Source organism: Streptococcus oralis Uo5 (genome assembly GCF_000253155.1).
GTDB lineage: Bacteria > Bacillota > Bacilli > Lactobacillales > Streptococcaceae > Streptococcus > Streptococcus oralis_L.
In genome coordinates this window covers 322,170-379,840 of sequence record NC_015291.1, presented here as the reverse complement: position 1 = coordinate 379,840, position 57,671 = coordinate 322,170, and the positions used below count along the sequence as shown (strand labels likewise).

52 protein-coding genes and 1 pseudogene (1 of these 53 only partly in view) are annotated in these 57,671 nt (G+C 42.1%); 11 read left to right on the top strand and 42 right to left on the bottom strand.

The window, feature by feature from the left end; translation table 11 throughout:
* Positions 1-11: 11 nt before the first annotated feature.
* The 12 genes from SOR_RS01900 to SOR_RS01845 all read right to left on the bottom strand — a co-directional run bounded on the left by SOR_RS01900 (position 12) and on the right by SOR_RS01845 (position 10,287).
* Positions 12-194 (bottom strand): hypothetical protein, encoded by a 183-nt coding sequence (locus tag SOR_RS01900; protein WP_000522942.1) that lies wholly within the window; start codon positions 192-194, stop codon positions 12-14.
* A gap of 1 nt (position 195) precedes the next feature.
* Positions 196-975, bottom strand: a complete 780-nt coding sequence (locus SOR_RS01895) for a hypothetical protein (protein WP_001118421.1) — start codon at positions 973-975, stop codon at positions 196-198.
* Between the two features lie 257 nt (positions 976-1,232).
* A complete protein-coding gene (gene rbfA / locus SOR_RS01890) occupies positions 1,233-1,583 on the bottom strand; it encodes a 30S ribosome-binding factor RbfA (protein ID WP_001273604.1) in 351 nt (116 codons plus the stop codon).
* Between the two features lie 254 nt (positions 1,584-1,837).
* Entirely contained in the window at positions 1,838-4,627 is a 2,790-nt protein-coding gene (gene infB / locus SOR_RS01885; RefSeq protein ID WP_000039178.1) for a translation initiation factor IF-2, read from the bottom strand.
* 16 nt (positions 4,628-4,643) lie between these two features.
* Positions 4,644-4,943: a YlxQ-related RNA-binding protein gene (locus SOR_RS01880; RefSeq protein ID WP_001041396.1), complete on the bottom strand. Its 300-nt coding sequence runs from the start codon at positions 4,941-4,943 to the stop codon at positions 4,644-4,646.
* Positions 4,936-5,229: an RNase P modulator RnpM gene (rnpM, locus tag SOR_RS01875; protein ID WP_000857560.1), complete on the bottom strand. Its 294-nt coding sequence runs from the start codon at positions 5,227-5,229 to the stop codon at positions 4,936-4,938. The genes SOR_RS01880 and rnpM overlap by 8 nt, the downstream gene beginning before the upstream one ends.
* A 21-nt stretch (positions 5,230-5,250) precedes the next feature.
* Complete coding sequence (nusA, locus tag SOR_RS01870) at positions 5,251-6,387, bottom strand: transcription termination factor NusA (RefSeq protein ID WP_000032280.1); 1,137 nt, start codon at positions 6,385-6,387, stop codon at positions 5,251-5,253.
* A 42-nt stretch (positions 6,388-6,429) separates the two neighbouring features.
* Entirely contained in the window at positions 6,430-6,909 is a 480-nt protein-coding gene (gene rimP, locus SOR_RS01865; protein ID WP_041170805.1) for a ribosome maturation factor RimP, read from the bottom strand.
* Positions 6,910-7,035: 126 nt separating this feature from the next.
* Positions 7,036-7,671 (bottom strand): tRNA (guanosine(46)-N7)-methyltransferase TrmB, encoded by a 636-nt coding sequence (gene trmB / locus SOR_RS01860; RefSeq protein WP_001266088.1) that lies wholly within the window; start codon positions 7,669-7,671, stop codon positions 7,036-7,038.
* Complete coding sequence (gene ccrZ / locus SOR_RS01855; RefSeq protein WP_000363021.1) at positions 7,668-8,462, bottom strand: cell cycle regulator CcrZ; 795 nt, start codon at positions 8,460-8,462, stop codon at positions 7,668-7,670. Before ccrZ ends, trmB begins: the two co-directional genes overlap by 4 nt.
* Before the next feature lie 47 nt (positions 8,463-8,509).
* A complete protein-coding gene (locus SOR_RS01850; protein ID WP_000653788.1) occupies positions 8,510-9,559 on the bottom strand; it encodes an ABC transporter permease in 1,050 nt (349 codons plus the stop codon).
* A complete protein-coding gene (locus SOR_RS01845) occupies positions 9,556-10,287 on the bottom strand; it encodes an ABC transporter ATP-binding protein (protein ID WP_000889946.1) in 732 nt (243 codons plus the stop codon). Before SOR_RS01845 ends, SOR_RS01850 begins: the two co-directional genes overlap by 4 nt.
* A gap of 67 nt (positions 10,288-10,354) precedes the next feature.
* On the opposite strand from SOR_RS01845, the gene SOR_RS01840 reads away from it, so the two are divergent.
* The 3 genes from SOR_RS01840 to SOR_RS01830 all read left to right on the top strand — a co-directional run bounded on the left by SOR_RS01840 (position 10,355) and on the right by SOR_RS01830 (position 11,776).
* The gene (locus tag SOR_RS01840; protein ID WP_001278310.1) at positions 10,355-10,765 is read left to right on the top strand and encodes an HIT family protein; all 411 of its coding nucleotides are present in this window, start codon (positions 10,355-10,357) and stop codon (positions 10,763-10,765) included.
* Positions 10,766-10,774: 9 nt separating this feature from the next.
* On the top strand, positions 10,775-11,053 hold the full coding sequence (locus SOR_RS01835) for a hypothetical protein (protein WP_000777740.1): 279 nt from the start codon (positions 10,775-10,777) through the stop codon (positions 11,051-11,053).
* Between the two features lie 69 nt (positions 11,054-11,122).
* Positions 11,123-11,776 (top strand): hypothetical protein, encoded by a 654-nt coding sequence (locus tag SOR_RS01830; RefSeq protein WP_000808554.1) that lies wholly within the window; start codon positions 11,123-11,125, stop codon positions 11,774-11,776.
* A 78-nt stretch (positions 11,777-11,854) separates the two neighbouring features.
* On the opposite strand, the gene dnaJ is transcribed toward SOR_RS01830, so the two are convergent.
* The 13 genes and pseudogenes from dnaJ to SOR_RS01775 all read right to left on the bottom strand — a co-directional run bounded on the left by dnaJ (position 11,855) and on the right by SOR_RS01775 (position 29,798).
* Positions 11,855-12,991: a molecular chaperone DnaJ gene (gene dnaJ / locus SOR_RS01825; RefSeq protein ID WP_001066315.1), complete on the bottom strand. Its 1,137-nt coding sequence runs from the start codon at positions 12,989-12,991 to the stop codon at positions 11,855-11,857.
* 530 nt (positions 12,992-13,521) lie between these two features.
* The gene (gene dnaK, locus SOR_RS01820) at positions 13,522-15,345 is read right to left on the bottom strand and encodes a molecular chaperone DnaK (RefSeq protein WP_000034683.1); all 1,824 of its coding nucleotides are present in this window, start codon (positions 15,343-15,345) and stop codon (positions 13,522-13,524) included.
* A 252-nt stretch (positions 15,346-15,597) separates the two neighbouring features.
* Positions 15,598-16,140, bottom strand: coding sequence for a hypothetical protein (locus tag SOR_RS01815; protein ID WP_000357929.1), 543 nt, complete (start codon positions 16,138-16,140; stop codon positions 15,598-15,600).
* A gap of 20 nt (positions 16,141-16,160) precedes the next feature.
* Positions 16,161-16,676: a nucleotide exchange factor GrpE gene (gene grpE / locus SOR_RS01810; RefSeq protein WP_000046061.1), complete on the bottom strand. Its 516-nt coding sequence runs from the start codon at positions 16,674-16,676 to the stop codon at positions 16,161-16,163.
* A gap of 26 nt (positions 16,677-16,702) precedes the next feature.
* Positions 16,703-17,737, bottom strand: coding sequence for a heat-inducible transcriptional repressor HrcA (hrcA, locus tag SOR_RS01805; RefSeq protein WP_000255741.1), 1,035 nt, complete (start codon positions 17,735-17,737; stop codon positions 16,703-16,705).
* A gap of 160 nt (positions 17,738-17,897) precedes the next feature.
* Positions 17,898-17,983, bottom strand: a pseudogene (locus SOR_RS10450) (DUF2812 domain-containing protein); the annotation flags it as partial.
* A gap of 74 nt (positions 17,984-18,057) precedes the next feature.
* Positions 18,058-21,240 carry an LPXTG-anchored SHIRT domain periscope protein gene (locus tag SOR_RS01800; protein ID WP_000871441.1) on the bottom strand — a complete coding sequence of 1,061 codons (3,183 nt, stop codon included), beginning with the start codon at positions 21,238-21,240 and terminating at the stop codon, positions 18,058-18,060.
* A 359-nt stretch (positions 21,241-21,599) separates the two neighbouring features.
* A complete protein-coding gene (locus SOR_RS09905) occupies positions 21,600-21,824 on the bottom strand; it encodes an LPXTG cell wall anchor domain-containing protein (RefSeq protein ID WP_232501616.1) in 225 nt (74 codons plus the stop codon).
* A 222-nt stretch (positions 21,825-22,046) separates the two neighbouring features.
* Positions 22,047-23,393: a type I glutamate--ammonia ligase gene (gene glnA, locus SOR_RS01795; RefSeq protein WP_001122885.1), complete on the bottom strand. Its 1,347-nt coding sequence runs from the start codon at positions 23,391-23,393 to the stop codon at positions 22,047-22,049.
* A gap of 36 nt (positions 23,394-23,429) precedes the next feature.
* A complete protein-coding gene (glnR, locus tag SOR_RS01790; protein ID WP_000664333.1) occupies positions 23,430-23,786 on the bottom strand; it encodes a transcriptional repressor GlnR in 357 nt (118 codons plus the stop codon).
* Between the two features lie 76 nt (positions 23,787-23,862).
* Complete coding sequence (locus SOR_RS01785; protein WP_000119887.1) at positions 23,863-24,390, bottom strand: FUSC family protein; 528 nt, start codon at positions 24,388-24,390, stop codon at positions 23,863-23,865.
* 133 nt (positions 24,391-24,523) lie between these two features.
* Entirely contained in the window at positions 24,524-28,429 is a 3,906-nt protein-coding gene (locus SOR_RS01780; protein ID WP_000791192.1) for an antigen I/II family LPXTG-anchored adhesin, read from the bottom strand.
* A gap of 169 nt (positions 28,430-28,598) precedes the next feature.
* Complete coding sequence (locus SOR_RS01775; protein WP_001096778.1) at positions 28,599-29,798, bottom strand: phosphoglycerate kinase; 1,200 nt, start codon at positions 29,796-29,798, stop codon at positions 28,599-28,601.
* A 353-nt stretch (positions 29,799-30,151) separates the two neighbouring features.
* On the opposite strand from SOR_RS01775, the gene SOR_RS01770 reads away from it, so the two are divergent.
* Both SOR_RS01770 and SOR_RS01765 read left to right on the top strand, forming a co-directional pair.
* Positions 30,152-31,078: a helix-turn-helix transcriptional regulator gene (locus SOR_RS01770; RefSeq protein ID WP_000764447.1), complete on the top strand. Its 927-nt coding sequence runs from the start codon at positions 30,152-30,154 to the stop codon at positions 31,076-31,078.
* Positions 31,079-31,162: 84 nt separating this feature from the next.
* Entirely contained in the window at positions 31,163-31,531 is a 369-nt protein-coding gene (locus SOR_RS01765; protein WP_000380113.1) for a nuclear transport factor 2 family protein, read from the top strand.
* Between the two features lie 119 nt (positions 31,532-31,650).
* Here SOR_RS01765 and SOR_RS01760 read toward each other — a convergent pair whose 3' ends face one another.
* Positions 31,651-36,342, bottom strand: coding sequence for an endo-beta-N-acetylglucosaminidase (locus SOR_RS01760; protein WP_000792771.1), 4,692 nt, complete (start codon positions 36,340-36,342; stop codon positions 31,651-31,653).
* Between the two features lie 333 nt (positions 36,343-36,675).
* Between SOR_RS01760 and SOR_RS01755 the strand changes: the two genes are divergently transcribed.
* Positions 36,676-38,307: a Na/Pi cotransporter family protein gene (locus SOR_RS01755; RefSeq protein WP_000026656.1), complete on the top strand. Its 1,632-nt coding sequence runs from the start codon at positions 36,676-36,678 to the stop codon at positions 38,305-38,307.
* A 96-nt stretch (positions 38,308-38,403) separates the two neighbouring features.
* Here the strand turns inward: SOR_RS01755 and SOR_RS01750 are convergent, their stop codons facing one another.
* From SOR_RS01750 to SOR_RS01695, 12 genes are all read right to left on the bottom strand, one after another.
* Entirely contained in the window at positions 38,404-38,700 is a 297-nt protein-coding gene (locus SOR_RS01750; RefSeq protein ID WP_000230155.1) for a bacteriocin immunity family protein, read from the bottom strand.
* Positions 38,701-38,720: 20 nt separating this feature from the next.
* On the bottom strand, positions 38,721-39,785 hold the full coding sequence (pepA, locus tag SOR_RS01745) for a glutamyl aminopeptidase (RefSeq protein WP_000209182.1): 1,065 nt from the start codon (positions 39,783-39,785) through the stop codon (positions 38,721-38,723).
* 82 nt (positions 39,786-39,867) lie between these two features.
* Positions 39,868-40,140, bottom strand: coding sequence for a membrane protein insertion efficiency factor YidD (yidD, locus tag SOR_RS01740; RefSeq protein ID WP_013670167.1), 273 nt, complete (start codon positions 40,138-40,140; stop codon positions 39,868-39,870).
* Positions 40,140-40,862, bottom strand: coding sequence for a pseudouridine synthase (locus tag SOR_RS01735; RefSeq protein ID WP_001222219.1), 723 nt, complete (start codon positions 40,860-40,862; stop codon positions 40,140-40,142). Before SOR_RS01735 ends, yidD begins: the two co-directional genes overlap by 1 nt.
* Positions 40,849-41,418 (bottom strand): SMC-Scp complex subunit ScpB, encoded by a 570-nt coding sequence (scpB, locus tag SOR_RS01730; RefSeq protein ID WP_000105284.1) that lies wholly within the window; start codon positions 41,416-41,418, stop codon positions 40,849-40,851. Before scpB ends, SOR_RS01735 begins: the two co-directional genes overlap by 14 nt.
* An 18-nt stretch (positions 41,419-41,436) precedes the next feature.
* Complete coding sequence (locus SOR_RS01725) at positions 41,437-42,165, bottom strand: segregation/condensation protein A (protein WP_000351887.1); 729 nt, start codon at positions 42,163-42,165, stop codon at positions 41,437-41,439.
* Positions 42,165-42,899 (bottom strand): site-specific tyrosine recombinase XerD, encoded by a 735-nt coding sequence (gene xerD, locus SOR_RS01720; protein ID WP_332370226.1) that lies wholly within the window; start codon positions 42,897-42,899, stop codon positions 42,165-42,167. Before xerD ends, SOR_RS01725 begins: the two co-directional genes overlap by 1 nt.
* Entirely contained in the window at positions 42,896-43,357 is a 462-nt protein-coding gene (gene cbpB / locus SOR_RS01715; protein ID WP_000560698.1) for a cyclic-di-AMP-binding protein CbpB, read from the bottom strand. Before cbpB ends, xerD begins: the two co-directional genes overlap by 4 nt.
* On the bottom strand, positions 43,354-43,875 hold the full coding sequence (locus SOR_RS01710) for a metallophosphoesterase (protein WP_001118939.1): 522 nt from the start codon (positions 43,873-43,875) through the stop codon (positions 43,354-43,356). The genes cbpB and SOR_RS01710 overlap by 4 nt, the downstream gene beginning before the upstream one ends.
* A complete protein-coding gene (locus SOR_RS01705; protein WP_000182434.1) occupies positions 43,851-44,822 on the bottom strand; it encodes a nucleoside-triphosphate diphosphatase in 972 nt (323 codons plus the stop codon). Before SOR_RS01705 ends, SOR_RS01710 begins: the two co-directional genes overlap by 25 nt.
* Complete coding sequence (racE, locus tag SOR_RS01700; protein WP_000370379.1) at positions 44,819-45,613, bottom strand: glutamate racemase; 795 nt, start codon at positions 45,611-45,613, stop codon at positions 44,819-44,821. Before racE ends, SOR_RS01705 begins: the two co-directional genes overlap by 4 nt.
* A gap of 205 nt (positions 45,614-45,818) precedes the next feature.
* Entirely contained in the window at positions 45,819-46,067 is a 249-nt protein-coding gene (locus SOR_RS01695) for a YneF family protein (RefSeq protein ID WP_000364985.1), read from the bottom strand.
* A gap of 332 nt (positions 46,068-46,399) precedes the next feature.
* On the opposite strand from SOR_RS01695, the gene SOR_RS09900 reads away from it, so the two are divergent.
* Positions 46,400-51,523, top strand: coding sequence for an SIALI-17 repeat-containing surface protein (locus tag SOR_RS09900; RefSeq protein ID WP_000716118.1), 5,124 nt, complete (start codon positions 46,400-46,402; stop codon positions 51,521-51,523).
* A gap of 69 nt (positions 51,524-51,592) precedes the next feature.
* Here the strand turns inward: SOR_RS09900 and mraY are convergent, their stop codons facing one another.
* Genes mraY through rsmH form a run of 4 tightly spaced genes read right to left on the bottom strand, consistent with a single transcriptional unit; the run spans position 51,593 to position 56,111 of the window.
* Complete coding sequence (gene mraY / locus SOR_RS01685; RefSeq protein ID WP_000470791.1) at positions 51,593-52,573, bottom strand: phospho-N-acetylmuramoyl-pentapeptide-transferase; 981 nt, start codon at positions 52,571-52,573, stop codon at positions 51,593-51,595.
* Between the two features lies 1 nt (position 52,574).
* Positions 52,575-54,830 carry a penicillin-binding protein PBP2X gene (pbp2x, locus tag SOR_RS01680; protein WP_000860455.1) on the bottom strand — a complete coding sequence of 752 codons (2,256 nt, stop codon included), beginning with the start codon at positions 54,828-54,830 and terminating at the stop codon, positions 52,575-52,577.
* A gap of 3 nt (positions 54,831-54,833) precedes the next feature.
* Positions 54,834-55,151 carry a cell division protein FtsL gene (gene ftsL / locus SOR_RS01675; protein ID WP_000227931.1) on the bottom strand — a complete coding sequence of 106 codons (318 nt, stop codon included), beginning with the start codon at positions 55,149-55,151 and terminating at the stop codon, positions 54,834-54,836.
* A 9-nt stretch (positions 55,152-55,160) separates the two neighbouring features.
* Complete coding sequence (gene rsmH, locus SOR_RS01670) at positions 55,161-56,111, bottom strand: 16S rRNA (cytosine(1402)-N(4))-methyltransferase RsmH (RefSeq protein WP_000159379.1); 951 nt, start codon at positions 56,109-56,111, stop codon at positions 55,161-55,163.
* Positions 56,112-56,277: 166 nt separating this feature from the next.
* Between rsmH and SOR_RS01665 the strand changes: the two genes are divergently transcribed.
* The 4 genes in view from SOR_RS01665 to SOR_RS01650 are tightly spaced (at most 15 nt apart) and all read left to right on the top strand, a layout consistent with a single transcriptional unit that may run on beyond the window.
* Entirely contained in the window at positions 56,278-56,472 is a 195-nt protein-coding gene (locus SOR_RS01665) for a helix-turn-helix transcriptional regulator (RefSeq protein ID WP_001082471.1), read from the top strand.
* Between the two features lie 15 nt (positions 56,473-56,487).
* Positions 56,488-57,030 (top strand): DUF3278 domain-containing protein, encoded by a 543-nt coding sequence (locus SOR_RS01660; protein WP_000712330.1) that lies wholly within the window; start codon positions 56,488-56,490, stop codon positions 57,028-57,030.
* Between the two features lie 10 nt (positions 57,031-57,040).
* Complete coding sequence (locus tag SOR_RS10285; RefSeq protein WP_000838129.1) at positions 57,041-57,382, top strand: hypothetical protein; 342 nt, start codon at positions 57,041-57,043, stop codon at positions 57,380-57,382.
* Between the two features lie 12 nt (positions 57,383-57,394).
* Positions 57,395-57,671, top strand: partial view of a DUF3278 domain-containing protein gene (locus tag SOR_RS01650; protein ID WP_000711213.1) — the 5' portion only. Its footprint extends 263 nt past the window's final position; only the first 277 of its 540 coding nucleotides appear in the window; it begins with the start codon at positions 57,395-57,397; its stop codon lies off the right edge, out of view.

The window sequence follows — 57,671 nt, the reverse complement described above, 5'->3', positions numbered from 1 at the left end:
TTCATTTCAAGTTATTCCTTATCATCTGGCTTTGCTAACCAGTGAGCCGTATCCATTAACTTATCTACAAGAAATAACTTTCCTAGACCAACAACAAGATTGTCATCTTTTTTCATTGTTTTCATCACTTTTAAACCCTGCATCGTAAAAAAGTAATTCCCGTAAGTTTTAGCTAGAGTTTTTATAAGTCCCATATTACTCTCCTTCGATGATTTCGACCTCTTTTCGGATAATATCAACGTCTCTTTGATATTGCACTTCATTGTAGTTGACTAGCTTGGACAATTCCTGTTGCAATCTTTCTCCCATCGGTTTCATGGTCGCAAAAGTTAAGCCACCAGAAATGACTCCACCTAGGATAGGGATCACTTTCCCCATCCCTTTAGCTAAGCCTCCTTTTGTCAGATTGACTCCAAAAATTTTCAAAACTTTTTCTAAAATTGGATACCAAAGAGTTTTTGTCAAGGCTTTCTTGTTCACTACTTTTATGACTTGCTTGGCTACTGTCACACCGCCTGATCGAAGCAGGGCACCTGCGCCATTTACTCCCAGCATCACACCGAGATACAGTAGGAGTGTGTTTTTAGCTTCCTCGCTCAACTCATTGCGCGATGCCCAGAGATCTTCAAATCCGTAAATATACCCTAGTTCCTGAGCTAGTTTTAATGAGAAAGCGTAAAACTGAGCTACATCTGTTGGAATGGTAATTGCCATAGCTAGGCCTCCAGGTAGCCCTGCCAATACCGAAGTGCCGCTGGCCAGCAATACATTGTCCTTAATACAGGCCTTTGCCACTCGGTCCAAACTTTCCTGAGGTAACAAAGAAGTCGGCCCTTGTTCTAATAAGGTTGCAATATCCTTGCGGTCTAGTTCCTTTGAAAACTTTTCTACTAAAAATTTCTCTCGATCAACTTTGACTACGGGTAATTTCACCACTTGTTGCAGTACTTGCATAGCTATATCTTGTTTAGCCATATGTCTCTCCGTTTTTCATTCATATCAGACTTTATCATATCATACTATTTGAAATTTACAAATTTTTTAAACTGCCTTTTACAAGGGCAACATATTGATGATTAGCAAACAGACTACTCTGACAAGAAAAAAGAGGGGTATCCCCTCTTTCTTATACTCAATGAAAATCATAGAGCAAACTAGGAAGCTAGCCGCAGGCTGTACTTGAGTACGGCAAGGCGACGCTGAAATGGTTTGAATTTGATTTTCGAAGAGTATTAGTTCTTATCCAGATTGCGTAGCATTGCGTCAATCTTGTTTCCATATTCAATGGACTCGTCTTTGACAAAGGTTAAATCTGGGATTTTGTACAATTTCAAATTGCGACCAAGTTCACGTTTGATAGTACCAGTTGCTTTTTCAAGCCCGATTTGAGCTTTTTGGCTATCCGAAGCAAGGTTACTCAAAATGGTGTAGTAAACCTTAGCAACAGACAAGTCACCTAGCATCTGAACATCTGTGATGGTCACACCTTGGACACGGGGATCACGGACTTTCTTTTGCAAAATCTCATTGACTTCGCGCTTAATTTCCATGCCCACACGATCCGTACGGAAATGATTTGCCATGTTTCTTCCTTTCACTTTTATAATGAACCAAAAGCTAGGCCAGCAGACCTAGCTATTTTTAAACTTATTGATTTTCATTTCAAATTGAAACAAAGTTCAATTTGAAACCACCCGCTTCTTTCGCTGTGGTGAAAGTGATGGAACTGATTTATCAGTCCCATCACAGGGGATTTTTGAGACACTAGGCTCAAAAATAAGCAATGAAACCATTGGTTTGCTTGCGTCCCTCACCACCTAAGAAAGGAGCAAAAATCTTAACGTTTGATTTCTTCCATGATGTAGGCCTCAATCACATCATCCATCTTGATATCATTGTAGCCATCAATCATCAATCCACCTTCACGACCGTTTGTAACTTCTTTCACGTCGTCTTTGTAGTGTTTCAAGCTCGCGAGTTCACCGTCATAGATAACAACACCGTCACGGATAACACGGACTTTAGAGTCACGGGTAACCTTACCGTTGATAACCATAAATCCACCGATAGTTCCCACTTTAGACACCTTGAAGGTTTCACGGATAAGAGCTTCACCGATGATTTTTTCTTCAAATTCAGGATCCAACATCCCTTTCATAGCTTCTTCCATCTCTTCGATAACCTTGTAGATAATGCTGTGGAGACGGATTTCGACATCGTCAGCATCTGCTTGTTGACGAGCTTGTGGCGTAGGGCGGACGTTGAAACCGATGATAAAGGCATTTGAAGCTTCCGCAAGAGTCACGTCAGATTCGTTGATAGCACCGACCGCTGAGTGAACGATGGTAACTTTTACACCTTCTACATCGATCTTTTGAAGTGAGGCAGAAAGGGCTTCAACCGAACCTTGTACGTCGGCCTTGATGATAACGTTAACTGATTTGAGTTCACCAGCTTTAAGCGTATCAAAGAGGTTTTCAAGGCTGACACGTTGGGTAGCTTGACGTTGTTTCATGAGGGCACGTTTTGCACGCTCTTCACCGGCTGCACGCGCAGATTTTTCATCTTCGTAAACGGCAAAGTGGTCACCCGCCATTGGTGCTTCGTTCAAACCTGTGATAGAAACGGGCGTTGATGGTCCAGCAACCTTGACACGACGACCAAGGTCATTGGTCATAGCACGGACACGACCGAAGGTATTTCCGACAACGATAGGGTCTTGCACATTCAGAGTACCTTGTTGCACAAGAAGGGTTGCGACCGCACCTTTCCCTTTATCCAAGCGCGCTTCGATAACCGTACCGATAGCACGCACTGTTGGGTCTGCCTTGAGTTCTTGGATTTCAGCCACAAGAAGGACTGTTTCCAAGAGTTCATCGATATTTTGGTTGAATTTAGCTGAGATTTCAACAAATTCAGAATCTCCACCCCAAGCTGTTGACATGACACCATGCTCTGCCAATTCACCGATAACGCGTTCTGGGTTAGCACCTGGTTTATCAATCTTGTTGATAGCCACGATGATTGGAACGTTGGCCGCTTTTGAGTGGTTGATGGCTTCGATAGTCTGAGGCATAACCCCATCGTCGGCCGCTACAACCAAGATGGTAATATCGGTAACAGATGCACCACGCGCACGCATAGAGGTAAAGGCCGCGTGTCCTGGTGTATCAAGGAAGGTAATCTTCTTGCCATTTTCCACGATTTGGTAGGCACCAATATGCTGAGTGATACCACCTGCTTCTCCTGTTGCAACACGAGAGTTACGAAGGGTATCTAGAAGGGTTGTTTTACCATGGTCAACGTGCCCCATGATGGTCACAACTGGTGGACGCTCAACCAATTCATCTTCATTAAGATAGCCATCTTCGACGAAGAAACGCTCGATGTCGGCATTGTCCACTTCAACCTTTTGTTTGGCTTCGATACCATAATCTACCAATAGGAGTTCAATGGTTTCTCCATCCAACGATTGGTTTTGTGTAGCCATAACACCCATCATAAAGAGTTTCTTAACAATTTCAGCTGGTTCACGTTTGATACGTTTTGCGATTTCCGCAACGGTCATACCATCCGTATATTCAAATTCTGTTGGCAATTCATGGAACTTACGTTCTGTAACAGGTTTTGGAGTCTGGTTACGGTTGTTTTGCTTGTTACCTTTTTTTATTTCTTTTTTATTGTTGTTCCAGTTACTATTTCTTTGATTTCTCACTTGATTCTGACTACTTCGATTCTTTTGTTGTTTTCTAGGACCATCTTCTTCGTGATCATAATCGTCACGTTCTTTGTCTGGTCGAGCTTGTTTTTTACGACGTGTATCCACTGGCGCTTCTTTCGCTACTGGAGCTACTGCTACGGCTGGCTGCGTTTGTTCAGCTAGCTTAGCAGCTTCCTCAAAGATTTCCTCAGGTTCCTTGCGTTTATTAGCTTGAGCCAAAGCCTCTTTAGCAGCTTGCGATTGTTTGAAGCGCTCCTCGCTTGAGCGTGCGTATTCTGCATTTTGCTCTGCTTTTAGGGCTGCTGCACGGGCTTTAAAGTCAACACGTGGTCCAGCTTGTTTTGGCTGGAAGTCTTGTTGCTGACGGCGATCATTGCCACGATTTCCTTGACCTTGTGGTTTTTTCCCTTGGTCGTTAAATCGGCGATTGTCGCGGTTTCCTTGACCAGTTTTTCCACCATTACGACCATCGTTTTTCTGACGGTTGCCGTTTTGTTGTTGGTCACGGTTGTTACCCTTGTTTTGTTTGCGTCGCTCTGCCTGCTCTTTGGCACGCGCCTCACGCTCCGCCTTGAAGTTTCGACTTTGTGGTCTTGCGGCCACTACTTTTTCTTCCTTAGGAGCTGCAGGTGTAGCTGGTTTGCTTTCTTCCTTAGCGACAGCTGGTTTAGCTGATGCAGGCTTTTCTGCTTTCTTTTCTACACTTGCTTTTGGTGCTGCAGGTTTTGCTTCTGCCTTAGGAGCAGGTGCAGATTTAAAGCTAGCTGCGATTTGCTCAGCAGCAGCAGCTTCCACGCTCGATGAGTGGCTTTTTACATCCAAGCCCAACTCTTTTGCACGCGCTACAACTTCTTTACTTTCTTTCCCAAGTTCTTTTGCGATTTCGTACAATCTTTTCTTAGACAAATCATGTCCTCCTCTTCTATTCCATAAGAGACCTCATTTTCTTTGTAAATCCAGCATCTGTCACAGCCAAAACCTTTCTCGATTTCCCGACTGCTATGCTTAATTCCAGTGTTGAAAACACGGTTATAACTTCTACTTGATAATAGTCACTTTTATCTTGAATCTTCTTGGTTAGATTAGGGCCAGCATCATGGGCTAGAAAGACTAGCTTGGCTTTCTGGTCTTGGATAGCCTTGACTACCAATTCCTCACCCGATATGATCCTGCCTGCTCGCTGAGCAAGTCCCAAGAGATTGCTTATCTTTTGCTTATTCAAGTCCTAACTCTCTTCTTTTTACTTTGTGATCCACATAGGCGATCAACTCGTCATAAAAGCTTTCTTCAACTTCCATGTTAAAGCTGCGGTTAAAGACTTTCTTCTTTTTGGCCTCTAGGGCTTCTGCATTGTCTAGCTTGATATAAGCGCCACGGCCATTTGCCTTGCCTGTCGGATCAATAAAGACTTGCCCTTCTTTGTTCTTGACAATGCGGAGCAAATCACGCTTATCAATCACTTCGTTAGATACAACAGACTTGCGCAAAGGGATTTTTCTTGTTTTCATCTTTCCCTCCTCTAGCAGCTTTTATTCTTCGATCAATTCATCCGCAACTGCGTAATCAACTTGACCTGCTTCTTCCATAGCTTCAAACTCACTGGCAGACTTGATATCGATACGGTAACCCGTCAAGTGAGCTGCCAAGCGAACGTTTTGTCCACGACGACCGATAGCAAGAGAAAGTTTGTTATCAGGTACAACGACCAAGGCACGTTTGCTGTCATTTTCATCAAAGATAACTTGGTCAACCTCTGCAGGTGCGATGGCATTGTAGATGAACTCAGCTGGATCTGCTACCCACTCAATAACGTCGATGTTTTCTTCGACAGGAATCATGCGATCGCTCTTGGCATCGTAACGAGCTGGGTGGAATTTGCTAGTGATTTTCTTGATATTAGCACCACCACGACCAACGATGGTCCCGATAGCATCCACGTTTGGATTGTGGCTACGAACAGCAACCTTTGTACGGTCACCAGCTTCACGAGCTACGCTCATGATTTCAACAGTTCCATCGTAAACTTCTGGAATTTCTTGCTCCATCAAGCGTTTAATCATCTCTGGATGGCTACGGCTAACAAAGACGTTCACACCACGAGGATTGTCTTCAACCTTGTAGACATAAACTTCGATACGGTCGTGGGAAGCAAAGACTTCTCCAGGGATTTGGTCTTGTTTGGACAATTGAGCTTCGATGCTGCCAAGATTGACATAGATGAAACGGTTGTCAAAACGTTCTACCGTACCAGACATGATTTCTTGTTCATGTTCTTTGTAAGTATTGTAAGTGATGGCACGTGTTTGCTTGCGCATTTTTTCCATGATGGTTTGTTTAGCAGATTGGGCTGCTACACGACCAAACTCAGCTGGTGCTTCTTCAAACTTAATCTTATCACCAAGCTCATAGGCTGAATTAATGGCAAGGGCATCTTTCAAGCTGATTTCCAAACGGCTATCAAATACTTCATCTACAACTTCACGAACAGTATAGACAGTAAAGTCACCTGTTTTTTCATTGAAGTCAATGGCTACGCTGTCTGATTGACCATAGCGTCTACGATAAGCGGAACGAAGTGACTCTACTACTGCGTCAATGATGTCTTCTTTTTTGATTCCCTTGTCTTCTTCCAAAATGCGGAAGGCCTCTAGCATTTCTTTACTCATGTTCTTTTTACTTTTGAATCCTCAAAAGCTATCCTTTCTTTTCTATAGTTTTACTGCTAAACGTGCTTTTGATACTAAACTGTATGGAATTTGGACGGTTTTCTTACGCGTCTTGTTCATATATTCCATGGTCAACTCATCCCCTTCAAAGGATACCAAGGTACCTTCAAAGACTTTTTGCTTATCGATAGCTTGGTAGAGCCCAACATGGATGTATTTCCCAACTGCTCCAGCGACGGCATCCTTGGTTTTCAAAGGACGTTCCAAGCCTGGACTAGTGATTTCTAGGAAATATTGTTCTGGGAAGGGATCGGGCTTGATGGTGTCTAGGACAGGACTGATAATTTCTGTCAGGTCTGCCGTGTCGTTCAAGGTAATTCCTTCGGGTTTATCTACAAAAATACTGAGAATCATGTCACTGCCAATCTTTCCATACTCGATATCCACGAGCTCGAAAGGCGCTTGGATGACAGGTTCTACAACTTCTCTGACTAATTCTACGATTGTTGCGATTGCGTCCACCTCCTCATAAGCAAGAGGCGAAGATATTTCCCCGCCTCTCTTTCTCATATTCTTACTATCAGTATAGCACGTTTGTCAATTTATGTAAAGCATTAGCACTCAAACAGCTGGTTTTCAAGCTATTTCTTAAAATTCTGCTTCAACTCGGTAGATCACTTGACCTTTGCTGGAGAATTTTTGCTCATATTCTGTCATGACATTGCCCTCAAAATCACTGGCATGCAAGTCCAGCCAAACCCCATTTAGTTTCATCCCATACTGAGAAAAGCTCACCAGGCTGTACTCAAATAAGCCACGGTTATCCGTCTTGAAATGGATTTCCCCATTCTCAGGTAAGATGCGCTTGAAGGTATCCAAGAAACTCTTGTAAGTCAAACGACGCTTTTCATGGCGTTTTTTAGGCCAGGGATCTGAAAAGTTTAGGTAGAGACGATCAATCTCACCGTCTTCAAAGTAGTCAGTCAGATCTGAACCATCTACCCACAGCAACTTGATGTTGGGCACTCCAACTTCTAATACCTTGTCCAAGGCATAACTCAATACCGACTTTTGAATGTCAATCCCGATGTAGTTGATGTCAGGATTTTGCTTGGCCATTCCTGATACGAAGGCCCCTTTTCCACTTCCAACTTCAACATGAATAGGATGATCATTTCCAAACAAGTCTCGCCATTTCCCTTTTGCTTCTAAGGGATTGAGGACTACATACTGAGGATTGGCCTCTAGTAATTCTGTCGCCCCTTTACGATTTCTAACTCTCATCTCTTCTTTCCATACTTGTCACGGAAGACACGCAAGGCGTAAATCTCCCGGTTTACATTGTCTAAATCTTGATTTTCACAGTATTTGGCAATCTGGTTCAAGTAAGAATACTGACCATACCAATACAATTTATCTAACACTGTCTGATTGTACTTATAGCCGTAGTCTCTCAACCATTGGCGCCACTGCTGATCTGGAATGTAGTGGCATAGCAAATGCGCCACATCAAACATACGATCCGTCAGACGAACCGAATCCCAATCCACTAGATAAACGAGTCCACTCTCTGTCTCAATCCAATTACTATGGCGAAGATCTCCATGCACAATCGTTGCATGGTCTTCCCTAAAACCTGGAACCGTCTTACCTAGCTCAGCAATCACACTGTTCAAATAGTGGTTCTGCTTCAAGATTTCTGGAACTCCTTGCTGCCAAGAACGTAGCAAATCAACTGGTGTTTCCATGGTATAACCCAAACGGCTCAACTGCTTCATCAAGGGACGCGAGCGGTGAAGGCGGTTCAAGATATTGATAATCTGCTTGCGACTCATATCGTAAGGGGTCAAGATTTTACCCGTCAGCCATTCCTGAGCACACATATCACGGCCATCTGGCAAACGACGAGTCCAAAGTAATTGAGGAGCGATTTGTTCTCTGGCTAGGCCAGGTAGGATTGGAGAGGTGTTCATTTTTACAAAGACGCGCTTCCCATCAGGGTAGCTTCCCATATAAGCTTTGCCGCTCTTCCCAGGGATAGGGGTCAGCGTTAGCTCATTATCACCCAAGTCCATTTCTTTCCTCCGTATAAAGTTTCCTTACTATTCTACTAGTTTTTGGTCTATTCGTCAACCAATCTTTTCACTTGGTAAGGTAAATAAAACAATTGTAGGACAAGACTTGCTCCTACAAGAGCCAACAAGGCTATTTTTTCTTGAAAAACTACTGCTCCGACTAGCAATTCCAACAAAAGAACGACACTTCCAACACCGAGCACTATCTGTTTCAAACCCTTCTCTTTTTCACCCTTTTCTAAAGGAAAGAGCTGGGTCAAGTACTGGTAGTCAAAGGCACGATAGAGAGCCAGTAACTGAAAGAGCAGGAGATAGTTAAATAAAACTACTACTGCTGTCGCGATCCAAGCTTGCTCGATAAAGAGCAAAGCTAACAAGGATAGGAAGAGGAGACGGAGACTGAGGGCAAAGAGGTCTCCATTTCGCAAGTAAGAACGGAGATAGAGGTTTTGCCAAATCTTGCTCGGCACTTTCTGAACTGTTCTAAGGATGAAATCCAGATAAGCGCGACGTTTGACACTATTTGAAACGCCCTTAACCTGAGTAAAGAGAGCAAAGAAACGAAGCAAGACTTGCTTGCGCTTGCTTTCTTGGGAAACGACATAGTCCCAGTCAAGCCCAGTCTCTGTAAAAAATTTACTGGATTTTTGGCGAAAGAGGAGATATTTCCCAGCTCCCAACAAAAGCACATAGATGAGAAAGACTGGCAAGCCATAACCCATGGCTAAAAATAAGGGCGCAAATAAAAGCAAGAAAAGGGTTTGGACAAAGAGCCAAAAGACCAGTGAGCGCATCGTCTGCCCTTTGAGGTGAGACTTAACTTCCTCTTCACTGACTAAGAGAAAGAGCTTGTCAGGCCCTTCCATGTAGGTCGCGATTCCTCCCCAAGCCAAAAGCAAGGCAGATACAATCCCCAAAAACAAGAGGATAGGCCAGTGGTTTTCAGGAAAATGTTGCAGGAGTTGACTGTACTGGTAAGCTAGAAAACCGATGAGAACTAGCAGGAACAAGACAAAGTGGTCATTGAGAACATAACGCAGATAACCGACACACTCCTTACGAAAAGCCTGCTTTCTCTTTAAAAACAAGTCTTTCATAGCTCCTCCTCTTTGGTCAGAGCCAAGTAAATATCATTCAAACTCGCTTCAGGCATGTCAAAGGCTTCACGGAGTTGCTGGAGGTTCCCCTGAGCCCGCACCTCTCCCTTGTGGAGAATGACAAAGGCATCACACATCTTTTCTGCTGAGTCTAGCACGTGTGTACTCATAAGAATGGACTTGCCTTTTTTCTTTTCTACTTCTAAAAGCTGAATCAAGTCGGCAATCGCCAGCGGATCGAGGCCAAGAAAAGGCTCATCAACGATGAAAAGACTCGGATCTACGACAAAGGCACAGATAATCATGACCTTCTGCTTCATTCCTTTGGAAAAATGCACAGGAAACCAATCTAATTTTTGATCCAAACGAAACATTTTTAACAAAGATTCTACTCGCTCAAAAGCCGCTTTTTGCTCAATACCATAGGCCATAGCCACCGTCTCGATATGCTCTCTAAGAGTCAATTCCTCATACAGAGTAGGCGTTTCTGGGATATAGCCAATCTGCTTGCGATAGCTGGTCGCATCTTCTCGCAGGGTGAGACCATTAATCTTGATTTCTCCACTGTAAGGTGTCAACAGACCAATAATCTCATTGATTGTCGTTGATTTCCCAGCACCGTTGAGCCCAATCAAACCGACCAACTGCCCACTTTCAACTGTAAAGGACACATCTTTCAAGACAGGAACGTGAACATAGCCTCCTGTCAGGTTTTTAATTTCTAACATATTTTCTCCGAATCTGGTATAATGTAGCTATATTATATCAAAATTCAATACAGTAGAGGTGGATTTTATGTCAGATTGCATTTTTTGTAAGATTATCGCAGGGGAGATTCCTGCTTCAAAAGTATACGAAGATGAGCAGGTTCTTGCCTTTCTTGATATCTCTCAAGTAACGCCTGGACACACCCTCATTGTACCAAAAGAACATTATCGCAATCTTTTGAAGATGGATGCCACAAGTGCTAGCCAACTCTTTGCCCAAGTGCCAACAGTGGCTCAAAAAGTTATGAAGGCTACCAAGGCTGCCGGAATGAACATCATCGCCAACTGTGAGGAAGTTGCTGGTCAAACAGTCTTTCATACTCACGTGCATCTCGTACCCCGCTACGGTGCAGAAGATGACCTCAAGATTGACTTTATCGCCCACGAACCAGACTTTGACAAACTTGCCCAAGTCGCTGAAACTATTAGAAATGCTTAAGGAGATGCCATGAAACTATCCAATCTATTGCTATTTGCAGGAGCTGCAGCTGGAAGTTATTTTGTCGTGAAAAATCGCCAAGCCATTCAGGATGAAGTGCTAGATACAACTGACCGCGTCGAAGCTATCAAGGATGATTTGGATATCATCCAAAACAGCCTACAAATCATCGACCAACAAAAAGCCCTTATCAAAGAATACCAAAAAGATTTAACCTACAAATTTAAAGTCTTGGAAAAAGATTTCCAAACCAGAATGGCGGTCCTCCAAGAAGAAAAACAAGAATAAGAAAGCCTCCAACTTTCCTTAAATCCATTTTGGGTTACTCGATTCGAACAGAAAAGGGAGGGAATGAAAATGAAACAGTTTTTTAAAGTTCTAGCGAAGGTCATCGCGATCCCTTGTGGTTGCCTCTGCCTGCTTGCAGCCCTAGCATTTCTACTACTTTTCAATCTTTTCAAGGCTTCACCGAGTGACATCCGCGAGGGGAATGAAGCCTTAAAACAAATCTTTATCTCCCTTGACATGCCTCCTAAGAAAGTAGAATCAAATGGACACTACCAATTCGAGGGTGGAGGCTTAAATTTTTATGTGACATTCTCTGATGAAGTTATCAATAGCCACCCCGTCCTAAAAGAAAGTCCTAACCTCACCAAAAACCGACTCGAAGTCTATGTCCTACAGACAGGAGAGATTTCCTACTATAAAGTAGGGGATAACTTGTTCAATCATGGTTTAATACAATTTTTAGAGGAGGAGGGCGAGAAGTATCTTCAAGAAATCGGAAAGAAATTTAATCCCAATTACTCACTTCTCTTTTGGAATAATCAGGAAAGTTTTAAAAAGGGAATCGCATTCTATGAAAAAGCTTTGACTTTGGTGGATATTCAGGATAATTCGGCAATCAAACACATTGATACCGTTACCGTTAAACCTGGTAAAGAAGCGGAAATCAAGCAACTCATCCAGGAGATGGATGCAGCTGGCTTGCTGACTCAAAAGTATAAATAGTAGACTAATTGGAGAGTGATTGCTCGATGCTAAATTTTCCAAGATTATACAAAAAAGAGCCAATCGACTCTTTTTGTTTTATTCTCCTTCAAAGGCATCTTTTATATGGTCAAAGAAGCCTTTTTTCTTTGGATTGACTTTCAAGTCACCTGCAGCTGCGAATTCTTTAAGCGCTGCTTTTTGGCGGTCGTTCAAACCTGTCGGAGTCACGACATTGACAGTAACGTATTGGTCACCAACAGCACCGCCACGAAGGCTCGGTGCTCCCTTGCCACGTAGACGGAATTTCTTGCCAGTCTGAGTTCCTTCTGGGATAACCAATTCAACATCTCCATGAACAGTTGGAATTTCTACAGTATCTCCAAGAGTAGCTTGGACAATATTAAGATTTAACTTGTAGAAAATAGTTGTTCCTTCACGTTCAAACTTATCGCTAGCTTCCACAGAAACTACTACATACAAGTCACCATAAGGTCCACCGTTAAAGCCTGCTTCACCTTGACCAGCTAGGCGAATTTGTTGACCAGTTTCCACACCAGCAGGAATTTTCACATGTACGCTATGAGCTTGTTTTTCATGACCCGTTCCATGACAAGTTGTACATGGATCCTTGATTTCTTTTCCGCGACCATGACAGACATCACAGGTTACTTGGCGACGCATCATACCAAGAGGAGTCTGCGTATCGACATTAATGACACCAGCGCCATGACAGCGTCCACAAGTGACTGGACTTGTCCCTGGTTTAGCACCAGATCCATTACATGTACGACAGCTAGCTTCACGATTGTATTTAACTTCTTTTTCCGTTCCGAAGATAGCTTCTTCAAAGGTCAAGTTCACACGATACTGGAGGTCATCCCCTTGACGAGGAGCGTTTGGATTGCGTGAAGCTCCGCCTCCCCCGAAAAAACTTGAGAAGATATCTTCAAAACCACCGAAGCCACCTGCTCCGTCAAAGCCGCCAAAACCGCCAGCACCACCAAAGCCACCGTTGGCACCTGCAGCACCATACTGATCGTAAGCTGCACGTTTTTGGTCGTCACTCAAAGTCTCATAGGCTTCTTGAACTTCCTTATATTTTTCCTCAGCGCCAGGCTCCTTGTTGATATCTGGGTGATATTTTTTTGAAAGCTTACGATAAGCCTTTTTGATCTCGTCTGCCGAAGCGTTTTTTGACACCCCCAGACGATCATAAAATTCAGTATTGTTCATACAAGATACTAAGAGCGAACAGAAAGCGACTGAAATTTAGGAAACCGACAAGAAATCCTGATTTCTTAGGAGGTTTATCTAATTTCCAAGCTTTCCGCTCGAGTTCAATTACGAACACCCTTATTCCTTTCTGTTAATATTACGGAACGAAACCACGATTTAGGTCGGGTTCAATTCCTTTCTTTTATATTAATGAGACAAAACCCCAACAAATCAGGTTCAGTCCCTTTTTACCGAAAAACAGAGGCTGGTTTGCAACCTCTGGATTTCTTCTTATCATTATTACTTTCTTAACGAGTTAGGCTTAACTAAGTTTCGGCTAAAAACTTCGGAAAAAAGATAAGCTATCTTCTGTGCATCGCATAAGGCGATGGCTTTCTATTTTTCTTTCGTTTTCTTAACGCCTCAACATCTTACCGAATTGAGCACGCCCTAACCTCTTGGTGAAAAAGACAAATCTTTCTAGAAACTAAAGTTTCTGCGTCAGATTTCCTATTTTCACTGTGAGGTTTTAACGGGCTCTTTGCATCTTATTTCTCCGTAAACTCTCCGTCTACGACGTCATCGCCTGCGTTTCCTGTTGCTTGTGCACCTTCTGCTCCTGCTTGAGCTTGTTGGGCTGCTGCGGCTTGTTCATAGAGTTTCACAGCAAGTCCTTGAGCTTTTTCGTTCAATGCTTCAAGTTTTGCTTTCATTTCGTCCAAGTTGTTGTCTTCTTGCGCTTTCTTAAGGTCATCAAGGGCAGCTTGGGCAGCGTCACGTTCTGCATCGAAGCCTTTGCCTTCAGTTTCCTTGATGGTCTTTTCAGTCGCAAAGATAGCTTGGTCTACTTCGTTACGAAGGTCGACTTCTTCTTTACGTTTCTTATCTGCTTCTGCATTTGCTTCTGCATCTTTCATCATGCGGTCGATTTCTTCGTCTGTCAATCCTGAGTTTGATTGGATCACAATCGTTTGTTCTTTTTGAGTTCCAAGATCTTTTGCCTTAACAGACACGATACCGTTCTTGTCGATGTCAAATGTTACTTCGATTTGAGGAATTCCACGAGGAGCAGCTGGGATATCAGTCAATTGGAAACGTCCAAGAGTCTTGTTATCTGCTGCCATTGGGCGTTCACCTTGAAGAACGTGGATATCAACGGCTGGTTGGTTGTCTGCTGCAGTTGAGAAGACTTGTGACTTAGATGTTGGAATCGTAGTGTTGCGATCGATAAGTTTTGTAAATACTCCACCCATTGTTTCGATACCAAGTGACAATGGCGTTACATCAAGAAGGACAACGTCTTTCACATCACCAGTAATGACACCACCTTGGATCGCAGCACCCATAGCAACTACTTCATCAGGGTTTACTGATTTGTTTGGTTCTTTACCAGTTTCAGCTTTCACAGCTTCTACAACGGCTGGGATACGAGTTGAACCACCAACAAGGATAACTTCGTCGATTTCTGACAAGCTCAAACCTGCATCTGAAAGGGCTTGACGAACCGGAACTTTTGTACGTTCTACAAGGTCACGAGTCAAATCGTCAAATTTCGCACGAGTCAAAGTCATTTCCAAGTGAAGAGGTCCAGCTTCACCAGCAGTGATGAATGGCAAGCTGATTTGAGTTGAAGTTACACCAGAAAGGTCTTTCTTCGCTTTTTCTGCGGCATCTTTCAAACGTTGCATTGCCATCTTGTCAGTAGACAAGTCAATACCGTTTTCTTTCTTGAATTCTGCTACCAAGTGGTCGATGATTTTTTGGTCAAAGTCATCACCACCAAGTTTGTTGTCCCCTGCAGTTGACAATACATCAAAGACACCATCACCCAATTCAAGGATAGATACGTCGAATGTACCACCACCAAGGTCAAATACTAAGATTTTTTCTTCTTTGTCAGTCTTGTCCAAACCGTATGCAAGAGCCGCTGCAGTTGGTTCGTTGACGATACGTTCTACTTCAAGACCAGCGATTTTACCAGCGTCTTTTGTTGCTTGACGTTGAGCATCGTTGAAGTAAGCTGGAACTGTGATAACTGCTTTAGTTACTTTCTCACCAAGGTATTCTTCAGCGTAACCTTTCAAGTATTGAAGAATCATAGCTGAGATTTCTTGTGGAGTGTATTCCTTACCGTTAGCAGAAACTTTTTCAGAAGTTCCCATCTTAGATTTGATAGAGATAACTGTATCTGGGTTTGTAACTGCTTGACGTTTTGCGGCATCACCAACGATGATTTCTCCGTTTTTGAATGATACTACAGATGGAGTTGTGCGGTTTCCTTCTGGGTTTGCGATGATTTTGCTTTCAGTTCCTTCAAGAACTGCTACTGCTGAGTTTGTTGTACCTAAGTCAATACCGATAATTTTAGACATGTGTTTTTCTCCTTAAATTTTAATTCGAATTTTGATTTTTTGATATTTCCCTTAAGTGGTGGGGACGTGAGCAACTCCCTTCGGGATTTCATCACTTATTTTTGAGCCTATTGTTTCAAAAATCCCCTGTTTCAGTAGCACACGCTACTGAAACTTTCACCACGGCGGGCAATATCTTTCTTACAAGCCTCCGGCTTGTTTGTTATCTTTCTTCATAGTTTATTGTCGTTTCGGACAAGTCAATGTAGAAAATTAGTTTATATAATCATCCACTTTAACAATATATTCAATTTTATCCCAATGTTTTAAAAGATGTCTTAAATTGTATGCCCAATCTCGACACTCCCTACTAGTATGTATGGATTGAATACATGAATTATTACTCTTTCCATGTTTACCTTTCTGTGCACTAGACAATATTGTGCCCTGATTCCAACTTTTAATTTGTCTTAATTTTCTAATTTCCATTCTACCAACAAGATAATGCCTGAGTCCATCCTCATCTACACTAGAAGTTCTAATGGGAAGATACTTGTGAGTCATCTCCTCAATTAAGTACCTACATAAATTTTTCAATAACCCCCAGATAAGTCGAATAGACGGGAATAATAAAAACCAAACTATCACAAATAGAAAAAATAATCTAGGAATAATAAACCAAAATTTATCTGATAAATCTCCTGCTACTTTATTTATCGGTGGCGATAAATATTTTTCCAACATTTGCCATAGAGCATTAAATTGTTCATTAAACACTTTAATAATAGGGTCAAATAATTCTAAAATTTTATCCAAACAATCAATAATCCTCTCTATTAATTATAAACCACTACCATGGCTGGGCGTAGGATGCGATCATGGAGTTTGTAGCCTTTTTGGAAGACTTGAGCGATGGTGTCTGCTGGGTGTTCATCGTCTGCTGGGAGAGTTTGGATGGCCATATGATAGTTATGGTCAAATTTGCCGTCAGCTGTGATTTCTTCGATTCCTTCTTCTTTCAAAGCGTGATTCAAGCTCTCTTGTACCATCTCCAATCCTTTTTTCACATCGTCTGTCAAACCTTCAACTGCTAGTGCACGTTCTAAGTTGTCAAGCGATGGTAAGATTGCTTTTGCCAGATCTTGGCTACGATAACGTTGCAAGTTTTGACGTTCTTCATTGGCACGGCGTTGAATATTTTGCATTTCTGCATGAGCGCGAAGGTATTTGTTTTCGAACTCATCCGCACGTTCATTTGCCAAGTCCAACTCAGACTTCTCAGGAGTCGCTTCTTCTACTGTTTCAACAACTTCCTCTTCTTTCATTTCTTCGTTCTTTTTATCTTGGGCCATTTTCGCCTCCTTTAATGATTTCAATCTTAATTTACTTCGTAATGATTACTGCTGAGATAGCGGTAAAAATCTGTCAACTTCATTGTCAAAACACGATTGACCACATTGACTTGGTTGACCAATTGCTGGTAATCCAGATTGACCGGACCGATAATCGCTAGAATTCCAAAACCCCGATAAGGAATGAGGAATTTACTGCTAATCACCGCTAGGTCTGCTAGACAAGACTCTTGACTGTCCGCAACACGGACATTTTGCATTTGATCTTCATGCAGACCCTCACGAATCTCCAGAGCCACTTTCTGTGGTTGGTCAAAGAACTGATAGGCTGCTAGATTGGCAAAATTCAAGAGATTGACCTTGCCCGCCACCACAATGTTTTCGTTGAACATTTCTTTAAAAATATGTTCAAAGAGATCCATGACATTGTCCGTAGTTGTGAAGTAACGCTGGATAATCTGCGGAATCTCTGTCCGAATCTTGTAGTGAATATCTAAAACTGTATGACCGAGGAAACGTTCCTGAATAACGCTCTTCAGTTTCAGCAAATCTTCCTGCAAGAAGTTCCTTGGAATCAGAAATTGACTGGTAACCGTTCGGGACTCGTCTAGGGTGAAAACTGCAAGAGCGGTATGTTGTCCTAGAACGACAATATCAAAGGCTGTCAACCGTTGCTTGCTCGGTTCAACATCCAGTGCTACTACCGTGCAGTCACTCAGGTCTGTCAGTAGATTAGCAGCTTCTTGCAGAATATCCTCCAATTTGAAGAACTCCTGATCAAAGGCTTTGACAATCTCGTATACCTCATTTTCAGCCAGTCGGTCAAAAGCCAGCGAGTGTTTCACATAGTACTGAAAACCAGCAACACTTGGCATCCGACCGCTTGAGGTATGAGCCTTCTCAAGCAAACCCTGCTTCTCTAGAGCCGCCATGTCATTACGAATGGTAGCACTGCTAGAGTTAATAGACTCTTGCAGCGCCTTGGATCCGACAGGTTCATGTGTTTTGGTAAAGATGTCAATAATCAGATTTAAAATATCCTGTTGACGTTCTGTAACCATCTCACCACTCCTCTCCGTCAGATCGATTAGCACTCGACACATTCAAGTGCTAATTCATGATTCTATTATACACCCTTAGAAGAGAATGTCAAGACAAAAACTTAAAAAATTAGCACTCTTTTGTCAAGAGTGCTAAAAATCGGTCTGAAGACCTAGAAACTTACTTTTCATCTACTTGGTATTTCCTTTTAAGTCTGAAAAACCATAGATTAGATAAGAAATCAAGCAAGCGTATAAAACGAAAAAGAGAGAACGATTTCTCGTTCTCTCTTCTTAGACTCAGGAATTAAGAATTCAATTTCTTATTTACTAAGAATGGCTTAGTCTTTCTTACGAAGAACAAAAGCTGCTAGGCTTGCAAAGGCAAGACCGATGATTGAAAGAAGACCAGATACTGCAGAGCCTGTGTTTGGTAACAAGCCCTTAGTTTGACTACTTCCTTCTTCTGGTTGGCTATTATTTCCAGAATTTTTATTTGGTGCCGGAGTAAATTCCCAAGTACCGACGAAGTGGGCATCCGCTCCATTGATGGTTTCTGATGCTTTGTCATAGGACTTGAAGCTCCATGTGCCTTCTGCTGTCTTCACTTCCGTTTGACTTGGTTGCGTTGGCGTTACTTGGCTGCCGTCCTTCAAGTCTGTTTGGTCTGATGGAAGCAAGGATTTCACTTCTTGTGGAAGTTCTTTGCCTGGAGTTCCGCTGACAAACTCGTGAACTGCTTTATGAGTCACTGTTGGCGCTGGGGTGAATTCCCATGTGCCTACAAACTTAACATCTGATCCATTAATTGTTTCCGATGTCTTGTCGTAGGACTTGAAGCTCCATGTGCCTTCTGCTGTCTTCACTTCCGTTTGACTTGGTTGCGTTGGCGTTACTTGGCTGCCGTCTTTCAAGTCTGTTTGGTCTGATGGAAGTAAGGATTTCACTTCTTGCGGAAGTTCTTTTCCTGGAGTTCCACTGACAAATTCGTGAACTGCTTTATGAGTCACTGTTGGAGCTGGGCTTGCTGTAAATTCCCATGTACCTACAAACTTAACATCTGATCCATTAATTGTTTCTGATGTATTGTCGTAGGACTTGAAGCTCCATGTGCCTTTATTTCCAGAATTTTTATTTGGTGCTGGGGTAAATTCCCAAGTTCCGACAAAGTGGGCATCCGCTCCATTGATGGTTTCTGAAGTCTTATCGTATGATTTGAAACTCCAGGTACCTTCCGCTGTCTTCACTTCTGTTTGACTTGGTTGCGTTGGTGTTGCTTGACCATTATCTTTCAAGTCTGTTTGGTCTGCTGGAAGTAGGGCTTTCACTTCTTGTGGAAGTTCTTTACCTGGAGTTCCGCTGACAAATTCATGTGTCGCCTTGTAGGTTGGCGCTGGGGTGAATTCCCAAGTACCGATGAAGTGGGCGTCTGCTCCATTGATGGTTTCTGATGCCTTGTCATAGGACTTAAAGCTCCATGTGCCTTCAGTTGTCTTAACTTCTGTTTGACTTGGTTGCGTTGGCGTTGCTTGGCTACCGTCTTTCAAGTCTGTTTGGTCTGCTGGAAGTAGGGCTTTCACTTCTTGTGGAAGTTCTTTACCTGGAGTTCCGCTGACAAATTCATGTGTCGCCTTGTAGGTTGGCGCTGGGGTGAATTCCCAAGTACCGATGAAGTGAGCATCCGCTCCATTAATGGTGTCAGAGGTCTTATCGTATGACTTGAAGCTCCAGGTACCTTCTGCTGTCTTCACTTCTGTTTGACTTGGTTGTGTCGGAGTCGTTTGACTACCGTCTTTCAAGTCTGTTTGGTCTGCTGGAAGCAAGTCTTTTACTTCTTTTGGAAGCTCTTTTCCTGGAGTTCCGCTGACAAATTCATGTGTTGCCTTGTAAGTTGGAGCTGGGGTGAATTCCCAAGTACCGATAAAGTGGGCATCCGCTCCATTGATGGTTTCTGATGACTTGTCATAGGACTTGAAGCTCCAAGTACCTTCTGCTGTCTTCACTTCTGTTTGACTTGGTTGCGTTGGCGTTACTTGACTGCCATTAGGTAAATTCTTTTCTGTTGCTGGAAGCAAGTCTTTCACTTCTTGTGGCAACTCTTTACCTGGAGTTCCACTGACAAATTCATGGTGTTTTTCGTAAAGAAGAGCAGTGCTCACCTGATTAGAAGGAGCTGATAAGTTATCAACATGCAAGGTTACAGTGTTGTTAATTTTTTCAGGACCTTTTTCTTCTACCTTTTTGTTTGTAGTAGTATTATAAGTTACAATAATTTCAGCAGAAGAATTTGCTTTTATGTATTCAGGTGTCATTTTAACAGTAACAGTTTGACCTGATTTCTCGATCGTATAGTCACGTCCTTCTTGCAGAGTCACCCCACCTGATTCAACTTTAAGTTCTTTATAGTCCAAGCGATCATCAAAATTTTGAACCATCTCAATAGATGATGGAGCTGCTAAAAGATCTTTACCTGGAACCGGAATTTTAAAGGTGGCCTTATAAGTTACATCCTGCCCCTCTTTAGCTGGAATCTCTGTAGGATCTACTTCTAGAACAGGGCTCGGATCAAGTTTTTCAATATAGAGACCAAAGACGGCCGAAGCAACCTCTGTTGATGAATAAGCAAAATTCATCCTATTACTATTCGATCGAAGGGCAAAACCAGAGATATTGTTCTCAGAATAGCTACCACTTGTAATCTGAGTCGCAATCCAAGCAGTTCGTTCTCCTTGGTCTTCCTGTTTCAAAACATTGGCATTGTTCATCAGACGAAGATTAACATCATTTTGATAATCTTTAATATAGAAGGTTTCCTTCAAGTTGTTTGCATCCATTGCATCGATATCCGTTGGTTTCATGACCAACTTCAAATCTGTCTCTGAACCATCTGCATAACTCAACTCGGCTGTTACATCAGCATCAATCCAAAATGCTTTATTCATGATGTAATCATGGTTCGCATCTACGTATGGAACATTCCCAATTTCAAAAGCACTACTTTCCCATAATTCAGAAATTGAGAAAAATTCAACCGTAGATTTTTGAGTACTATTCATTTCAGACTCTGCTTGAGCAGTATTAAGATAGTGTAGGGTTACTTTATTGAAATTTAGATAAGCATCTACTTGCTTACCATTAACTGTCCCAATATTTGTGAATTTTAGAGAAAGAGGATTTTCAAAAACTTGATCCTGTTTTTTACTTTTATCTACTTTAAGAGTAAAGTTCTCCATCTCTCCTGGATAGGCACCACCCCAGAGATATTCATAGTGGGGATTCGATAAATGAAACTGATCAACAGCCTGTGATTTAGATAAAACACTAAAATTGTTGATGTTCAAATTAAACTTACGAATATCCAAGGTTGAGATATCCGTTCCATTTTTTATTTCTTCTAAAGCCGCATAAGATTGAAGCGGAAGAAGAAAAATAGAAAAAAGTAAAACGACTAGTCCGAGAAAAGCCTGTTTTTTTCTACTGAAAATAGTAGAAAAAGGCATTCTCATGCGATATTTCCATTTCATAATGTACCTCCAAAACTAAAAATGATTGTTTAATCATTTCAAAAGAAATATTCATCTCATTTTAACACAAAAGGGGGGTAATTAAAAGTAGATTATGATAAAAATTTATTATTTTGTATTTTCAGATTGTCAATTTTCGTGAGAATAATTAAAATATCAAAATTTCAGAACAGGCATTTACACCATGTAAATAGCTGTTTTATAGTTGAACCTATTATCACTCTATGAGTTTCATAACGTACTCAAGCCACACATAAACATTAATACATTTAATTTTTTATAAAAAAGAACCCAAGAATAGATTCTGGGTTCTTTTTAGTATTTCTCGTACAAAAGATACTTTTGTATATTCGAGAGCCTTAGTCCTTCTTACGAACGACTAAACCTACTAGACCGGCGATAAATAAACCAATCATTGAAAGAAGACTGGTAGAAGCTGTACCTGTGCTTGGTAGAACTTTCTGATCTTGGCTTACAGTTTCTTCTTTCTTAGTACTTTCAGCTTGGTTCCCTGTTGTTGCAGTATCATTCTTATTATCGTTGGTTGTTGTAGAGGCTACTTTCTTAGTTCCTACTTCAACGATCTCATCTACTGCTGGAGTGGTGATTGTGTTGGACTTCTCAACACGACCTGTTTCTACTCCGTCTGTATATCAGAATATTCCCATTTGCTATGCATAATTTTAAGTAAGCTAAAGAATTTAAATTACCTATATTCCCTATACTAAAAACAGCATCAAAATACATTTAAAAATTTGCAAAAAAAATAAAAAAGATTGCCCAATCAGACAATCTTTTTTATATTCTTAATATAAGTCAAGATAATTATCAACTTCCCATTGTGAAACGAAGGTCGCATAGCTAGCCCACTCAATACGTTTGGCTTCAAGGAAGCTAGTGTAGATGTGTTCACCTAGGGCAGCCTTAACCACTTCATCTTCAGTCAAAGCTTTCAAGGCGTTATGAAGAGTTGATGGAAGATCAGTGATTCCAGCTTCCTTACGCTCTTCTGCTGTCATGATGTAGATATTTTCTTCGATCGGAGCTGGTGCTTCGATTTTGTTTTCAATACCATGCAAACCAACTTCCAAAAGAACAGCCATAGCGATATATGGGTTTGCCATTGGGTCCACTGAACGCAACTCAAGACGAGTTCCCATACCGCGTGAAGCCGGTACGCGTACAAGTGGCGAACGGTTACGACCAGCCCAAGCAATGTAAACAGGCGCTTCATAACCTGGAACCAAACGTTTGTATGAGTTAACTGTTGGGTTCATGATAGCAGTATAGTTGTAAGCATGCTTGATCAAACCGCCAAGGAAATGGTAGGCCGTTTCAGACAACTGCATTCCTTTTGGATCGTTTGGATCAAAGAAGGCATTATTTCCTTCTGCATCAAACAAGGACATATTACAGTGCATACCTGATCCAGCAATACCAAATTTCGGTTTAGCCATAAAGGTTGCGTAAAGGCCATGTTTGCGAGCAATGGTTTTAACAACGAGTTTAAAGATTTGAATCTTGTCACAGGCACGGAGTACTTCATCATACTTGAAGTCAATTTCATGTTGTCCAACCGCAACCTCGTGGTGACTCGCTTCTACTTCAAATCCCATTTTGGTCAAGACATTCACGATTTCACGACGTGTGTTGTCCGCAAGGTCTGTAGGCGCCAAGTCGAAGTAGCCACCCTTGTCATTTACCTCAAGAGTTGGATCGCCATTTTCATCCAGCTTAAAGAGGAAGAATTCTGGTTCTGGCCCAAGGTTGAAGGATTTGAATCCTACTTCTTCCATATGACGAAGTGCACGCTTGAGGTTGCCACGTGGATCACCTGCAAAAGGTTCGCCTTCTGTTGTATAGACATCACAGATCAGACCTGCAACACTTCCATTTTCATCTCCCCAAGGGAAGACTGTCCATGTGTCCAAGTCTGGATACAAGTACATATCTGATTCATTGATACGTACAAAACCTTCAATAGAAGAGCCATCAAACATGGCTTTATTTGACAAGACCTTATCTAACTGTTCATCTGTAGCAGGAATTTCGACGTTTTTCATGGTTCCCAGAATATCTGAAAACATGAGACGAATAAAGGTAACATTTTTTTCCTTGACTTCACGACGAATATCTGCAGCTGTGATTGGCATGGGTTTTCTCCTTAATATATGACTACTTGCGATTGCCTAACCGCGACCAAAGGGTGACCGTACTGAAGCAAAGCGCCCCTGCTGGAGGAGTTCATTGTGAAGTGCACGACGCACTTCCGTCTGACTCACGGCTTTCTTGGACTTCGCCTCGCGTTCAGCATATTTTTTCTTAATCGCAGCAATATTATGACCTTCAGAGATATAATCTTTGATTTCAAGCAGACGATCCATGTCATTCAAGGAATACATGCGACGGTTCCCTTCGTTTCGATCAGGTTTGATTAACTCTTGATCTTCATAATAACGAATCTGACGCGCCGAGAGATCGGTCAATTTCATAACACTGCCGATAGGAAAAACTGCCATATTTCGGCGAAATTCTCTTTCCTTCATTTACAATTTCCTTCTTCCTGTCTATTATAGTCTAAAAAAAGACAAACGTCAACGAATAATGTCATAAAATGTAACATTATTTTCTTTTTTTCTCCCAAAAGAGTTTCAGTTGCTCAATATCATAATTTACAAGGATTGCGACAAAAACTCCCATAAATGTTTCAAATACACGTGCAAATACGTACAAAAATGTTTCTCCGCTCGGTATTGATAGGGTAATGATCAACATAGCTGCTACGCCACCGATAACTCCTGCCTTATTGTTCATGGCAACATTTGTCATAATGGTTAACATGGTGCAAATTGGAACAACTAGTAAGGTTACCCAAAAGGCTCCATGAAATAAAGTGTTTAAGAGGAAAAAGACAAGGGCGTAAAAACCGCCAATACTATTTCCTAAGATACGCGAAGTTCCAAAATGGACACTCTTATCAAAGCTCTCTCGTAAACTGAAAACCGCTGTCAATGCTCCAATTTGAAGTCCCTTCCAGCCAAAAAAACCAAAAATCAAGAGAACTATAAATACGGCAATCCCTGTTTTGAAGGTTCGCATACCAAGCTTGAACTGTGACTTATCAAATTTATATTTTTTAAAATAACTCATAATCTCAACTTTCTACTACCATTTTAACATAAATTAGTTGATTTTATGAGTGAAAATCAATAGGAAACGTTTTTAATTTAAGGCTATAAAAAAGAGGAAACAGAGTCCCTCTTTTCTATTTAACTGTCAGAGCTTACTTGCTTTCGTCTTCTTTACGCTTCAACTGACCAAGTCCTAAAACTCCTACTAAAGCTGCAAGACCAAGATACGGCATGTAGCTTGAATCATTTGTACCTGTTTGAGGTAGAGTAGGGTTACCTTTTGGATTTGGATTAGGAGTTGTTGGCTCCTCTGGTTTCTTAGGTTCTGGCGTTGTCGTACGAACTGTGTTTGAGGCGTAAGCAACTTTATTCACAGTATTTACATAGGTATTTTCAAAGGTTCCGACAGCAATTCGTTTCATTTGAATATAAGTTTCAGCCTGGAATGGAGAATCCAACTGAATCTCTTGAAGGAATTCTTCCTTGAAGCGAATTGTAATCATTCCCTTATCTTGATCATGTTCAACCTGTGTTTCAGCTGTTAAGTCTGTACCTGCCTTGATAACACGACCGTCTTTCAATCGGATATCAACCTTGGCAAGAACTTTATAGTTTCCAGTGTATTGATCACCTTTTTGGTCATAATCATCTACAAAACTATAGTCATTCAAGTCCTCAGAATGATTTTGCGGGATCAAACCACCAATCAAACGATAATTGAAGTACTGGTTCAACGGAATTGTTTGGCCATCAATATTGTCACTACTTGGATCCATACTGATTGTCACATCTTTTTTCGGTGTGATTTTCGGTACGTTGTTAACAACTACTTCTGTAGCATAGCCATTTCCAAAATCAATTTGGTAGGCTTTGTTTTCATACTTACCACCCGTTTGACCAAATTCAGGTTTAACTGTCATCGGATCTGTGATTAGCAATGATTTTCCTGCTGCTACATAATTCTTGTAGAATTCGGCTGGATTATCAGCTGAGAAGAGTTGGAAAGCACCTTTAACAGTGATGTTTGCTTTCTTCAACAAGTCCTGAACTTTCTTAGGAGCAGCTTCTAAACTATCATATTGTTGAACACTGATACCTGATACAAGGTTGCCCTCTAGATCACGAATCTTAACCAATTCTGGTTGAAGGGTCAAGGCTTCTTCTGGATAATCATCTACATAGTAGAAACCATTTTGAATTGCTTCTTTAGACGATTTATCTCCCTTGTATTGGTCCAAATCCCATGTGAGTTCATAGTAGTTCGTTGAACCAGCTAGAACTTCTTTGCCATCAATATTCACACCTTGCTTGTTCTTGTTAACTTTCAAAGGCTTGATGTAGTTGTTATTTGGATTGTCAGGATCATTTGGTTTACCTGGAGTCGTTACACGAACAATGTTTGACTTAACACCGTAGGCATCGTTGACTGTCAATGTAAAGTTATTCGTATAAGTCGCCCCATCATTCAAGACACGACCAACAACAGTTGGATATAGAGTCTCAAAGGATTTTGTCAAATCTGCATTGAAAGCAGCTAAGGTCTCCTCAGTAGCCTTAAAGGTTACAGTGTGACTAGCTTTGTCATAGCTTGTTTCAAAACCTTTGCTTGCAGCCTTGGTCGCTTCCAAATCAAACTGATAGCCAGTTGGAAGTGGATCTACCAATACAAACGAAGTTGTTTTTGGACGACCAGCTGTCAACGCTTCCGTTTTCAACTCAAACTTCACTACAGACTGCTTAGCAACGAGAGTACGATCGATATCTACTCCATCCTCGTTTTTAATTTCTTTATTAATCTGAGGTTGTGCAAATAGACGATTGTAATGGAAGTGAACTGTTGGCACCGCTGGTGGTGTTGGCAACTGCTTAGGGGTTGGTGCTACAGGCGGAGTTGGCAATGGATCATAATTGGGCTCTTCTGGTTTTGATGGTTCTGGTTGATCTGGAGTCTTAACTGGTGGAGTTGGCTCATTTTCATAGCTTGGTGCTACTGGAGCTGGTTCCAATGGTTTCTCTACTTCATAAGTAGGAGCTTGTGGAGCAGTTGGTTCAACTGGTGGAGTTGGTTTTTCCTTGGTAATTTTCGGAACGTTGACGGCACGAATCTTACCATTGAGTGAGTACCAGATGTTTGGTCTTTTACCTGTATCAACTGCCATAACTGGATCAGAAGGAACTACTAGGATCGCAGAAATAGCACCAACAGTAACATGATTCGTAGGGCCAGACATACTAATAGCTCCAGCACCGTACCAAGAGTTTGGTGCATCTGATGAATCCCAACCTGAACCAGGTTGACCATTTGGATACATAGTCCAACGAGATCCACCTTGGTCTTTTTTAAAGTTCAAGGTTTCTGTGGCATAAATCTTTCCGTCTTTTTCTCCAACAGATGAACCAGAAATTTTAATAAAGTTACCAGTGTAATCCTTAGCCATCTCAATAGAATTATTTTCTCTATTTAGAGACGCTACTGAAAGAAGGGCATTGTCAAAATTAATTGGTTGGTCATTTTCATCATAGAAGGTAAATTCATTTTTAATGAAAATTGAAGTACCTTTTTCAACATCACCAGTGTAAGCAGAAGCAAAGACTCCCAAAGTTGGATCACTAAAGATTCCCAACCAAACTTTCCCACTAGAATTTTGGAATTTTGAAGATGGATCTACAGTATATTTGTAAATAATCTTCGAAATCTTTTTACCATTGTAGTAGGAATTTTGAAGGTTGGTATAAGTCGCAGTTACGCTTTGTCCACGTTCTAGAAGAACTGAGCCCCATTTAACTTCAGTTTTATTCCCTACATTGGTGGTCCAGTCAGATTTGTCTCCAATATTACCATACAATTCCACTGAAGAAGTAGTCGCACCGTTCTCCAAGTTCTTGACATTTAGATTGTCTAACTGAAGATTTTTCTTGCCATATTGTACTGTGTCTTTCTTAAAGGCTTCATCAACTGCTGCTGCTGTAAGAAGTTTTCCTTCTGTTTTAAGGTCCAGTTGAGCATTCGATTCTAAATCATAAACCAAGCTCTGAGCAGATGGCTTAGACAAGTACCCGTCCTGATCCTTGTTTTTTTCAAGTTCTACCAATGCAGCCTTAATTTTGGCCTGCTCATCTTCATATGCCTTTAATTTAGCTGGATACTCTGCTAACTCTTTCTTATACTTGGCAAGGTCTGCTTCATATTTCGCAACTTTAGCTTCATAATCTGTCTTAGCTGCGGCATTCCGTTGCTTGATTTCTTCGTTTTCAGCTTTAAGCGCTTCGTTTTTCGCAGTATTTTCTTTTACTGCTTTATCATAAGCTTCCTTAGCTTCAGCATTAGCTTTTTGTACTCGAGCTAATTCTGTCTGGTAAGCTGAAAGTTTATTTTGATAATCCTGTTGACTATCTTCGTTTGCTTTTTTGACAGTTGCTAAATCTTTTTGATATTGTGCTAGCTTAGCCTCATACTCTGCTTTAGCTGTTGCATTGGCAGTGTTGATTTTTCCAACTTCTTCTTGATGACTTTTTAGATCTTTTTGATACTTGTCATCCGCTGCTTTGTTTTCAGCATTGACTTTATCTGTTTCAGCCTGATGAGCTGCAACTTCTTTTTTATATGCTTCAGTTGTTTTCTTTACTTCTTCAGCCTGTTTAGCATAGTCACTTTTAATCTCATCTTGTTTTTGAGCATTCTCTGTAGCAGTTGTGGCTGTTCCTTTGCCTTTTGTTTCATCTTGAACTACCTTAACTCCTGCAGATTTTGCATCAGCAACTGCTTTATCCAAATCAGCTGATGATACTTCTACTGGTAAAGCTGAGTCTTTAGAACCAGCCTTAGCTTGGCTTTCTTTGGCAACTTGACTCATTTCACCCTGAGCTTCAGGTAGATTTGTAGCTGGGTTTCCTGTAGTAGCTACCTCAACTGTACTTGTACTAGTTGTCTCTGTAACTTCATCAGCAAATACTGCTTTGTCTGCAAAAGCAATCAAAGCAGTTCCTAAAACAGCACCACACAAAGTTTTCGCAACTTTGCTTTTACGAAATCCATAGACTTCTTTTTTATTTTTCATTTTAATCCCTTTCCTTATATGAATTTAGTCGTTACTTCTTATACTAGCACTTTACAAGGCAGGATGCAAATATTTACTCTTTTTTCTTTTTATTTATAGAATAATTCTACATATTTATAAATTAAATTAAAAAGAAGATGGTCACACCATCTTCTTTTAGTTAAACTATTTATTTTTCAGTCAAAGCTGCCAATCCTGGAAGAACTTTACCTTCAAGAAGTTCCATTGATGCTCCACCACCAGTAGAAATCCATGAGAACTTGTCTGCACGGCCAAGGTTGATGGCTGCGGCAGCTGAATCACCACCACCGATGATTGATTTAACACCTGGTTGTTTCACAATAGCGTCCATCACACCGATTGTACCAGCTTGGAAGTCTGGGTTTTCAAATACACCCATAGGTCCGTTCCATACAACTGTTTTCGCACCAGTCAAGGCTTCGTCGAATTTAGCGATTGATTTAGGACCGATATCCAAACCAAGGAAACCTGGATCCACTGCTTCACCTTCAGTGTCTTTTACTTCAGTGTAGTCAGCAAATGCGTTTGCTTCTTTTGAGTCAACTGGCAAGATCAATTTGCCGTTTGCTTTTTCAAGAAGAGCTTTCGCAACATCCAATTTGTCTTCTTCTACAAGTGAGTTACCAATTTCGATACCTTGTGCTTTGTAGAATGTGTAAGTCATCCCACCACCGATAAGAACTTTATCAGCTTTTTCAAGCAAGTTTTCGATAACACCAATCTTGTCAGATACTTTTGAACCACCAAGGATCGCTACGAATGGACGTTCTGGAGCTTCAACTGCTTCTTGGATGTAGGCAATTTCATTTTCAAGAAGGAATCCAGCAACAGCTTTTTCAACGTTTGCTGAGATACCAACGTTAGATGCGTGTGCACGGTGAGCTGTACCGAATGCATCGTTTACGAAGATACCATCTCCAAGTGATGCCCAGTATTTACCAAGTTCAGGATCATTTTTAGATTCTTTCTTGCCGTCAACATCTTCGTAACGAGTGTTTTCAACCAAGAGAACTTGTCCATCTTCAAGAGCGTTGATCGCAGCTTCCAATTCAGCACCACGAGTGACACCTGGAAGGAAAGCAACGTCTTGACCCAATTTAGCTGCCAAGTCAGCAGCTACAGGAGCAAGTGATTTACCAGCTTTGTCTGCTTCTTCTTTTACACGGCCAAGGTGAGAGAAGAGGATAGCACGTCCACCTTGTTCAAGGATGTACTTGATAGTTGGAAGAGCTGCAGTGATACGGTTGTCGTTGGTAATCACGCCATCTTTTACAGGTACGTTGAAGTCAACACGAACGAGAACTTTTTTCCCTTTCAATTCAACGTCTTTAACAGTCAATTTTGCCATTAGATATGACTCCTTCTTTTTTTATACGTGTTAATTATATCACAAAATCAGCAAAAGAGATAGAAAAACCCTAAACTTTTCTTGTTCTTTCTTCTATTTATTAACCTAAAAACCTAGGATTGCAGTGTGGGAAATAGCAATCTTCACATAATTCGGTTGGAATAATTTAGGCAAATTTCTTGATTGCTCTGCCTAATTACTTCTACACTATCCTTTTTCTAAGATTTTAATCCTTAATATTCTAAATTCTACAGTCCTTCTTTTTGAATTGCTAGGCTTCTTATTATACAATATAACTAAAATAGTTTCTTCAGTTTGTGCTATTTGAGATTAAAAGAAGGGGAATTGCTACCATGAAATTAGAAAGACTAATCTATATTTTACTGTCTCTTTTAAATAAGAAGAGAATAACAGCTAAAGAGATTGCAGAGAGGTTTGAAATATCTACTCGAACTGTATATAGAGACATGGATACACTCAGTTTAGCGGGGATCCCAATCTATTCGGAACGTGGAGATAAGGGAGGTTTCTATATACCAAGCGACTATAAGATAGACAGAAACTTTTTCACTGAGGAAGAGAGACAGTTTATCATTAATATGAGCCAAAATGTTAGTAAAATCGTTGGTCATTCAAGTCTTGACAGTATCGAACACAAGCTGTCTTCTCAAGAAATTACAAGAGTAAACAGTCCTTTTTACTTTGATCTCAGTTCCTGGACTCTTAATACAAATTATTTACTAGAAATTGAGGAAGCGATACAAACTGAACAGATGATTTCTTTTTCTTACTATTCGAAAAAACAAGAGAAAAGTCAGCGAACAGTTATTCCATACAGATTGATCTATAAACTGAACGCTTGGTATGTTATCGGTTACTGCTTAGAAAAATTAGATTTTCGCATTTTTAAATTAACTCGAATTCGAGAACTAGAACCAGTGGAGATAAAAGATAAACCATTCGATTATCCACGTTTATCTCAAGAAAAGTTAGAGCTTTTTTTAAATCCCCCAAAACATAAAGTGGAGGGGCAAAGAGAAGAAATCGAACTAGTTTTTACAAGATTTGCACTTCCAAAAATCTACGATTACTTCACGGAAGAAGAAATCAGAGTCGAGGACGAAATAATAAAAGTTCAGGCATTTAGAGCTTTAACTCCTTCATTTTTTGATTTACTCTTAAGCTTTGGTTATCAAGTAAAGGTCGTATCTCCAAGTCACTTACAAAATCTACTGGTCAGTACTCTCAAAAAAAATCTTCAGCAATATGACAACCTGTAGTCATATTTCCTTTTGTATACTCTTAAGTGGGCAAAATATTTCGTGATATTCATCATAGCCCAATTATTTTACAGGAGGTTCCAAATGGATACAAAAACACTTGCAGAAAGCTATTTTACGGCAGTAAATGAGGGAGGCTGGGAAGATTTCGTAGCTGAAAACTTTGATTATGGCATGTGCGATAGTATAGAAATTCGACAAGGACGTGATATTTATTTGCAAGGCGCAGGCCAATTCTATGCTTTGAGCCAGCATCTTGAAGTGAAGCAATTATTTGTTGATGGTCGAACTGTCTCAGCCTTAAATCGCTACCATCTACATTCCCCTCAAGGAAAAGAACTAGAACTGGATGTCGCAGAATTTCTGAAATTCGATGAGTTTGATAAATTAGTTGCATCCAATATTTATTTCGACACCTATCGTTTCCAAAAATTTATTCAAGGAATTGAATAACAAAAATCTAGCTTCAAATTTACTCTTCAATTTTAAAACTAAAAACAAGGTTTGACTGATCTACAGTCAAGCCTTGTTTTTTAGTTGTTATGAGAAATCCCAAGAATTCGTAAATCCGATTAATCTTCTTTTTTCCTTCTAACAAGCAAGTCATAGCCGCTCATTACTCCGAGGAGTCCCAGCGCTACTAGACTAGCATCTGTTTCTGCACCAGTATTTGGAAGTTGAGTTGTTGCCTTTTCAACTTTTGCCGATGCTGCTGAAAGCGCTTGATCCCTTGTTTGTGAGACTTGCTCCTCTTTCGTTCCTACTTCAACAATTTCTGGGATAGCTTCCTTGAGAACTTCAGTTGAACGAAGGCTGCGTTTGCCTTGGGCATCTACTTCTACAAAGCGACGAACTTGGCCTTTAAGAAGGCTTGCATTTGGTCGCTCTTGACGTTCGAAGGCCACTGTATCCTCTTCAATTTCTAGTTTCGGAATTTCTAAAACTAGGTCTTTTATTCCCTCAGCTGGTTGGTTGCTTGATAGAACTTTTGTTCCAACTTCTGTGATTTCTGGGATTGCTTCCTTGACTACCTCAGTCGAACGAAGAGTGCGTTTGCCTTGGGTATCTACTTCTACAAAGCGACGAACTTGACCTTCCGCTCCTGCTTGAACTAGCTGGCGTTGTCCTTTGAGAAGCTCGGCGTTTGGTCGCTCCTGATGTTCAAAGGCTGTTGTTTCAGTTTCAATAACTAGTTCAGGGAGAGCTTCAACCGTTGGAGCCACTTCATTTGGATCCATGCTTCCAACATGATGGCTTTCTTCTGCAGGGGCTAGTTTCTTATTCAACTTTTCTTTCATTTCCGCAAAAGCTTGTGGAGTTGGCATCTCTGAAGCCAACAAAGTTTCTGCTTGTTCAATCAACTCAGCTTTAGGATCTTTTTTACGGATAGATTCGAGCAAACCTTCCAATTCTTCTCTAGCTGTCTGATAACGTTGATTTCCATCCAAGTCTGTCCCTGCTTGTTTCAACTCATTCAAAGCCCGGTTAACTTCTTCTTGGCTAGCATTGTGGTTTTCTGCTACAGCTTTCGCTGCAGTGAGCTTCTCTACTAGTGCTGCTTGTTTGTCCTCGCTAGAGAAGGTGTAGGCAAGGGTTGACTGACGGCCTTGGGCTGCAGTGATTTCTTGTTTGAGGTACTCATCGTTGACAGCTGCTTTTGGAGAAACCAAAACATCAAACTCAGCGATGTGCCCCTTGTAATGCAGGGTCAAGGTTTGACGACCAGTCTTTTGAGCATCGTAGCCCGTTATTTCAACACCTTGATCCATAAAGGCATGACTTTCTTCCGTCTCATCATCATAGAGAACACCGAAGCGACCTTCAGAGAGATCCAGTTGATCTCCTACTAGATAGTCTGTTTTTGGTTTCTTAGTAATATACAAGCCCGCTACTTCTTTTGGTTTTCCTTCATCTTGTCCTGTCACTTGGACTTTCAGATCACCTGACACTGGTAAACCAAGGTATTGAAGTGTTAGGTTTTGTTCCCCTTTTTGATGAGCATCGTATCCAAATACCGTCACACCTGAGTGAGTAAGGTTAATCAGCTCGTCGGCTTGTCCCCCTTCGTATTGAACACGGAGTGTTCCGCCTCTGAGGTCCAGTTTTTCTCCTTCTTTATAAACTGTCTTCTTAGGTCCTTTTTCAAGGCTAACAGATTTAATTTTTCTTTCATCCTGTGGAATCGCTACAGCCAAGGTGTTACTGATTTCTTTGCCAGGTAGTTGAGTACGATAGTAGAGGAGATTTGGTTGTTTGTCAAAGGCCAATGGTGCTGTTGCCAGATCGCCACCAGTTTCAGACTTCAAGGTTGCAATTGGTGTTTGTGAATCAGCCTTGTCGTAAACGGTGATGGTTGCGCCTGCTGGAACATCAGAGAAGCCTAGTTGAACTTGGTGGTTTCCAAGTGAACGAGCAGCTACCTTAGCCATTGGAATATTTTGACTTTCTGTGTCCAAGGTTTCGTACATCTTCCAGTTGTAGATACGAATGGCTTTCCAAGGTGTTCCGTTATCAGATGTGATAACTTTTAGACGCCAGTCTTGCGCGGTGATTGGTTTGTCAAGAGTGATATCTGTAACGTGCGCTTTATTGCCACGGACTTCCTTAGCTAGTTTCCACTCGCCATCTGTATCCTTGTAATAAAGATCAAAGTCCTTGGTATTCATCAGACCATCGTTAACAGACTCACCACCAGCTCCCGCATGATCCATTACCCATCTGACAACACGACGTGGTTGAGTCAAACGAATATCGACACTACCGCTCAATTGTCCTGAAGACCACTTGTCTGACAGACTTGTAATCGTACCGTTCAACATGCCTTCGATGCCTTCCCCACCTTCAGTATTCGGGAAAGTGCTACCAATAACCGTTGCCCCTGGAACAATATTTTCAGCCAAAGGTCTTGGGAGAGTTGTATCCTGAACAGTCATGCCCCAGTTGAATGACGCAGTTGCAGCTTCTGAACGGAGGCCATTTTTACCAACTGCAACGACTTTCAATTCTTGAGTCGTACCAGTCGCATTAGCAGAACGGCTAACTTTTGGCAAGTAGATGGTTGAAGCAGATGAACCTGTCAACAAACGCCAGTTGTCACCGTCTTTTTCGTAGACTTCATAGAAATCTGCGTCTTGGTTACCCGAAAATTGAACCACTGCTTCAGCTTCTTGGGCATTCTTAAGAGATTGCTTCACCACTGAGAGACCTGTAGGTGCTTGTGGCGCTTGGTGATTGTCCGTGATCGTTAATTGTCCTAGGTTGAACTGATAATCTTTTACAGCACCTTCATGTTCGAAGAAGAGTTTAACTGCATAGATGGTTTTACCTGCTAGTGGGCTAAGGTCAATTTCTTCATTTGTCCAGTTATCAGAAAGAGTCAGTTCTTTCCATGCGGCTGCATCCTCAAATTTGTAGTCTGGAGTCGTAGAGAAGGCCATATAAACTTTAGAGCCTTTTCCTCCCTTGTGGGCAACACGAAGTTTGGTTTTCTCAGTTACTTCTAGTTTGGTAGAATACAAATTCACATCTTGGTTCGTCTTACCAGCTACATCACCTGAGAATTTAAGAGAATTTCCGCCATTGTAGGCATCTGTAAAGTCATATTCTGCACGGAGTTTTTCACCCGTTGAAGTCTGCCACCAGCGCCATGTTGGCAAGACACCTGAAACAGAACGGTAGTTCCATTCAGAATCCTTAGAAATTTTGCCGTCTACAAACCACTTTCTACCATGACCTGTATTAAAAGAGGTGGTGAAAGTCCGGCCTACTGCCGGTGTGCGGTCCGCAACTAAATTGGCAATCCCATACCACTCTTTGTCAGCTGGTTTTTGAGCCGTTGGATCTCCTTGGTAACCTGTGAAGAAGATATCCTCGTTCTTGTGGTAGTCTTCACCTGTTTTTCCTAGACTGGTAATCGTATCCGGCGCAAAAAGTCCAAGTGACAAGCGCAACTTACCTTTTTCATCTAAAAGAGCATCCCATTTGACTTTGGTCTTATAAGAACCACCTTGTTGCAATTCCAAGCCTGCAAAGACATCATACTGGCTACGTTCTAGCCATTTTGCCATCTCTACAGAGTGGTCATTTTTTTCCTTGTTCCAGTTGAAGTTAGCAAAGAATTGATCTGCAGGGACCTTGTCTCCTTCTTTTTGCATGAATTGGTAGTTGTAATCACCTAGACCATCCTCGTGGTAACGACCGTATTTGTAGGTCATGGCATCGTACCAAGCATACTTGATTGGATGGTTGACTTTGGCTGCGTATTCTTTTGTATAGAGCATGAATTGGCGCATTTTTTCACCAAGAGGTTCTACCAATTCACCCGTTGTTTCCTGGTTGATGAAATAGCCATCAAAGCCATAGTACTTAGCAAGATCGACGAGTTTTCGTGCGATAGGGAAGGTGCCATCTGCGTCTTGTTTCAAGACAGCTGCAAATTTCTCTTGGTCGGCAATGCTATTTGACCAGTTGAAAAAGAGTGTTCCATAAACGGGAACTCCGTTGCGGTGACCGGCATCAATGACATCTGGAGTTGGAACTAGACCTTCCCAGAAGACCATTGAATCCAAGTATTGCCAGTAATCAAAGGCGTAGGCCTTGAATTCTTCTCCACCAACAGAAGCGTGGTCTTTGGCCTTTGAGTTGGTATTTGCTAGAGCTTGAACCTTGGCTCTTCTGCTTGCTTTTTCGTTAACCAACTGACCTCTATGGCGCTTGGCGAGTTCAACTGAGGAACGATTGATGGGATCATCCTCGCGCGCACCCGGTTCCCATTTCAACAAATCACCCCAAGTATCAAATTTGATTTCTTTTGGTCGGAGACTCTTCTCTTCATTTTTAGGAACGTCTGCTAGACTTGGTTTGTCGGCTTTATTGTCAACCACTTGAGGAGCTTCCTCTGGTTTGACTTCTTCTTTTTCAGTTGGTTGAGCAGGTTTTTCAGCTTTATCCGTCGGAGTTGGCTTCGCTTCTTCTTTTTCATTAACTAGATCCGTTATTGCTGGAGTGTTTTCTGAAATGGGTTGCTCAGCTACTTTGTTTTCAGATTCCTCTAATTGTTTTTCGAGAGCTGCGGTATCTGGATTAGTTGTCTCACTAGTACTTGTAGCTTGAGCGCTCGTGTTTGCGGCTGTTTCAGGGACAGCGACCTGTTCCGCAAGAGCTGGGCTTGCGAACAGAGCTGAACCAATCATCAAGGAACAAGCCCCGATTGACAGCTTACGAATACTGTAACGGCAACGTTTTTCAAAAAATAGATTTTTCATCTTATCCTCCTAATAAAATATAAAGTAAGCGCTTTACTTTTTTGATAAAAAGTAACTGTTCTCAGTACTCACCACCAGAACAGGATCATCTTCATTTTATCCTATATGAAAGCGATGTCAATCTATTTAACATAAAAACTATAACTAGGATAATAATCAGTAAAATTTGGACACAATCCTATAAATCATCTATCTTAAAGGGAAACTAGATCTCATTTTAAAAGAAAGTTCTTCTTTCTTATGAAAATTTCAGCTAAACACTTGTGAGATTTACTTTTATCCTTTAAAATAGAATAGGAGAAATTCCGTTATTATTTTTCGGAGGAAAAAGAAATGTCCATTAATTGGCAGGAAATTTTATTTCACTTTTTAGGAGGTCTAGGACTGTTTTTATACAGTATCAAGACCATGGGAGACGGTTTGCAACAAGCTGCTGGAGATCGCCTTCGTTTTTACATTGACAAGTACACTAGCAATCCCTTTTTAGGTGTTCTAGTCGGGATTGTCGTGACCGCCCTGATTCAGTCAAGTACAGGGGTTACAGTTATCACGGTTGGGCTGGTCAGCGCTAGTCTTCTCACTCTTAGACAGGCTATCGGAATTATCATGGGAGCCAACATCGGAACCACCGTTACTTCCTTTATCATCGGTTTCAAACTAGGTGAGTATGCTTTACCCTTGATTTTCCTTGGAACCATGTTCCTCTTCTTTACAAAAAACAGAACAGCAAACAATATCGGGCGCATCCTGTTTGGTGTAGGGGGGATCTTCTACGCTCTCAACCTCATCAGTGCCGGTATGAGTCCGCTTAAAGATTTACCACAATTCAAGGAATATATGGTAACCTTGGGACAAAATCCTATTTTAGGAGTAGTAGCCGGTGCAGTGATTACCGTCCTCATCCAGGCTTCCTCGGCTACAATCGGGATTTTGCAAGGTCTCTATGCAGGTGGATTCCTTGACCTTAAAGGTTCACTACCAGTTCTCTTCGGAGATAATATCGGAACAACCTTAACCGTTATCATTGCAGCAGCTGGAGCTAACATCTCTGCAAAACGCGTTGCTGCAACCCACGTTACCTTTAACGTTTTAGGAACTATTCTTTGCTTAATCTTATTAGGCCCCTTCACTGCTATGATCGAGTACTTCCAGGCACTCCTTCACCTCTCACCTGAGATGACAATCGCCTTCTCTCACGGTGCCTTTAACGTAAGTAACACCATTGTACAATTTCCTTTCATCGGAGCCTTGGCCTACTTTGTAACCAAGCTCATCCCTGGTGAAGACGAGGTTGTCAAGTACGAGCCCCTTTATCTCGACGAGCAACTTATCCAGCAATCTCCTTCTATCGCTCTAGGAAATGCTAAAAAAGAACTTTTGCACTTGGGGAACTATGCAGCCAAAGCTTTTGACCTTTCTTATACCTATATTATCGGTTTGGATGAAAAGGTAGCTGAAAAAGGGCACAAAACAGAGGAAGCCATCAACACCATCGATGAAAAACTCACTCGTTACCTCATCAGACTCTCAAGCGAATCCTTGAGCCAAAAGGAAAGTGAAGTCTTGACTAACATTCTGGATTCATCTCGTGATTTGGAACGGATTGGGGACCACGCAGAAGCTCTTCTCAACCTAACAGACTACCTCCAACGTAAGAATGTTCAGTTTTCTGATGCTGCTTTAGAGGAATTAGCTGAGATTTATCAAGCAACAACTGCATTTATCAAGGATGCCCTTGATAGTGTGGAAAACAATGATATTGAAAAAGCTCAAAGTCTGATTGAACGCCATAAAGAAATCAACAATATGGAACGCGTTCTCAGAAAGACCCACATCAAACGCCTTAATAAGGGTGAGTGTTCTACACAAGCTGGAGTCAACTTTATCGACATCATTTCCCACTACACTCGTGTGTCTGACCATGCTATGAACCTAGCTGAAAAGGTCATCGCTGAACAAATCTAAGCACCAAAAAGCTATCCTGAATGGGATGGCTTTTTTCGTCTCTTCATCAAGAATGGCTTTTCTGACATATAAAAAATGCTTTGATTCACAATGGAATCAAAGCATTTTAAATAGCTCTCCAAACATAATAGCAGAAACTGCAGTGCCTCTGTACTTGGCTTCTTCTCTTTTGATAAAGCGCGCCAAGTTGATCAGTTCAGGTGCTGGGTGTTTGGGATTGGTGAGCAATTCACGGGTGACCAGTCCTGAGAGACGGACTGCTAGTAATTGCTCATTTGTAGTTGGTAGTTTTTTAGCAGTCTCTAGGAGAGCAGCAACTAAATCTTCACTCAAGCCCTGACGGGCATGATTATAGAGATCTTTTATAAGGCTTTCTAGATTTGGTTCTACCATCCTGACCACCTCCCTTATGTTTAATAATTTTTAATCAAATCAACAGTTGAGCGGTCCAATTTTTTCACTAAGGCTTGCAAGAAAGCTTGAGCTTCTAGGAAGTCATCCATCGCGTAGAGTGTTTGATGAGAGTGGATATAACGGGCGCAGACCCCGATAGTTGTAGAAGGAACACCGCCATTTTTCAGATGAGCTGCTCCAGCGTCCGTTCCGCCTTTTCCACAGTAGTATTGGTACTTGATACCAGCTTCTTCAGCCGTTGTCAAAAGGAAATCCTTCATGCCTGGGAGAAGCAAGTGACCTGGATCGTAGAAGCGAATCAAGGTGCCATCCCCAATCTTGCCTTGGCCACCGTAGACATCACCAGCAGGTGAACAGTCAACTGCTAGGAAGACTTCTGGGTCAAACTTAGTTGTAGAAGTATGAGCGCCACGAAGACCAACCTCTTCTTGGACGTTCGAGCCAAGATAGAGTTCATTCCCGAGTTTTTGACCTGAAAGGGCTTCTGCTAGCTCACTAACCATAAGAACTCCATAGCGGTTGTCCCAAGCTTTTGAGATGATATTTTTTTCATTGACTGTCAAGATAGCGGAGCTATCAGGGACAATCGTGTCACCCGGACGGATACCAAAGCTTTCTGCCTCAGCCTTGTCTGCAAATCCACCATCAAAAATGATATCTGAAATTGCTGGCATAGTTGGTCCTCCTGTTCCACGTGTCAAATGTGGAGGGACAGAACCTGAAATCACAGGAATTTCACGACCATCACGAGTAAAGAGTTTGAAGCGTTGGCTGCTGACTACCATTGGATTCCAGCCACCGATTTCAACGACACGGAAGGTACCATCTGGCTTAATTTCGCTGACCATAAAACCAACTTCGTCCATGTGAGAAGCGACCAGGACGCGTGGCGCATCCGCAGCTTCTGAATGCTTAATACCAAAAATACCACCCAAGCCATCTGTCACTACTTCATCCACGTGCGGTGTCAACTTCTCACGAAGATAAGTACGGACAGGTGCTTCATGACCTGAGATCGCAGCAAGCTCTGTTACTTCTTTGATTTTTGAAAATAATGTTGTCATATCAGTTCCTTCTTTCTGTCCTCCATTTTACCACTTTTTATAGGAGAAGGATAGTGGAAATCTTAATCTTCCAACTTCCTTTCTAGAGTATACAAAAAAGAATCAGGCTGATTCTTTTTGTTTTATGATTTCGTTTGAGTGAAAAGTGGTCTGGTACAGGATCTTTTCCTATTGGCGACCAGGGGTGGCAACGTAAAATCCGAGCCAAGCCCATCAGAACACCCTTGAAGCCATGTTTTTCAATAGCCTGAATCATGTAGTTAGAACAAGTCGGCTCAAAGCGACAAGAGGGTGGAAAGGCCGGTGAGATAAAACGTTGGTAAAAGCGTACTGGCGCTATTAAGATTCGTTTCATTATTTCTTGGTTACAGCCATAGTGTGTAGTTGGCTGATTTCTTTTTTATTAAGGCGACGGGCTTCTCCTGGACGAAGACCTGTCAAGTCTAGGTGTCCGAAACGTGTCCGAGACAGTTTATCAACTTGAAGACCGACGGCTTCAAACATCTTTTTAACCTGATGGTTACGCCCTTCATGGATAGTCAACTGTACCACAGAGCGGTTTTTGACTGGATCCACTTTGAGAATTTCATAGACAGCCGGCTTGGTTTTCTTGCCATCAATCTCAAGACCACGGGTCAAGGGGCGGAGATTATCCTTATTGGCCACACCTTTAACACGCGCGATATAGACCTTGTCAATCTCATTACGGGGGTGAATCATCTCGTCTGTAAAGTCCCCGTCATTGGTCAAAATCAAGACACCTGATGTATCCCAGTCCAAACGTCCCACAGGGTAAATGCGTTCTTTAACATTTGGCAAGAGATCCACAACAGTCTTGCGGCCCTTGTCATCTGTCACACTGGAAATCACTCCACGTGGTTTGTTAAGCAGATAGTAGACCTTTTCTTCGTTGTAGATGGGCTGACCTTCCACTTCGACCTTGTCACCAGACTTGATGGTCGTTGCGAGTTCACGCACCACTTGGCCGTTAACTGTCACCAAACCTTGCTTGATCAACTCTTCTGCTTTTCTCCTACTGGCCACACCTGCGTGGGCAATATATTTATTGATTCTCATCTTCTTCTATCCTTTCACCAAATAATTGGCTTTCTTGGGCTTGAATCTCAAGCTCATCAATCACTGGCAGTTCTTCCAAATGGTTAATTCCCATGTAATCTAGGAAATAATCCGTAGTCACATAGAGATTGGGACGACCCAACACTTCTTTTTTTCCATCTTCTCGTATCAAGTCAAAGGCCTGCAACTTTGCCAAGGCCCCGCTCGAGTTGACACCACGGATAGCATCAATTTCTATCCGCGTGATGGGTTGCTTGTAGGCAATGATGGACAAGGTTTCAAGAGCAGCCCGAGACAAACTTTGGTTGATGGGTGCCTTGGAGTATTCCTTCAAAATCGCTGCAAATTGAGGCTTGGTGACCAATCTGTATGCACCACCTGTCTCGATCAGGGACAAGCTCGAATCTTGGTCTTTTTCATACTTCTGGGCTAATTTTTCTAAACTCTGTTGGATGCCTGTCGGTGGAAGTGAGAGGAGTTCAGCCAACTGACGAACCCGAATCCCATCTTCACCTGCTACAAACAAGAGCGCTTCTATTTCTGCTAAAGTACTCATCTTTCCTCTCTATCAAGTCTAGCTTTGTGCCTCTTGATTTTCTTCCTTCTTTTCCATGAGATAGATATCTCCGAAACTCTCCTCTTGCACGAGAATCAGCTCCTGGGTTTTGATTAACTCTAGGGTTGCCAAAAAGAGGGTAATAACCTCTTGAACATTCTGGGCTTCCTTGAACAAATCCTGCAAGCGCAACTGGTCTCGTCCAGTCAAGGACTCTTTTACGATGACCATCATGTCCTCAATCTTATACTCATCGCGCAGGATGGTCGTGTGGTTCTGAGCGAACTCCTCTTTTTTCTTGGCTAGGATATTTGAAAAAGCCAAAAAGAGGTCAATGGTCGTCTTGTCATGTACAAGCTCTGCATCTTCGTAAATCAACTCTGTCGGCGCTTTGGAATAGTACTGGGCCCGATCTTGATGCTTAGCCTCCAAGTGCTCACCCAAGAGCTTGAACTTGCGGTATTCTTCGATCTGGGAGAGAAGGTCCTGCTCTAGGTCATCCTCTAAGTCTGTCACTTCTGCTACCTTTGGCAAGAGCTTGCGACTCTTGATCAGCATCAGCTGACTAGCCATGACCATATACTCGCCCGTCACTTCTAGACGCATGGCCTGCAGAGTTGAGACATAGGCTAGATACTGTTCGATAACTTCCGTAATGGGCACATCGTAGATATCCATCTGGTACTTAGAAACCAAGTGCAAGAGTAAGTCCAGTGGCCCTTCAAAATCTTTTAATTTAATATCCATTATCTATATTTTTCTAAGGTCAGGACTGTTTTTAATCCTAATTTTTTTGCAATTTCGTACAAATCGACCTTGTTTTCTATCTGTTTTAGAATGAACTGTTCCCGCAAGGCTTGAGCGGATAAGGTTGGGAAACCTTTCTCCTTGACAAAGGACTCCAGCTGACGAAAGGCCCACTGACGAGAATAGGCTTTCCCTCCCCTTTCAAAAAGATAGGTCTGCCCCATCAAGGGTTCTAGCTCTGGAATCAAGGTCGTGGGAATGGTGACAATCCTCTGTTGGGAAGCCTTGTTAATTCGCAACACCTGAAAATCCAGATTGATATCTGCAACCTTAAGGGCTAAAATCTCACTCGGCAGCAAGCCCATTTCCAAGATAAGAAGCGCCAGCAAGCGTCCTTCTGGATAATTACTTTCCTGCCAAAAAGAGTCTAAATTTAGAATCTCTGGCTTTTCAGTCTTCTTTTCAGCTTGTTTGGCTAATTCCAGACGGTAAAAGCTGTCCACTTCTCCGTTTCGATAGAGAAAGTAGAGAAATTGGTTACAGGCCGAAAGTTTTCGCTTCTGGGCGCTGATTTTTAGATTGGCTAGCTGGGCTTGGTAAATCTTAAGACTGGTCTCAGAGATCCGATCACCTACAATGTCTAAAAATTGCTCCAGATCATACTTATAGGACTGCTTGGAATTGGCAGACAAGTCCTGTTTTTCCTCTAAAAAGGCTGAAATCCTATCTCTCATTTGCATCGAATCTCATATTCCTTACTAAAGTCATGCAAGAGGGCATTAACGGCCTTGAGGATGGACTTGCGCGTGATGATTCCTTGGAAAATTCCTTCATCATCTACCACTGACAAGAAGGGTTCATCCACCAGTTTATGGAGGACTTCTGTGATGTTATAGTCTGGAGCGACAACTGCCACATCTGTCTTAGTCATATTGACGATATCTGTCGTTGCCATCTGTTCATCTGTCAAACCTTGCTCCATTTGATAAGCCAAAATATCTCTCAGACCAATGGTTCCGACAAAGCGTTTGTCAAAGGTCACAACTGGGATACGGGTATAGGTGATTTGGCTCAGCACTAAAATCGCATGATCAGCATTATGGGTATCAATCAAGGCTGCTAGATTCTCAGCAGGGGTAAGAAAAGTCTCTTCCTGCTCCAATAAAAATGCTTCAAATTCCTTGGCAATCATCGAGCAAACTCCTTGGACAAGCCTGGATAAACCTCATGATCACGTGTCAAAAAGTCTACTTTAAAATAGCTGTCATCAATCTCCACACGGGCATAGAGGCATTCTCTGATGGTTCCTCGTGGTTGGCTGATGGAGCCTGGATTTAAAAAGAGTGTTTTGCCTTCCATCCAAGCATTTGGCACATGCAAGTGACCATAGAGACAGATATCGGCATCTTCTTCCTGAGCCCAGTAGTCCAACTTTTGAAAGTTGAAATTGATATCAAACAAGTGTCCATGCGTCTGGATGATCTTGGTTGGACCAAGTTGAGTCACCAAACGTTCTGGGTAGCCAGCATAAAAGTCCATGTTGCCTTTAACGACATGGATGCCCTCCCAAAGCGGAGAGTCTGGACGGAGTTCAGAGTCACCATCGTGAAAAATGGCATCAACTTTCCCCAGATAGCGATCACGAATTTCTTCCACAATCAAGCTATCTCCGTGGGAGTCACTCATTACAATGATGGTTTGCTTTGCCATGATGGAAATACCTCCAAAAGTTTCTTAACGGCTAAGGCACGGTGGGATTGGCTATTTTTTTCTTCAAGGGTTAATTCTGCTGCTGACTTACCTGTCTCTCCCACAAGGAAAAGCGGGTCATAGCCAAAGCCATTTTCCCCCTTGGGTTCAAAGTTGATATAACCTGGCCAGTCAGCTTCGACAACCAAGCTTTCCTTGTTTGGACTAGCTACGACTAGGGTTGTATGGAACTGGGCTGAGCGGTCCTTGAGTTCAAAGACCATGGCCAATTCGTGCAAGAGTTTGGCATTGTTTTCACGATCAGTTGCTCCCACACCTGCAAAACGGGCTGACCAGACTCCTGGCAAACCGCCGAGGACATCGACTTTGAGACCTGAATCATCTGCTAGCACCATCTTGCCTGTTAATTGGGAAATGGTTTCTGCCTTGAGACGGGCATTTTCTTCAAAGGTCATGCCTGTTTCAGCTACTTCAGGTAGGTCAGGGTAGTCATTGAGATTTTCCACATCATAGCCTAACTTATCAAAGATAGCTCGGAATTCCTTGGTCTTGCCCTCGTTACGAGTCGCAATCAACAAGGTTTCTCTAACCTTACTAGTTTCAAAGAAGTCTTGAACATTGACCCCTTCTTTAGGCAATTCTACATGCAGGAGTTGCCCATTTTCAACCAAGAGCAGGGCTCCCTGACGTTGGATGACTTCCAAGTTACGTCCTGCTTCTGCATTTAAAATCTCAACGATAAAGGAGAGCAGACGGAAGTTGGAAGACCAGCGCATCACCGTTATCGTAATCGGAAAGCCATTTTCTTCGTCACGAAAAATCCGCGCTAAATCCATAAAATCAAGCTCGAGAGGATCTTTGATAAGGCTATAGATGCCTCCATAGACATCCCAGACACCGACATACCAGTCCTGGTCATCCTTGTATTCATAAATTTTGTTTGTCATAAAGTTACATGCTCCACATGAATCTCTTTTTCCAGCCATTCTGCTCCAATTTGGGCAAAACTTTGGCTATTGGCTGTTGTGTAAAAACGATGTTGAAGAGGTCCCGCATCTCGGCTACGATTGATTTCAAAATAATTGAGTAAGACTGAGATATCCCGTACACACTCTGCCCCACTATCGATGAGCTGAACCTTTGGTCCCATGACATTTTGGATGATAGGGCGAAGGAGTGGGTAATGGGTACAACCCAAAATCAGGCTATCCACCTTACCGACCAAGGGGCGCAGGGTTTCATAGACCACTTTCTTGGTGACACTGGTTGACAGGGCACCAGACTCCACCAAGGGGGCAAACTTTGGACAGGCCAAACTCTCCACCTGTAAGTCCGGATCCAGATCATGGATTTTCTGACGGTAGATATCTGATTGGACTGTCATGGGGGTTCCAATTACTCCGATTTTCCCACCTTGACTGGACTTGATAGCTGCCGAAGCTCCCGGCAAAATCACACCTAGGACAGGAATATCTAGTTGGGCCTTGATTTCTTCCCAGACGACCGCAGTCGCAGTGTTACAAGCAATGACAATCATTTTGACATCCTTGGTCAAGAGAAAGTTGACCAACTGCCAAGTATATTCACGGATTTGCTCAGCAGGACGGGGACCATAGGGCGCCCGTGCCGAATCTCCAATATAGACGATTTCTTCATGGGGAAGCTGGCGCATGAGCTCACGAACAACGGTTAAGCCACCGACACCCGAATCCAAAAAACCAATTGGTCGATTATCCATATAGTCTTCTTTCTAGTCTTTTTTCTGATTGATAGTTCATCATAATTACTCGTCCTAAATGAACGGATAGACAGCTTGATAGAATGGCAACTGCCTCTCTTTTAATCATAATCAAATATCAATAGAATGCAAGGAAAAAGTCTTATCCTTGAGAACTATTGAACATAGTGAGAAGTCTGGAACTTTCATCCCAGACTTTTCCTATTTATTTTTTCTTTTTATTGTTAGCAAGGGCTGCTTTTTGTTGGCGGATGATTTGGTGGTAAACTTGTTGTACCTTGGCTTCGCTTGGCTTTTGACCATTTGCGCTCAAGAGAGCACGAACCGCCTCAGCGTTCAAACGTGGGTTGTCAGCATATTTTTTTTCGATTTGCTTACGAGCCAAGTAAATCCCTCCAAGAGCTCCTCCTAGAAAAGCTAACACAATCAAGACAATTGCTAAAAGTAAATCCATTCTTTTTCTCCTGTTTCTTTTTGAGTCTTCTATATTATACCACAAAGTGACTTTCCTGACTAGTTTGTTTTACGCTTTCAAGAGGGGGTTAAGCCAATTCTAAGCTAGTCTTACAATCAGATTGAACTATGAAATTACGAATAATTCCACCCTTTCCTCTCTTTCTTCTACTATTTTAAGAAAAAGCAATATCAAATATGTTTTTCACCAAAAAGCTATTGACAAATGCTAATCGACCATTAGAATGAGAGGTGAGGAGATAAATAGAAACAAATTAAAACAAAACTGCTTCATGAAATGTAAGCGGTTTCGGATAAACAAAGGAGGGTTTTATGAAAAAACACTTTTGGGACAAATCCTGTCGCTATAGCATCCGCAAGCTGACGGTTGGGACTGCTTCTGTTTTACTGGGGGCTGTTTTTCTAGTCAACCATACTGTAGCCGCAGACAGTGTTGAGGTCAAGCAAACTGAACCAACCTCTGTCGAAGCTATCACTAAGCCTGATAGTGAACCCAAAGCTGCTGAAGCTACTGAAACTACAAAACCATCTCTAGCCGAGAGTCCAGTAGTTTCCAAAAGCAAGTCAGCTGAGGAGACTAAGACGACAAATAGTCAAGCTAGTGAAGAAGCCATTGTAGAAGCTAAAGAAAATAAGGAACCTGAAAAAGCAGATCAGCCTGTGACAAAGCAAGAAAACTATCAACTCAACTACGATCAACCAACAGCTCCCTCCTATGATGGATGGGAAAAACAAGCCCTTCCTGTCGGAAATGGAGAGATGGGAGCCAAGGTTTTCGGACTCATTGGCGAAGAGAGAATCCAGTACAACGAAAAGACCCTCTGGTCAGGAGGACCACAACCTGATAGCACCGACTATAACGGAGGAAACTACAAGGATCGCTACAAGGTCTTAGCAGAGATACGTAAAGCCCTCGAAGCTGGTGACCGCCAAAAAGCCAAACAGCTAGCTGAACAAAATCTAGTTGGACCAAACAACGCCCAGTATGGACGTTACCTAGCCTTTGGAGATATCTTCATGGTCTTTAATAACCAGAAGAAAGGACTAGATACTGTAACTGATTATCATCGTAATCTAGACATCACCGAAGCCACTACGACCACTTCTTACACCCAAGATGGGACGACCTTCAAACGCGAAACCTTCTCCAGTTATCCTGATGATGTCACTGTAACCCACTTGACCAAAAAAGGAAACAAGACACTTGACTTTACCCTTTGGAACAGCTTGACAGAAGACTTGCTTGCTAATGGCAACTACTCTTGGGAATATTCCAACTATAAGAATGGTCATGTCACTACAGATGCAAACGGAATCCTTCTAAAGGGAACTGTCAAAGATAACGGCCTCCAATTTGCATCCTATCTAGGAATTAAAACGGACGGAAAGGTGACTGTTCAGGACGAAACTCTGACCGTTACAGGCGCAAGTTATGCGACCCTCTATCTCAGTGCCAAGACCAACTTTGCTCAGAATCCAAAAAACAACTATCGAAAAGACATTGACCTCGAAAAAACAGTTAAAGGGATTGTCGAAGTAGCTAAGGCCAAAGACTACGAGACACTTAAAAAGGCCCATATCAAGGACTATCAAAGTCTCTTTAACCGCGTTAAACTAAATCTAGGCGGAACCAAGACTACTCAAACGACAAAAGAGGCCCTTCAAGGCTATAACCCAGAAAAAGGGCAAAAATTGGAAGAACTCTTCTTCCAATATGGCCGATATCTACTCATCAGTTCGTCTCGTGATCGGACAGATGCTCTTCCTGCCAACCTCCAAGGAGTCTGGAACGCTGTAGACAATCCACCTTGGAACGCTGACTACCACCTCAATGTCAATTTGCAAATGAACTATTGGCCAGCTTACATGAGCAACCTTGCTGAAACTGCCAAGCCAATGATCAATTACATTGATGACATGCGCTATTATGGCCGTATCGCTGCCAAGGAATACGCAGGTATCGAATCCAAAGACGGACAAGAAAATGGTTGGCTGGTCCACACTCAGGCGACACCATTTGGCTGGACTACTCCAGGCTGGAATTACTATTGGGGTTGGTCTCCGGCTGCTAACGCTTGGATGATGCAGAATGTCTATGACTATTATAAATTTACCAAGGATGAGACTTATCTCAAAGAAAAGATTTATCCAATGCTCAAGGAAACCGCTAAGTTCTGGAACTCCTTCTTGCACTATGACAAGGCCAGCGACCGTTGGGTGTCTTCTCCATCCTACTCACCAGAACACGGGACCATTACCATCGGAAATACCTTTGACCAATCGCTAGTCTGGCAGCTATTCCACGACTACATGGAAGTCGCCAACCATCTGAATGTCGACCAAGACTTAGTCACAGAGGTCAAGGCTAAATTTGACAAACTAAAACCCCTTCACATCAACAATGAAGGACGCATCAAGGAATGGTACGAAGAGGACAGTCCCCAATTCACCAATGAAGGGATTGAAAATCACCACCGCCACGTTTCCCATCTAGTTGGTCTTTTCCCAGGTACGCTCTTTAGCAAGGACCAGGCTGAATACTTAGAGGCTGCGCGTGCTACCTTGAACCACCGTGGAGATGGTGGTACTGGTTGGTCTAAGGCCAATAAAATCAATCTCTGGGCTCGTCTGCTGGACGGTAACCGTGCCCATCGCTTGCTCGCCGAACAGCTCAAGTACTCAACTCTAGAAAACCTTTGGGATACGCACGCGCCTTTCCAAATAGACGGAAACTTTGGAGCAACCAGTGGGATGGCAGAAATGCTTCTCCAATCTCATACAGGCTATATTGCACCCTTACCAGCTCTTCCTGATGCTTGGAAAGACGGTCAGGTTTCTGGCTTGGTTGCTCGAGGAAACTTTGAAGTCAGCATGAAGTGGAAAGATAAAAACCTGCAAAGCTTGTCCTTCCTTTCAAATGTCGGTGGAGACCTAATTGTAGACTATCCAAATATCGAAGCCAGTCAGATCAAGGTCAATGGCAAGCCAGTCAAGGCAACGATTCTCAAAAACAATCGCATCCAACTGGCAACACAAAAAGGTGACGTCATTACCTTTGAACACTTCCCTGGTCGTGTAACCAGTCTGACAGCAGTTCGACAAAATGGAGTCACTGCCGAACTCACCTTCAACCAAGTAGAAGGCGCTACCCACTATGTCATCCAAAGACAAGTAAAAGACGAATCTGGCCAAACCTCTGCAACTAGAGAATTTGTAACCAATCAAACCCACTTTATCGACCGATCACTAAATCCTCAACTCGCCTATACTTATACCGTCAAGGCGATGCTGGGCGAAGTTTCCACACAAGTATCTGAACAGGCAACTGTAGAAACTCCTAGTGAATTGATGGATGACCGAGACAGTCGCATCCAGTACGGGGCTGCCTTTGGAAACTGGGCAGACTCAGAATTATTTGGAGGAACGGAGAAGTTTGCTGATCTTTCAAAAGGAAACTACACAGACGAAGACGTGACTGCTACTATTCCTTTCAATGGTGTTGGCATCGAAATCTATGGACTAAAATCGTCCGAACTAGGTCTTGCTACTGCTAAAATTGATGGCAAAGAAGTTGGCGAACTTGATTTCCATACTGCTGGGGCAACTGAAAAAGGCAGCCTCATCGGTCGCTTTACAGGATTGTCAGACGGACCTCACACATTGACTCTTAGTGTTAAACGTGAACACAAAGGACGAGGAAGTGAACGCTCGAAAATTTCATTAGACTACTTCAAGGTCCTAGCAGGAACAGGCAACACGATTGAAAAGATGGATGATCGCGACCCGCGCATCCAGTATGGTGCCCAGTTTAAGGACTGGTCTGACCCTGAACTCTACGGTGGTACAGAAAAATACGCTGATATTAACAACAGCGACTCTAGTGCGGCTTCAGAAGCTCAGGCAACTATTTCCTTTACAGGGACGGGCATTCGTATTTATGGCTTGAAGAGCCTTGCCCTTGGACGAGCACGTGTTACACTAGATGGCAAAGAAATGCCAAGTCTAGACTTCTACACTTCAGGTGCAACCGAAAAGAGAGCTTTTATTGGCGAATTTACAAACCTTACTGACGGTCCGCACACCCTGACATTACAAGTTGACCCAGATTCGCCAGAAGGTCGCAAGAAAATCTCTCTAGACTCCTTTGATATCATCAAAGCCCCTGCTGTTGGTATAGATAGCCCGAGCATCGCGCCTCTTAAGGAAAATGACAAAGAAATTTCCTTAAGCCTACCAGCTGGAGATTGGGAAGCCATCGCTGTAACCTTCCCAGGTGTCAAAAATCCTCTAGTTTTGCGTAAGGTGGATGAAACACATCTAGTTACAAGTGGAGATCAGACTATCCTATCAATCCAAGACAATCAAGTTCAAATCCCAATCCCTGAAGAAACCGATCGCAAAGCTGGAAATGCCATTGAAGCTTATACCATTCAAGGAAATACCACAAGCAGCCCTATCGTAGCCGTCTTTACTAAAAAGGATGAGAAAAAGGTTGACGAGAGTCAGCCAACTACAAGCAAGGGGGACGAACCAGCTCCTACTGTTGAAATTCCGGAATACACCGATCCTGTCGGAACGGCAGGGCAAGAGGAACCACCTACAGTGACAATTCCTGAATACACTGATTCTATCGGAACTGCGGGAGAACAAGAAGCTCCAACAGTTGAAATTCCTAAATACACCGAATCTATCGGAACGGCCGGGCAAGAAGAGTCTCCTACTGTAGATAAGCCTGAATACACCGAACCGATCGGAACAGCAGATCAAGAGGAAGCACCTACTGTTGAAAAACCTGAATACACCAAACCTATCGGAACTAGTGGGGATCAGGCTGCTCCAAGCCTTAGCCTTCCTGACTATCCAGTTCGAGTCTTGAAAGATAAGGAAACTGGAGTAGAAATCATCGGTGGAGCCAGCGACTTAGAAGGAATTTCTCACGTTTCTAGCCGACGTGTCCTAGCTCAAGAACTCTTTGGCAAGACCTATGACGCTTATGACCTACAGCTTAAAAATCCAACAGATCATAGCTTGCAGCCAAAAGGCTCTGTATTGGTTCGCTTGCCTATTTCAGCTAGCGTAGAAAATCTCTACTACATCACTCCGACCAAGGAGTTGCAAGCCCTTGATTTCACCGTTCAAGACGGAAAGGTAGAATTCATCACTAATCATTTCAGTACCTATGCTGTCGTCTATCAAGCAACTGGAACAAGCTCTAACACAGAGGAAAAACCAAGTACTTCAGATGAAGAATCCTTGGCACACGAGGCTGAACAACTTTCAGCTAGTCCGATCCTTGCGAAAACTGGAAATCATTCTCCTAAAGAAGAACTTCCAGCGACAGGAGAAGCGTCCAACCCACTCCTCTTCTTAGCAGGACTCAGCCTAGCCCTTACAGCCACTTTTATGTTAAAAGGAAGAAAGGATGACTCCAACTAACCTTTAAGCACACAAAAACAGGATGAAGATCACCTTCATCCTGTTTTATTTTGTAATCAAAAGTTAGTTTTACAGTAGGTATAAAAAGGCTAAGGTCACGAGACTAGCAAGCAAGCCCACTCCCCAGAAGAAGAAATCGACCTTCCACTCACTCCAGGCTTGGCCTTTACCTGAAAATCCACCCAACTCAAAATGGTGATGAACTGGTGTCATCCGGAAGATACGTTTTCCTCCAGTCAACTTAAAGTAGGTAACTTGCATCATGACAGATGTTGTTTCAAAAACATACACTATCCCAATCAAGAGCAAGGTCCATTCTTGGTGTAACGCCATAGAAATAGCGGCCAACATTCCTCCAAGAGCAAGACTTCCCACATCTCCCATAAAAACTTTAGCAGGCTTATGGTTAAAGACAAAGAAACCAAGAAGACCACCAATCATGGCAAGAATCACTAGGAGAATATCCAATTGGTTTTGTACATAAGCAATGACTCCATAGGCAGATAGGCTAATCACTACTGAGATACTTGCCAACCCATCAATTCCGTCAGTCAAGTTAACAGCATTCGAAAAACCAACTAACCAGAAGAGAGCAAAGAAAATGTAAAGAACGCCTAGGTGCAATGGATACCCAAATACATTTAAGACATCCCCTCCTCTTTCATAAAAGAGATAGAAGATAACTCCTCCTACTAATTGAAGCAAGAGCTTTTGTTTAGGATTGAGCCCTTCATTGATTTTACGAAAAACCTTGAGGAAATCATCTAAGAAGCCAACCAAACCATACAAAACGAGAATAAAGAGGATCATTCCGACATTGTTGGTTAGTTGATTAGTCAAAAGTGCAAGAACTAAACTAACTAAAACACTTGTTACGAGGAAGACTATTCCTCCCATTGTTGGCGTCCCAGCTTTTGCTTGGTGCTGTTTAACATCCTCATGCATCTGTTGGCCTGTAATTTGCGCCTTTCTATAAAATTGGATAAAGGCCGGAATTCCTACTAAAGTTAGTAAAAATGTCACAATTCCAGCACTAATAGAAATAAACATATTAGTCTCCTAAAGTTAATTTAATTTTTTTAATGTTTTTGATAGCTGTATTAGTCCGAACATCTTGCTTCTGAACAACGGAACCTGAACCTTCAAATTCCAGTTCAATATCCAACCATTTAGCAAAGGTCTCGGCAGTCTCTTTTTTCCAGCCATACATGTCTGGAATTTCTTCTACCTTATCCGATAAAAGGAGAACTTGTTGGTTTGGTGCAAGATTGGTCCCTTCTTCTACAGAAGTCTCTTTAATCTTTGTTCCAGTACCTACAACGATTGGTTGCACAATATTTCGGCGTAAGGCTTCCGCCAACTCACCAGGTGAAATATCCTTGATGCTAGGCATTGCATAAGAAGATTCTGTCGTAACTTTATCTAAATTTTTGGCTGGAGATTGAAGATTGAGAGATTCTTTCATAGCTGAAGCCCGCTCCAAGATTGGGGTGGCAAATTCTCCCAACTGGATACCTGAATAATGCTCAGGCTGTTGAACCGTTACATACAAGATAAAATCAGGATTTTCAGCAGGATTCATAGTCACAACTGAGAAAATATAATTGGTAGAACCAACCAAGTATCCTCCATTTTTCTCATCAGCGATTTGAGCCGTACCGGATTTAACTGCTACATTTTGTCCAGGAACTGTTATAATTGGCTTTCCTGTGTAGTGATTATACATAGTTCCATATAGAGGGTCCGTCCCAACTAAGATCATGTGATTTCGAGTTGTGCTTGCTGCCTCTTTGGAAACAGGATTTCCTACTATTTCTTTTTGTGACTTACGTACAGACTGATTGTTAGTATCATAAATAGCACTTATAAATTTTGGCTCCAGCATAACTCCATCATTAGCAATAGCTGTAAAGGCACGAAGCATTTGTGTTTGTGTCACTGAAATTCCTTGCCCAAATGAGCTTTGAGCAATACTAACAATATTATCAGCTGGAAGTTGACCAGCGTATTCATCTGTCAAGCCAAAGCGAGTTGGAACCCCAAATTTAAAGCGTTTTAGATAATCCAACCAAGTAGCATCTCCCATTTTTTGTTCAAGTAGACTCATTCCAACATTACTGGAGTGAGCGAAACCTTGTAAGAAAGTCATCATACTACCAGTAGTCAAACCTTCATTAACATCCCAATCTCGAGTCGTCGCATCCGCCATTTTAAATTCACTGCTATTGAAGTATTCTCCACTTGGGAAGGTATTATTATCAATAGAAGAAGCTAACGTCATAACCTTCATGCCTGATCCTGGTTCATAGTTACTTTGATAAAGAATGTCACGCCAAACAAAGTCCTCAGTGATTCCTTCTTTAGTATCTGCATTAAAGGTAGGTCGTTGGGTGGTAGCGAGAATTTCACCGGTCTTTGCACTGACCAAGGTCGCGGTCATATACTTACCTTTTACTTTTTCTAGAAAGGCATCCATCTGAGTTTCCATGAAAGATTGTAGCGGACTAGACAATGTTGTATAAACATCCTTGCCATCCACAGTTTGTTGCGATACCAGTTCTGTACCTGGTACGATATTTCCTACACGGTCTTTTTCATAGGTAATAATACCGTCTGTCCCTGCTAACAAGCTATTCAAGGAACTTTCAATACCAGATGTTCCAATAAGGCTCTTTGAACCATCTTCATTTTCATGGAGCTGAGCTAGACCAATGAAGGATGAAGCAAATTTCCCATTTGGATAACTTCGATTGGGACTAGTGGTAAAATTGACACCCTCGACCTTGGCAGCTTCTAAGTCTTGTTTAATGGACATCATATTAGCGTAGGTAATCCCATTTCCTTTAGCACCAAAGGAAACCTGCTTGAGATTTGGTTGTGAGAGTTGTTCCTTGACGTAACTCTCCTCCATATCCAAGTACTTATGGAAAATTTCGGCTACCTTATTGTACTGAGATTCCTCAACATATAGAATATCTCCATTCGCAGACTTATAATCCTTATCAATGACCGCATAAACATTGTAGGAGGTTGCATCTTCTGCAATTGGCGTTCCATTACGATCATAAATGGTCCCCCTCTTAGCAGGGACTGTTCGAGTCGTTTGGTGGACCCTACTAGCTTCTTTGACCAAGTCAACACCAAACTTTTTCCCCGTACCAATAATCACCGCAAAGTTAACCAAAAAAACAGCAAAGAGAAAAACGGCCAAGAGACTGAGGCTCTTCCCAACTCGTCTGCGGTTTTCAAGGGTAGTTTTGCGATTCTTAATGGCAAAGTGTACTATTTTTTCTTTCCAGGTTTTCATATACTACTCCCCCGATCGGATATTTTCATTATTTAATTGCAAGTCTTGCGAATTCGCAATCCCTGTCAGTCGTTCTGAACGGATCAATTCATTGACTTCTTGCTTAGCATCATCTAGCTCCGTCTTCTTTTCTTCAATCTGAGTATTAACAGTTGTTAATTCACTCTGGACTTGCAAGAGCTTGGTTTGCATATAAACCACACTGATGGCTAAGACAAGGGCTGTAATGGCAATCGAAAGGTAAAAAGCCTTCTCAACACGCGAAAATCTCTTGATACGAGCTTGCAGCAATTGGCTCGTCGTTTCTCTTTTGTCTACCATTTTATCCCCTTACTTGTGAATTTTTCTAGCTACTCGTAGCTTGGCTGAGTGGGAACGATTATTTGCCTCCAACTCCTCCTTGCTTGGTAGAATTGGTTTACGAGAGACTAATTCCATCTTGGGCTTGAGCTCATCTGGAATGAAAGGCAAGCCTTTTGGTATCTCAACTGTTGAAGCCTCTTTGAACAATTGCTTGGTCAAACGGTCTTCCAGCGAATGAAAGGTAATGACTGAGATTCTTCCGTCCACTGCTAGTAATTCCATAGCTTGTTGGATGGACTCATCTGCAGCACCCAGTTCATCATTGACCTCAATACGGATAGCTTGGAAAATCTGCTTGGCTGGATGACCTTTTTTCTTGAGTTCCTTGGCAGGCTTGGCGGACTTGATAATCTCGGCCAATTCTGTCGTTGTCTCAATAGGTTTCAACTCACGCGCTTGCTCAATCTTACGGGCAACCTGTTTAGAGAATTTATCCTCACCATACTTGAAAAAAATCCGAACTAGGTCATGATAGTCATAATGATTGACCACCTCATAGGCCGTCAGACTAGCTTCCTGATTCATGCGCATATCCAGTGGCGCATCCTTTTTATAAGAAAAGCCACGCTCACGCTGATCTAGCTGAGGACTGGACACTCCCAAGTCATAACAAATTCCATCAATTTCCTGGACACCAGCCTCCTGCAAACGTGCCTGCAAATGACGGAAGTTATCCTTGATAAAGGTTACCATCTCTTTTTCGATATAGGGTGCCAAACGTTTTTGCGCGTTATCAATGGCATTCTGGTCCTGGTCAAAGGCATAGAGATGCCCTTTTTCGCTCAATTTACTTAATAAATATTCGCTATGGCCTGCTCCGCCCAAAGTCGCATCAACGTAGATACCGTCAGGTTTTACGTCAAGCATATCAATCGTTTCATGAAGCAAGACCGTTACATGATGAAATTCTTTTGTCATATCCTATCTATTTTACCACAAATCTGACCAGCTTGCACTTGTCAGACAAATAGACAAAAAACAAGTAAGATTTCTTTAAGAAATATGTCAAATATGCTTGACATTCGCTCTATAGAAGAATATAATGTAGTCAAATATATACGACACAAATCAGAAAGGAGAACAGATGAATCGTGTGAAAGAATTTCGCAAAGAACTAGGCATTTCCCAGCTCGAACTCGCCAAAGATATCGGTGTCTCGAGACAGACCATCAATATGATTGAAAACGACAAGTACAATCCAACCCTGGAACTCTGTCTCAATCTCGCCCGCAGCCTCCAAACTGACCTCAACAGTCTCTTTTGGGAGGATAATTTTTAAAAAAGGAGCAAACTCATGAAAAAAGAAACCTTCACTGAAAAACTTATCAAACGCATTTATGGCATTTCAGGACCACTTGATGAACACAAACGACGCGAAGCTGACCGCATCGGAAATAAAATCTTTGTGATTCTCTTTTACCTCATGACTTTAGGTAATCTCATTCCCTTTGTCCTTGCTTATAAATACCCGCAAATTGTCGCTATCGGCTATCCTCTCGTGGTGTTTGGCATTTCGATGGTAGCTGCCCTCTATGTGGTCTCCCAAACCAAGAAAACGGGCATCACAGCTATTGATCCCGAAATGCTGAGTCAAAAAGAAAGCAAACAGCTACATCTTCCGGGTCTAAAAGCCGGTCTAATCTATGGCATGGGCATGTTCTTTGGAATACCGCTTCTGAATGTCCTAACCGATGATAGCAAGGATTATCTTGGTTCTCTTTTAAATACAGGGCATTTTGTATCAACTATCCTAGCTACCCTCTTCTTCGGAGTGACCATACAAATTATCGTCTCTCTTCGCATTCAAAAAGCCAAGAAAGACCAAGAAGACGACTAGGAGGTACCTTATGAAATCACTAGCTAGACTACTGATCAGTCATGTTTTTATCAGTATCTTTGTTACCTTTTTCCTACTTTCTGGACATATTGAGCATCCTTTCTTGATTATCTTTCTTTTATTCCTTCCTGTATTGAACAAGGGACAGAGATTCCAGAAAATCCAATCAAAAAAAATACGTCTTCTAAACGCATCTCTCTGTTTTATCCTCGTATCCTTTCCACAACTTTTAACAAATCCTATGGATTGGAGATACCTGGTATTTCTAATAATCTGTATCATTTTTAATTTGGTTTACTTCTATACTCTCTATCAACTCTTTAAAGAAGTCAATCAAAAATCGTTCATTTAGAAGGTTACTCCCATGAAAAAAGAAGATTTCACCACTCGCTTACTCAAACTATTCTTTCACATACAAGGGCCTTTTGATGAATGCCGTCAAGAGATGATTTACAAGGCTTGTGCCCGTGCCTTGATCCAAATCGAATACTCCTCCCTCCTACTCTTCTTGTTCTATCTCCTATTTGGACGCTTCATAGAGTTGGTTCGAGATGCCATGCCCTACCTCTATTTTGGACTTATCTTCGTCCTCTCATCTAGGTCGAGACTAGCAGTTCGCGACTTACATTTGGACAAGGATG

What these genes read in the sequence shown, in the direction of transcription:
- SOR_RS01900 (WP_000522942.1), bottom strand. Translation starts at nt 194, where the DNA reads ATGGGACTTATAAAAACTCTAGCTAAAACTTACGGGAATTACTTTTTT.
- SOR_RS01895 (WP_001118421.1), bottom strand. Translation starts at nt 975, where the DNA reads ATGGCTAAACAAGATATAGCTATGCAAGTACTGCAACAAGTGGTGAAA.
- rbfA (WP_001273604.1), bottom strand. Translation starts at nt 1,583, where the DNA reads ATGGCAAATCATTTCCGTACGGATCGTGTGGGCATGGAAATTAAGCGC.
- rnpM (WP_000857560.1), bottom strand. Translation starts at nt 5,229, where the DNA reads ATGAAAACAAGAAAAATCCCTTTGCGCAAGTCTGTTGTATCTAACGAA.
- nusA (WP_000032280.1), bottom strand. Translation starts at nt 6,387, where the DNA reads ATGAGTAAAGAAATGCTAGAGGCCTTCCGCATTTTGGAAGAAGACAAG.
- trmB (WP_001266088.1), bottom strand. Translation starts at nt 7,671, where the DNA reads ATGAGAGTTAGAAATCGTAAAGGGGCGACAGAATTACTAGAGGCCAAT.
- ccrZ (WP_000363021.1), bottom strand. Translation starts at nt 8,462, where the DNA reads ATGGACTTGGGTGATAATGAGCTAACGCTGACCCCTATCCCTGGGAAG.
- SOR_RS01850 (WP_000653788.1), bottom strand. Translation starts at nt 9,559, where the DNA reads ATGAAAGACTTGTTTTTAAAGAGAAAGCAGGCTTTTCGTAAGGAGTGT.
- SOR_RS01845 (WP_000889946.1), bottom strand. Translation starts at nt 10,287, where the DNA reads ATGTTAGAAATTAAAAACCTGACAGGAGGCTATGTTCACGTTCCTGTC.
- SOR_RS01840 (WP_001278310.1), top strand. Translation starts at nt 10,355, where the DNA reads ATGTCAGATTGCATTTTTTGTAAGATTATCGCAGGGGAGATTCCTGCT.
- SOR_RS01835 (WP_000777740.1), top strand. Translation starts at nt 10,775, where the DNA reads ATGAAACTATCCAATCTATTGCTATTTGCAGGAGCTGCAGCTGGAAGT.
- SOR_RS01830 (WP_000808554.1), top strand. Translation starts at nt 11,123, where the DNA reads ATGAAACAGTTTTTTAAAGTTCTAGCGAAGGTCATCGCGATCCCTTGT.
- dnaJ (WP_001066315.1), bottom strand. Translation starts at nt 12,991, where the DNA reads ATGAACAATACTGAATTTTATGATCGTCTGGGGGTGTCAAAAAACGCT.
- dnaK (WP_000034683.1), bottom strand. Translation starts at nt 15,345, where the DNA reads ATGTCTAAAATTATCGGTATTGACTTAGGTACAACAAACTCAGCAGTA.
- grpE (WP_000046061.1), bottom strand. Translation starts at nt 16,676, where the DNA reads ATGGCCCAAGATAAAAAGAACGAAGAAATGAAAGAAGAGGAAGTTGTT.
- hrcA (WP_000255741.1), bottom strand. Translation starts at nt 17,737, where the DNA reads ATGGTTACAGAACGTCAACAGGATATTTTAAATCTGATTATTGACATC.
- SOR_RS01800 (WP_000871441.1), bottom strand. Translation starts at nt 21,240, where the DNA reads ATGAAATGGAAATATCGCATGAGAATGCCTTTTTCTACTATTTTCAGT.
- glnA (WP_001122885.1), bottom strand. Translation starts at nt 23,393, where the DNA reads ATGCCAATCACAGCTGCAGATATTCGTCGTGAAGTCAAGGAAAAAAAT.
- glnR (WP_000664333.1), bottom strand. Translation starts at nt 23,786, where the DNA reads ATGAAGGAAAGAGAATTTCGCCGAAATATGGCAGTTTTTCCTATCGGC.
- SOR_RS01785 (WP_000119887.1), bottom strand. Translation starts at nt 24,390, where the DNA reads ATGAGTTATTTTAAAAAATATAAATTTGATAAGTCACAGTTCAAGCTT.
- SOR_RS01780 (WP_000791192.1), bottom strand. Translation starts at nt 28,429, where the DNA reads ATGAAAAATAAAAAAGAAGTCTATGGATTTCGTAAAAGCAAAGTTGCG.
- SOR_RS01775 (WP_001096778.1), bottom strand. Translation starts at nt 29,798, where the DNA reads ATGGCAAAATTGACTGTTAAAGACGTTGAATTGAAAGGGAAAAAAGTT.
- SOR_RS01770 (WP_000764447.1), top strand. Translation starts at nt 30,152, where the DNA reads ATGAAATTAGAAAGACTAATCTATATTTTACTGTCTCTTTTAAATAAG.
- SOR_RS01765 (WP_000380113.1), top strand. Translation starts at nt 31,163, where the DNA reads ATGGATACAAAAACACTTGCAGAAAGCTATTTTACGGCAGTAAATGAG.
- SOR_RS01760 (WP_000792771.1), bottom strand. Translation starts at nt 36,342, where the DNA reads ATGAAAAATCTATTTTTTGAAAAACGTTGCCGTTACAGTATTCGTAAG.
- SOR_RS01755 (WP_000026656.1), top strand. Translation starts at nt 36,676, where the DNA reads ATGTCCATTAATTGGCAGGAAATTTTATTTCACTTTTTAGGAGGTCTA.
- SOR_RS01750 (WP_000230155.1), bottom strand. Translation starts at nt 38,700, where the DNA reads ATGGTAGAACCAAATCTAGAAAGCCTTATAAAAGATCTCTATAATCAT.
- pepA (WP_000209182.1), bottom strand. Translation starts at nt 39,785, where the DNA reads ATGACAACATTATTTTCAAAAATCAAAGAAGTAACAGAGCTTGCTGCG.
- yidD (WP_013670167.1), bottom strand. Translation starts at nt 40,140, where the DNA reads ATGAAACGAATCTTAATAGCGCCAGTACGCTTTTACCAACGTTTTATC.
- SOR_RS01735 (WP_001222219.1), bottom strand. Translation starts at nt 40,862, where the DNA reads ATGAGAATCAATAAATATATTGCCCACGCAGGTGTGGCCAGTAGGAGA.
- scpB (WP_000105284.1), bottom strand. Translation starts at nt 41,418, where the DNA reads ATGAGTACTTTAGCAGAAATAGAAGCGCTCTTGTTTGTAGCAGGTGAA.
- SOR_RS01725 (WP_000351887.1), bottom strand. Translation starts at nt 42,165, where the DNA reads ATGGATATTAAATTAAAAGATTTTGAAGGGCCACTGGACTTACTCTTG.
- xerD (WP_332370226.1), bottom strand. Translation starts at nt 42,899, where the DNA reads ATGAGAGATAGGATTTCAGCCTTTTTAGAGGAAAAACAGGACTTGTCT.
- cbpB (WP_000560698.1), bottom strand. Translation starts at nt 43,357, where the DNA reads ATGATTGCCAAGGAATTTGAAGCATTTTTATTGGAGCAGGAAGAGACT.
- SOR_RS01710 (WP_001118939.1), bottom strand. Translation starts at nt 43,875, where the DNA reads ATGGCAAAGCAAACCATCATTGTAATGAGTGACTCCCACGGAGATAGC.
- SOR_RS01705 (WP_000182434.1), bottom strand. Translation starts at nt 44,822, where the DNA reads ATGACAAACAAAATTTATGAATACAAGGATGACCAGGACTGGTATGTC.
- racE (WP_000370379.1), bottom strand. Translation starts at nt 45,613, where the DNA reads ATGGATAATCGACCAATTGGTTTTTTGGATTCGGGTGTCGGTGGCTTA.
- SOR_RS01695 (WP_000364985.1), bottom strand. Translation starts at nt 46,067, where the DNA reads ATGGATTTACTTTTAGCAATTGTCTTGATTGTGTTAGCTTTTCTAGGA.
- SOR_RS09900 (WP_000716118.1), top strand. Translation starts at nt 46,400, where the DNA reads ATGAAAAAACACTTTTGGGACAAATCCTGTCGCTATAGCATCCGCAAG.
- mraY (WP_000470791.1), bottom strand. Translation starts at nt 52,573, where the DNA reads ATGTTTATTTCTATTAGTGCTGGAATTGTGACATTTTTACTAACTTTA.
- pbp2x (WP_000860455.1), bottom strand. Translation starts at nt 54,830, where the DNA reads ATGAAAACCTGGAAAGAAAAAATAGTACACTTTGCCATTAAGAATCGC.
- ftsL (WP_000227931.1), bottom strand. Translation starts at nt 55,151, where the DNA reads ATGGTAGACAAAAGAGAAACGACGAGCCAATTGCTGCAAGCTCGTATC.
- rsmH (WP_000159379.1), bottom strand. Translation starts at nt 56,111, where the DNA reads ATGACAAAAGAATTTCATCATGTAACGGTCTTGCTTCATGAAACGATT.
- SOR_RS01665 (WP_001082471.1), top strand. Translation starts at nt 56,278, where the DNA reads ATGAATCGTGTGAAAGAATTTCGCAAAGAACTAGGCATTTCCCAGCTC.
- SOR_RS01660 (WP_000712330.1), top strand. Translation starts at nt 56,488, where the DNA reads ATGAAAAAAGAAACCTTCACTGAAAAACTTATCAAACGCATTTATGGC.
- SOR_RS10285 (WP_000838129.1), top strand. Translation starts at nt 57,041, where the DNA reads ATGAAATCACTAGCTAGACTACTGATCAGTCATGTTTTTATCAGTATC.